The organism is Hungatella sp. SB206, assembly GCF_051132295.1.
In the GTDB taxonomy this organism is placed as follows: Bacteria; Bacillota; Clostridia; order Lachnospirales; family Lachnospiraceae; genus Hungatella; species Hungatella effluvii.
This window is the reverse complement of sequence record NZ_CP096603.1, coordinates 248187-305857: the sequence shown is the minus strand read 5'-3', so window position 1 is coordinate 305857 and position 57671 is coordinate 248187. Positions and strand designations below refer to the sequence as shown.

The 57671-nt window shown below is 49.1% G+C and carries 47 protein-coding genes (2 of these 47 cut by a window edge); 12 read left to right on the top strand and 35 right to left on the bottom strand.

Annotated features, from left to right (window positions below; translation table 11 throughout):
- The 7 genes from M1L66_RS01315 to M1L66_RS01285 all read right to left on the bottom strand — a co-directional run.
- Positions 1-1697, bottom strand: partial view of a DEAD/DEAH box helicase gene (locus tag M1L66_RS01315; protein WP_244052290.1) — the 5' portion only. 406 nt of this gene lie to the left of the window's left edge; only the first 1697 of its 2103 coding nucleotides appear in the window; its start codon is at positions 1695-1697; its stop codon lies beyond the left edge, outside the window.
- Between the two features lie 16 nt (positions 1698-1713).
- Positions 1714-3096, bottom strand: coding sequence for a PIN-like domain-containing protein (locus M1L66_RS01310; RefSeq protein WP_279019568.1), 1383 nt, complete (start codon positions 3094-3096; stop codon positions 1714-1716).
- Between the two features lie 657 nt (positions 3097-3753).
- The gene (locus M1L66_RS01305; RefSeq protein WP_434690415.1) at positions 3754-4989 is read right to left on the bottom strand and encodes an immunoglobulin-like domain-containing protein; all 1236 of its coding nucleotides are present in this window, start codon (positions 4987-4989) and stop codon (positions 3754-3756) included.
- 2 nt (positions 4990-4991) lie between these two features.
- On the bottom strand, positions 4992-5729 hold the full coding sequence (locus tag M1L66_RS01300) for a type II secretion system F family protein (protein ID WP_434694179.1): 738 nt from the start codon (positions 5727-5729) through the stop codon (positions 4992-4994).
- Positions 5719-6903, bottom strand: a complete 1185-nt coding sequence (locus M1L66_RS01295) for a CpaF family protein (protein WP_434690413.1) — start codon at positions 6901-6903, stop codon at positions 5719-5721. The genes M1L66_RS01300 and M1L66_RS01295 overlap by 11 nt, the downstream gene beginning before the upstream one ends.
- 106 nt (positions 6904-7009) lie before the next feature.
- Positions 7010-7993 (bottom strand): hypothetical protein, encoded by a 984-nt coding sequence (locus M1L66_RS01290; RefSeq protein WP_117632737.1) that lies wholly within the window; start codon positions 7991-7993, stop codon positions 7010-7012.
- A gap of 25 nt (positions 7994-8018) precedes the next feature.
- Complete coding sequence (locus M1L66_RS01285) at positions 8019-8543, bottom strand: A24 family peptidase (RefSeq protein WP_434690410.1); 525 nt, start codon at positions 8541-8543, stop codon at positions 8019-8021.
- Between the two features lie 358 nt (positions 8544-8901).
- Between M1L66_RS01285 and M1L66_RS01280 the strand changes: the two genes are divergently transcribed.
- The 5 genes from M1L66_RS01280 to M1L66_RS01260 all read left to right on the top strand — a co-directional run bounded on the left by M1L66_RS01280 (position 8902) and on the right by M1L66_RS01260 (position 13784).
- Entirely contained in the window at positions 8902-9318 is a 417-nt protein-coding gene (locus M1L66_RS01280; RefSeq protein WP_117632659.1) for an ArsR/SmtB family transcription factor, read from the top strand.
- A gap of 76 nt (positions 9319-9394) precedes the next feature.
- On the top strand, positions 9395-9613 hold the full coding sequence (locus M1L66_RS01275) for a YaaL family protein (protein WP_002605693.1): 219 nt from the start codon (positions 9395-9397) through the stop codon (positions 9611-9613).
- A 25-nt stretch (positions 9614-9638) separates the two neighbouring features.
- Positions 9639-10973, top strand: a complete 1335-nt coding sequence (locus tag M1L66_RS01270; RefSeq protein ID WP_110323693.1) for an alpha-amylase family glycosyl hydrolase — start codon at positions 9639-9641, stop codon at positions 10971-10973.
- 4 nt (positions 10974-10977) lie between these two features.
- The gene (glgB, locus tag M1L66_RS01265; protein ID WP_434690407.1) at positions 10978-12888 is read left to right on the top strand and encodes a 1,4-alpha-glucan branching protein GlgB; all 1911 of its coding nucleotides are present in this window, start codon (positions 10978-10980) and stop codon (positions 12886-12888) included.
- 146 nt (positions 12889-13034) lie between these two features.
- Positions 13035-13784 carry a phosphotransferase family protein gene (locus tag M1L66_RS01260; protein ID WP_187023385.1) on the top strand — a complete coding sequence of 250 codons (750 nt, stop codon included), beginning with the start codon at positions 13035-13037 and terminating at the stop codon, positions 13782-13784.
- 71 nt (positions 13785-13855) lie between these two features.
- Here the strand turns inward: M1L66_RS01260 and M1L66_RS01255 are convergent, their stop codons facing one another.
- The 18 genes from M1L66_RS01255 to M1L66_RS01170 all read right to left on the bottom strand — a co-directional run bounded on the left by M1L66_RS01255 (position 13856) and on the right by M1L66_RS01170 (position 36854).
- Positions 13856-15370 carry an RNA-binding domain-containing protein gene (locus M1L66_RS01255; RefSeq protein ID WP_434690403.1) on the bottom strand — a complete coding sequence of 505 codons (1515 nt, stop codon included), beginning with the start codon at positions 15368-15370 and terminating at the stop codon, positions 13856-13858.
- Positions 15371-15483: 113 nt separating this feature from the next.
- Positions 15484-17742: an alpha-galactosidase gene (locus M1L66_RS01250; RefSeq protein WP_434690401.1), complete on the bottom strand. Its 2259-nt coding sequence runs from the start codon at positions 17740-17742 to the stop codon at positions 15484-15486.
- 30 nt (positions 17743-17772) lie between these two features.
- Positions 17773-18957 (bottom strand): trans-sulfuration enzyme family protein, encoded by a 1185-nt coding sequence (locus tag M1L66_RS01245; protein WP_002605699.1) that lies wholly within the window; start codon positions 18955-18957, stop codon positions 17773-17775.
- A 101-nt stretch (positions 18958-19058) separates the two neighbouring features.
- A complete protein-coding gene (locus M1L66_RS01240; protein WP_187023383.1) occupies positions 19059-19742 on the bottom strand; it encodes a FadR/GntR family transcriptional regulator in 684 nt (227 codons plus the stop codon).
- A 110-nt stretch (positions 19743-19852) separates the two neighbouring features.
- Complete coding sequence (locus tag M1L66_RS01235) at positions 19853-20833, bottom strand: ABC transporter ATP-binding protein (protein WP_279288701.1); 981 nt, start codon at positions 20831-20833, stop codon at positions 19853-19855.
- Entirely contained in the window at positions 20830-21897 is a 1068-nt protein-coding gene (locus M1L66_RS01230) for an ABC transporter ATP-binding protein (protein ID WP_243270390.1), read from the bottom strand. Before M1L66_RS01230 ends, M1L66_RS01235 begins: the two co-directional genes overlap by 4 nt.
- 39 nt (positions 21898-21936) lie before the next feature.
- Positions 21937-22869 (bottom strand): ABC transporter permease, encoded by a 933-nt coding sequence (locus M1L66_RS01225; RefSeq protein WP_187023382.1) that lies wholly within the window; start codon positions 22867-22869, stop codon positions 21937-21939.
- Between the two features lie 11 nt (positions 22870-22880).
- On the bottom strand, positions 22881-23834 hold the full coding sequence (locus M1L66_RS01220; RefSeq protein ID WP_055659830.1) for an ABC transporter permease: 954 nt from the start codon (positions 23832-23834) through the stop codon (positions 22881-22883).
- A gap of 170 nt (positions 23835-24004) precedes the next feature.
- The gene (locus M1L66_RS01215) at positions 24005-25726 is read right to left on the bottom strand and encodes an ABC transporter substrate-binding protein (protein ID WP_434690395.1); all 1722 of its coding nucleotides are present in this window, start codon (positions 25724-25726) and stop codon (positions 24005-24007) included.
- A gap of 73 nt (positions 25727-25799) precedes the next feature.
- Entirely contained in the window at positions 25800-27128 is a 1329-nt protein-coding gene (locus tag M1L66_RS01210) for a Gfo/Idh/MocA family protein (protein ID WP_434690393.1), read from the bottom strand.
- Between the two features lie 685 nt (positions 27129-27813).
- On the bottom strand, positions 27814-29631 hold the full coding sequence (locus M1L66_RS01205; protein WP_434690391.1) for an ABC transporter ATP-binding protein: 1818 nt from the start codon (positions 29629-29631) through the stop codon (positions 27814-27816).
- Positions 29632-29643: 12 nt separating this feature from the next.
- Positions 29644-31407 (bottom strand): ABC transporter ATP-binding protein, encoded by a 1764-nt coding sequence (locus tag M1L66_RS01200; protein ID WP_434690388.1) that lies wholly within the window; start codon positions 31405-31407, stop codon positions 29644-29646.
- A gap of 266 nt (positions 31408-31673) precedes the next feature.
- Entirely contained in the window at positions 31674-32453 is a 780-nt protein-coding gene (locus tag M1L66_RS01195) for an SseB family protein (RefSeq protein WP_187023377.1), read from the bottom strand.
- Positions 32454-32509: 56 nt separating this feature from the next.
- Complete coding sequence (locus M1L66_RS01190) at positions 32510-32926, bottom strand: DUF3783 domain-containing protein (RefSeq protein ID WP_002605627.1); 417 nt, start codon at positions 32924-32926, stop codon at positions 32510-32512.
- 17 nt (positions 32927-32943) lie between these two features.
- Positions 32944-33930 carry a diaminopimelate dehydrogenase gene (locus tag M1L66_RS01185; RefSeq protein ID WP_434690384.1) on the bottom strand — a complete coding sequence of 329 codons (987 nt, stop codon included), beginning with the start codon at positions 33928-33930 and terminating at the stop codon, positions 32944-32946.
- A gap of 217 nt (positions 33931-34147) precedes the next feature.
- The gene (spoVG, locus tag M1L66_RS01180) at positions 34148-34435 is read right to left on the bottom strand and encodes a septation regulator SpoVG (RefSeq protein WP_187023375.1); all 288 of its coding nucleotides are present in this window, start codon (positions 34433-34435) and stop codon (positions 34148-34150) included.
- A gap of 26 nt (positions 34436-34461) precedes the next feature.
- Positions 34462-35583: a glucose-1-phosphate adenylyltransferase subunit GlgD gene (gene glgD / locus M1L66_RS01175; RefSeq protein ID WP_187023374.1), complete on the bottom strand. Its 1122-nt coding sequence runs from the start codon at positions 35581-35583 to the stop codon at positions 34462-34464.
- Entirely contained in the window at positions 35580-36854 is a 1275-nt protein-coding gene (locus tag M1L66_RS01170; protein WP_055660828.1) for a glucose-1-phosphate adenylyltransferase, read from the bottom strand. The genes glgD and M1L66_RS01170 overlap by 4 nt, the downstream gene beginning before the upstream one ends.
- A 247-nt stretch (positions 36855-37101) precedes the next feature.
- Here M1L66_RS01170 and asnS point away from each other — a divergent pair, with 247 nt between their 5' ends.
- The 3 genes from asnS (at position 37102) to M1L66_RS01155 (ending at position 41545) form a co-directional block, all read left to right on the top strand.
- Positions 37102-38493 (top strand): asparagine--tRNA ligase, encoded by a 1392-nt coding sequence (gene asnS, locus M1L66_RS01165; RefSeq protein ID WP_187023373.1) that lies wholly within the window; start codon positions 37102-37104, stop codon positions 38491-38493.
- A gap of 114 nt (positions 38494-38607) precedes the next feature.
- Complete coding sequence (locus M1L66_RS01160; RefSeq protein WP_002605621.1) at positions 38608-39678, top strand: metallophosphoesterase family protein; 1071 nt, start codon at positions 38608-38610, stop codon at positions 39676-39678.
- Between the two features lie 4 nt (positions 39679-39682).
- Positions 39683-41545, top strand: a complete 1863-nt coding sequence (locus M1L66_RS01155; protein ID WP_434690378.1) for an ATP-binding protein — start codon at positions 39683-39685, stop codon at positions 41543-41545.
- Between the two features lie 59 nt (positions 41546-41604).
- On the opposite strand, the gene M1L66_RS01150 is transcribed toward M1L66_RS01155, so the two are convergent.
- Positions 41605-42522 carry a BadF/BadG/BcrA/BcrD ATPase family protein gene (locus tag M1L66_RS01150; RefSeq protein ID WP_434690376.1) on the bottom strand — a complete coding sequence of 306 codons (918 nt, stop codon included), beginning with the start codon at positions 42520-42522 and terminating at the stop codon, positions 41605-41607.
- 14 nt (positions 42523-42536) lie between these two features.
- Positions 42537-43607: an SIS domain-containing protein gene (locus M1L66_RS01145; RefSeq protein WP_434690375.1), complete on the bottom strand. Its 1071-nt coding sequence runs from the start codon at positions 43605-43607 to the stop codon at positions 42537-42539.
- A gap of 125 nt (positions 43608-43732) precedes the next feature.
- On the opposite strand from M1L66_RS01145, the gene M1L66_RS01140 reads away from it, so the two are divergent.
- The gene (locus M1L66_RS01140) at positions 43733-44884 is read left to right on the top strand and encodes an ROK family protein (RefSeq protein WP_187023369.1); all 1152 of its coding nucleotides are present in this window, start codon (positions 43733-43735) and stop codon (positions 44882-44884) included.
- Between the two features lie 12 nt (positions 44885-44896).
- Here the strand turns inward: M1L66_RS01140 and M1L66_RS01135 are convergent, their stop codons facing one another.
- From M1L66_RS01135 to M1L66_RS01115, 5 genes are all read right to left on the bottom strand, one after another.
- Positions 44897-46654 carry a glycoside hydrolase family 9 protein gene (locus tag M1L66_RS01135; RefSeq protein WP_434690372.1) on the bottom strand — a complete coding sequence of 586 codons (1758 nt, stop codon included), beginning with the start codon at positions 46652-46654 and terminating at the stop codon, positions 44897-44899.
- A gap of 63 nt (positions 46655-46717) precedes the next feature.
- Positions 46718-47572 (bottom strand): carbohydrate ABC transporter permease, encoded by an 855-nt coding sequence (locus M1L66_RS01130; protein WP_187023367.1) that lies wholly within the window; start codon positions 47570-47572, stop codon positions 46718-46720.
- Positions 47565-48434, bottom strand: coding sequence for a carbohydrate ABC transporter permease (locus tag M1L66_RS01125; protein ID WP_187023366.1), 870 nt, complete (start codon positions 48432-48434; stop codon positions 47565-47567). The genes M1L66_RS01130 and M1L66_RS01125 overlap by 8 nt, the downstream gene beginning before the upstream one ends.
- A 73-nt stretch (positions 48435-48507) precedes the next feature.
- Positions 48508-49854 (bottom strand): ABC transporter substrate-binding protein, encoded by a 1347-nt coding sequence (locus M1L66_RS01120; RefSeq protein WP_434690368.1) that lies wholly within the window; start codon positions 49852-49854, stop codon positions 48508-48510.
- A 51-nt stretch (positions 49855-49905) separates the two neighbouring features.
- The gene (locus M1L66_RS01115) at positions 49906-51072 is read right to left on the bottom strand and encodes an MFS transporter (RefSeq protein WP_187023364.1); all 1167 of its coding nucleotides are present in this window, start codon (positions 51070-51072) and stop codon (positions 49906-49908) included.
- A gap of 330 nt (positions 51073-51402) precedes the next feature.
- Here M1L66_RS01115 and M1L66_RS01110 point away from each other — a divergent pair, with 330 nt between their 5' ends.
- The 3 genes from M1L66_RS01110 to M1L66_RS01100 all read left to right on the top strand — a co-directional run bounded on the left by M1L66_RS01110 (position 51403) and on the right by M1L66_RS01100 (position 54077).
- Positions 51403-52404 (top strand): SIS domain-containing protein, encoded by a 1002-nt coding sequence (locus M1L66_RS01110; RefSeq protein WP_187023363.1) that lies wholly within the window; start codon positions 51403-51405, stop codon positions 52402-52404.
- Positions 52401-53264 carry a PfkB family carbohydrate kinase gene (locus M1L66_RS01105; protein WP_434690365.1) on the top strand — a complete coding sequence of 288 codons (864 nt, stop codon included), beginning with the start codon at positions 52401-52403 and terminating at the stop codon, positions 53262-53264. The genes M1L66_RS01110 and M1L66_RS01105 overlap by 4 nt, the downstream gene beginning before the upstream one ends.
- Before the next feature lie 66 nt (positions 53265-53330).
- A complete protein-coding gene (locus M1L66_RS01100; protein WP_187023361.1) occupies positions 53331-54077 on the top strand; it encodes a GntR family transcriptional regulator in 747 nt (248 codons plus the stop codon).
- 300 nt (positions 54078-54377) lie between these two features.
- Here M1L66_RS01100 and brnQ read toward each other — a convergent pair whose 3' ends face one another.
- From brnQ to M1L66_RS01085, 3 genes are all read right to left on the bottom strand, one after another.
- Complete coding sequence (gene brnQ, locus M1L66_RS01095) at positions 54378-55691, bottom strand: branched-chain amino acid transport system II carrier protein (RefSeq protein ID WP_434690362.1); 1314 nt, start codon at positions 55689-55691, stop codon at positions 54378-54380.
- Positions 55692-55698: 7 nt separating this feature from the next.
- Positions 55699-56877 carry a ribose-phosphate pyrophosphokinase gene (locus M1L66_RS01090; protein WP_434690360.1) on the bottom strand — a complete coding sequence of 393 codons (1179 nt, stop codon included), beginning with the start codon at positions 56875-56877 and terminating at the stop codon, positions 55699-55701.
- Between the two features lie 71 nt (positions 56878-56948).
- Positions 56949-57671, bottom strand: the 3' portion of a protein-coding gene (locus M1L66_RS01085; protein WP_434690357.1) for an ATP-binding protein. Its footprint extends 273 nt past the window's final position; the window shows 723 of its 996 coding nt (coding positions 274-996); the start codon falls outside the window, past its right edge; the stop codon is at positions 56949-56951.

Genomic DNA, 57671 nt, shown 5'->3' with positions numbered 1-57671 from the left:
GTCTCATTTCCTTTTGCTCTAAAAACACTAGTATATACGATAGAATCTTTTCTAAAAAAGTCTTCTGGGCTTAATGATCCAGCCATATGAATAGATAAATTGCCTTCATAATTGTCCTCCATATTGACCATAGTCATAATACTGGCTCTGTTAGTCAGACTCCCAATTGCATCCATATCAATAATCATAATATCAGAAGGTAATAACATTTCTTTATTAATATCATTTCGTAATGATTGGATAAGTGCTTTCTTCAATTCAGTAAAATCCTCATAAGCCAAAAATTCTATAATTTCATTACGATCTACCTTCAATAATTCAGGACTTGTTCTTGTTGTCCTATAAAGTGTTACTTCTTCACCATCCCTAATCTCTTTTGAACTTTCATATCCTATTGCTTCCCATACGTTGGGAGAACTTGGCATTTGCAATGGTAAATCGTATCCTTCTCTATACATTCCCATACCTATTGCATGCGCTGTAACAATAACAGGGCTTTGATTCCTATAACAAACAGTTAAAGGCGTATCGTTTTGAATTTCTTCACCAAAGATTTCTTTAGGTGTTGGCATCGTTTCCTCATTTAACTGTTGTAATTCATCATAAGCATACACAAGTCGTTTTTCTTCTCCAAGAACTTTTAAACATAATGACAAGAAATTTTTATCGAAATCTTGTGCCTCATCTACCAGAATGCAATCATACATCTTTTCCATTTTGGGAATAGTTTTTATCACCTCTTCACACGCCTTTGAAAAAGCTCTATTTTTACCATATTTAGTTTTAGCCTGTGTAAAATTAAGCGGTTCTAATCCATGATGTACACACACATCATAATATACCCCAACAGAGGATGCCGATCCCCATGCCTGCATCACTTTAATTTTATCTGTATCATACATTTCTCCATCATTCTTATCCGCATAAAATTTACTAATATATCTTACAAGCTGATTTTTTAACGCTCGAGTTGAATATGTTATTACTATTGTCCAATCTCTATGCGCCATATATATTTCCACAGCTTTTCTTGCCAACACAATAGTTTTCCCAGAACCCGCCATGCCTCTTATTCTCTGAATTCCTGTTGTATCTCCTAATATTGCATCCATTTGAGCATGATCATACTTTTCAATTAAAGCATTAGCTTCATTAATTTTATAGGCCTTTGTACCAATTTTAGCCCCTACTCGTTCAACCCTATAATTAAGACCGTATGCTTCCTGAATCGCAGAAAGAATTGCGTTGTAGTCAAAATCAGAAAATTCTTCTTGTCGCTTATTGGCGGCAATAAATTCCCTGACATCTTCTACGCTAAATGCTATAGGACAATCATCTATTGGTGTTATTTGTTCCATTGAATAAGTTATCGAAAAAAATTCAAACTTCAATTTTTTTCCATTTCTCAAATGGGGCAAACGTTGAAATTTTTCCTTTACTCTATAATATATATCATTCTGTATCTCATCATAATTGGGTACCGTATTTTTCAATACATTAAATATGAAAACACCTATCTTTGTTATCAATGCCATATCCACCGATGTTTTCTCATTGGTAACTCTATTAAAGTATATCGGATACCCCAAATACGCCTCCCCTTCAACACGAGGATATCGTGTTTGAAAATCATGAACAATAGGTTCTAAAATTTCTTTTGTTATCTCATCTAAGTCTCTACATGTTACATTTAACATAATATCCGCTTCCTTATCAATGATTGTAATAGTCTTCTAATGTATCCATTGTTTCTGATAAAGCTTCCTCTTTGATTTCAAGAAGTGCCTCCTCTGAATCTCTGTTAGAAAGTACATCATATGAAAATGATTTGAAAGAAATTCCACTCTCTTCTAAATTTCTCAAGTCCCTCTGTATCTGAATAGCAAGATTTCCTTTCACTCGTACTTCCGCAATCCATAAGACAAGTTCATCATCTATTTTTTTCATTTCTATCGGAAAAGTTTCCGCACTAATCTTTATATCATATATTGCTGTTTCCCCATCGTCATCATAATGAAGGGTTATCTCCTCAATTGATAGATCATCAATATCAATATCCGGCTCTATAATATCTTCAAAATCTGTGCTTACCTCTCCCCATTCTATTCCTTTTAAATTATTAATAATTTCTCCTTCAATCTGTTCTTTAAATTTGGTACGAATTTGTCCCTGTACATATGACTGATACTCCAACTCTAAAGTTGTTTTTATGTCACAAATCTTATAATAATCAGAAAATAATTCATAAAATCTTGGCAACGTCATAAATTCGATTTTATCACTACCCGTTATCGCAATGTACTCTTTGCGTAATTCTTCTCTCATACAAACAGCTTCTTTATTGGATTGTTCACCTTTTAATACCCACCAATCTTCTTTTATATCATTTGTTAAAAATACAATTACCTTTCCTTCCCTTTCCTTACCAATATCAATGATTTCTTTCCAAACAAATAAATCCCCATATTTTCTTATCCTTCCCTCAAAATTATCTTTTTTACTATCTTTTTTTGCTTCTTTGTCTTTTTCTTCCTCATCCTTATACCCTGGTGGCATTTTATACCTAAATCTAAATTCTCCTTCTTTAACGTATTCCATTAATTGAACAATGGTAGGCTCTGATTTAATTTTTCCCTGACTGCTCCAATAATGCAATATTTGCTCAACATTTGCTATTTGAACAGATTTATTCTGCTTCTCTGAAGATAAAGAATTCTCATATGTTGAGATAGCCGTAATAATTTTATTTAAAAAAGTTCCAATCCCTGTCTCCAGTGAATCACAATTAGGAAACTCATATTTTCGGCTTTCAGAAATACTCCCATTTATTTTATTTTTTAATTCATTTACTTGTTTTTTCAAATCTCTTGTAAATGAATCATATTTTCTATCAATCTTTGCCTGCTCTTCATCTTTATGGACCAAATACTCCTTATAAACCCTACTAGGTATTACAACTTTTTCTTTTACTTTACTAAACAACTCCACTATATTTTGGCTCGCATTAAATGAACATTTATATAAATACAAAAGGATATTAGTATCGAGAATAATTACTAATTTATCAATGTTTGTTCCTATTTCACTTTTCTCCATAATGTAACACTTTCTCCTGTATAAATATGCATAATTTTAATCATTTTTAATCCAAAAATATTTTTCTTTTTTTATTATAAACCATATGCCTTGTTGACTCAACATTCTAATTACAAATGTTATTTTTTTTATTATATAATTATATCTTGTATCCGTCTCTTCGATATCTTTTAACAAAAAGGTAATAACTTATCGTATAGTCTCAAGCCTAAAACGACAATATGTGTACAAATTCCATATATTAGCTTGTACTGGATACTCTTTTCTGTACTTAAATATTACCTTATACTTTATGTTATGCCTAATACACCACCAATGAATATCTTTCATTTTCATCAAATTACCTGTGTTTATGCTCTCGCCTAACATGTTAATCTTATAATCATCCATCTCTGTTTCAGCAAATAAATAGAACCATACATTAAAATACCTAATTCCATACACCTTACTATTACCACTGTACTTCATATACACTCCCGTCTATACCGTTACTCTATTTCCGCTATTTTTACTATATTTACATAATACATAGTGTGAATTAGGGGGTAAATATTTCGACCAGAATCAATACAATCTCAATTACTCCCACGCCATCCTCTTCCTTCAGGAATGCAGCCAGCTCTTTCTTTATCCTTTCCATACCACTCACCTCCCTTCTCAATAAAAAGCCAGAAATGCAGGCACTACCATCATAACCATGACAACTCCAAGCATTAGAAACAGCGGCAGCAGCAGCTTTGTCCCGGCCTCTTCTCCCAATTTTTTCGCCAGGTTTTTCCGCTGTTCGAACGCAGTCACCATCTCCAGCTCCAATGCGGCTTTAAGATTCTTACTGCCGGTTTTCCGGTTCTGTTCCAGCAGTGCCGCCAGCTTAACGTAGGGCTGCAGGCCGCACCTTCGCCCAAATTCACCGTATGCCCTGCTCTCAGCCATTCCGCTCTTTAGCTGGGAAATCGTATGACACATCTCTTCATAGGCAGGCCTCGGCTTCCGTGTTCCTCCCTGGACCGTGTTTTCATATCCCACGGCAATCCGTTCCCAGGCAGTCCGTATCGTCATCCCCGCGCTGATAAATACCATGAATTTTGATACAATTTCAGAATAGTCCAGAAGCAAAAGCTGCTCCCGCTGTTTTTTTGCATTCTGCTCCTTCATCTTCTCCCGCGCCGCCCACAAAAAGGCAAGAAGAACTCCCAAAAAAGGAATCACCGTATAGTCTGTATCACGCTCCCGGTAATAGCTCAGCTTTTTTCCGTCCACTTCCTCCGGAAGAAGAAGCTCTCTCTCTGTCTTCTGCCTGGTATCCAGGCGGCGGCACGCTTCCATGACCTTTTCCTTAAGCTGCTCATCCCCGTTTAAGACCGGCGGCATCACGGTCACCCGTATGTCGTATTCCTGCGTATGGGCTCCATCCGTTAAGACTGCTTTTAACCAAACCGTCTCCCCTTCCTCCGAAACACCGCTGTTTACCACGGTACCAAAGGAGTCCACCAGTTCTGCGTTCTCGGATTCCCAGCGGACCGTTAAACCGTAGGGCTCTAACACACGCACTAAATCCAAATCACCGCGAACCGCCTCCAGTGATTCGTTTCCGCCCAGAATCCGGTCTGTCAGTTCCGGGAGTACCGTATCATACAGTGTTTTGGCCTCCTCGTCTGAATACTGCCGGTCTCTCACCGGTATCGTAACCGGTATTTCCCGCCCTTCCTCCCCCAACTCCCGAACCATAACCTCATACAGGAGTTCCCCTTCTCCGTGGGACGCCCGTTGCAAGGAAGATACGGGCACCCATTTGCCTCCCTGAAAAATCAGTAATACTGCATACAGTATGATTCCAGCCGCTGCACAGGCCACAGAAAACTTTGGAACCGGAAATTTCACGGATTTCCCCATTGCTACACCTCGATTCTCAAAATTCTTCCCGCCAAGGCATACGCTGCCGCGTAGAGCACCAGGCACCCCGTCATGATTCCTCTCCCTGCACCAGTCTGATACATCATATCGAAGAATCCAGGTGAGCTGACATCGACGTACAGCACCAGGAAAAAAGGAATCAGATTCATAATCTTCTGTTCAAACTGTTTGGCAGCCGTCATTGTTGTGATCTCCTCCTGAATCTGTATCTTGTCACGAATCACACCCGAAGTGTGGTTAATAATCGAGACCAGTTCTCCCCCGCTGCGTTTTGCCGCGGCAAATACCTCGGCGAAATTCCTTACATCGTCCAGTCCGCTTCTGTCGCCGAATTCCCTCAACACCTGTTCAACCGGGCGGTTCATGCGGATCTGTCCCTCCATATGGCTGAATTCTAAAGTCATCATGCCGGAAGGTCCATACATGACCACCAGTTCCTTCACACTGGCTGAAAATGCATTCTCCACCGAGTATCCGGCGCTCAGAAAGGAGGATAGAATCAGAATCCCTTCTTTAAATTCCAGATTCAGCTTTTTTAAACGCTGTTCTTTTAGATCTCGCTTCTTGATCAGGGGATAACACAGTCCGAACGGACTCAATAGAATAAATACCGGCAGACTCCGGTAAAATACATAGGACACGGCCGCCGCAAAACCGGCTCCTGCCGCCGCATATTGGAACCATTCCCCGGCGGACAGCCGGTACCTGTCATAACACAATGCCTGCTGCCCGCAGTTTTTCCGTGTGCTTAAGCGCTCCGGTTTTCTTAAGGCATCCGGAGACGGCCGCGTCCGGACCTTTTCGTTCATCCGTCTTTTCCTCAAACTCATACAGGGAATGAAGCCTGATTTCCCCTTCTTCATAACAATCCACCTCCACAATTGAAAGCACCCGTCTGCTCCTGTCTCTCAGTCTCCCCAAATGCACGAGAATATCAAGAGCCGAAGCCAGCTGACTGCGGATCGCCGGCAGAGGCAGTTCGGCCCCCATTAACATCATCGTCTCCAGCCTGGACAGCATGTCCTTCGGGCTGTTGCCGTGTCCCGTACTCAAGCTGCCGTCATGCCCCGTATTCATGGCCATAACCATGTCCAGCGCCTCCTTTCCCCGGACCTCCCCCACAATGATTCTGTCCGGATTCATACGGAGCGCCGCGCGAATCAGATCTGCGATCGTGACGGCGCCCTCCCCCTCTGCGTTTGGCCCTCTGGCCTCCAGTCTTACCAGATTCGGAACGGCACGGATCTGCAGTTCCGCGGAATCTTCAACCGTAACCAATCGTTCTTCTGCCGGAATGCAGGCGGTAAGCGCATTTAAAAACGTGCTTTTCCCGGAATTCGTTCCTCCGCTGATAAAAATGTTATACCCCGCCGTCACCATTTTCTTTAAAAATACAGCCGCCTCCTCGCTGACCGAGCCAAACCTGATTAATTTCTCCATCGTAATCGGCTCCGGAAACTTTCTGATCGTCACCGCAGGACCATCTAATGCAATGGGCGGCAGGACGATGTGTACACGGGATCCATCCGGCAGTCTGGCATCTGCTACCGGCCGGGAGACATTCACGGTACGGTTGACGCGGCTGACAATCTGCTGAATCATGTCCTCCAGCTGCTCCGTGCTCTCAAAGCCTTTGTTCCACGCCTCCACACGCCCCTTCCGTTCGATGAAGATATGATCCGGTCCGTTCACCATAATCTCAGTCACCTCACGGTCATCCACCAGCTCCTGCAGCACTCCCAGCCTGCGGAAGGAATCAAACAGGCTGCTGCGCAGGTCCACCCGCTCTTTTAATGGCAGGTATCTGGCCTGCCCGTATTCCAGAATCCGTTCGTCAATCAGCTCATACAGTTCTTCGTCACTGGTATGGTTCTGTCCCTCCAGAACCGTCATCAGTTCCTGCCTCAGTTCCTTTCATAATTCCTGATCCATCGCTTATGCCCCCTGTCACCTGACTGCCGTTTTCTCTCGTTCTTTTCCTGTTGTTCCGTTACTACGATTACCTCCCCTTCAACAGCTGCCTCGTATAATCCCCTAACTCTCCCCACAGCAGCTGCTCCAGATAGTTTTCCTTTCTTCCAAAACTGCTGTGATACGGAAGCTTAATCTTCTGAATCCGCTCCTTAAGCGCCTCATGCCCTGAACGGACTAAGTACTCTTCGAATTCCTCCACCTTTGCCACAGACATGCAGTCATCCTTCACCGGCATAAAGACCGTACTGCATACTTCCAGCACGGAAGCGGCCTTTTTCCCAAACTGTCCTAAATCCACCACCACGATATCGTAGGCGCTCTCCTTTGCAATCCGCGTCAGCAGATCTGCCATATCCTCGGCCGTAATCTGGCACAAATCCTCCGGATACCGCACCGGCGGTATGTAATCCAGATCCCCCCAGGAGTAGATAACCGAGCTAAGCCGTACCCAGCTGTAATTTCCCTGTCCGTAAAAATACAGCAGGTCGGACAAATCCGCCTTATGCTCTTCCCCAAACAGCTTTTCCAGTCCGGAGCAGTCTTCTAAGTTTACATAAAGCACCCGTGATTTTCTGGACAGAAGCTGGCCCGCAGTCAGCGCAAAGGAGGTCTTTAAGCAGCGGTTGACAGGGGAGTACACACCGATGATATCACCGACATTCCCAATCGCAGTAAGCGCAGGCTGAATCGCCCCCACACAGTAACATGCCATTACCTCCCGCATGATATTATCGGTAGCCTGATACTTATAGACGCTCGGGTACTGTCCATCGACCGGCACCGTCTCCCCGTCAGCCAGCGTCACCACCCTGGCCGCTCCCAGGCGGTCAATCTCCTCCTTAGGCACAGTACTGTTAATCAGCAGCAATTCAATCTCATGCTCCATGGCATAATTTTTAAGCCTTTCCAGCGTCGTAAACGCCATGACGGTAAAAGGCACCTTTTCCTTCTGGTTTACAAAATCTGCAAACCGGTCGGCATAAAATGGGTCCACGTCGTAGACCGCCATAATCCTGTTTGTCACACCTTCGCTCCTATCCCGGTATCATGATGAATGCCATGGTCCCAAAGAGCAGACAGACTCCCAGAGGGATTACCGCCTCCGCCCCGTCCCTGGCAAAATCATAATAGGCCGTTATTTTTTTTGTATGGTAAATGCGCCTGATATAGGCTGTGAGATGGCTAAATCGCTCGTGAAAGCTGCCTTTCACCATCATCTTCAGAAAAGACCAGAAGGCCCCGATAAGAAATCCCAGGCCGATCGCCGCGGCTCCTGCGGTAAAGCCTGAGTAGCCGCAGATCAGCGCGGCCAGCTTGATATCTCCCGCTCCAATCATGCGGAAGAAAAACAGTGGAAAGAACAGTGCGGTCACCGCCAGCATACGCGCCAGAAACAGCCCGCCCTCTTTTAAATACACCGCCGTCTCCGGAGGCGCTCCAGACTCCACCATGGCAAGAAGTATCCCACAGACCATGGAAATGGCTACCCACCAGTTGGGAATCCGGTGCTCCCGCACATCGTAATAGGCGCCGGCGGCCAACACCAACAGCAAAATCAAATTTTGAGCGATAAAATCCCCCTCTTTCTCTCTTTATATTTTATCAAAACTGGGAATTGTGCCGGAATATCGGCGCTGCAGTCATAAAAAGAATTCTATGACCCTGTGAATCATATCTGCCCTCTGAATGGGGGTAAGAATGTTTCTTAATTATGCACAATCCGAAGCTAAAAGTCAACCTGTTTTCCACAAAAATACTGTATACATTTATTTGCTTTACATAACTGTGAAGCCTAGATAGAATGGACTTTTTTTCCATCTCACCCCCGGCTTTTTTCCACTTCATTTTGTTGACGTTCTCTCCCTAAAATGGTAAAATACAGTTAGTTTATTTTTTTAAACCAAAGGAGGAATTTACATGTTGGAAGCCGGCGATTTTAACAAGCTTTTTCGCGACTGCATGCCGCTGTTTATTGCTCTTGGCGACGAGGTCCGACTTTCCATCATCGGGGTGCTTGCCAGCACCGGTCTCTATGACGATCATGAGACGAACATCGCCGCTTCGCTGGAGGGATACCGCCCCGACGGAGCCCACGGCATGAATGTAAAGGAGATTACGGAGCAGACCAACTTATCACGCCCCGCCATTTCCCATCATTTAAAGATTTTAAAAGACGCCGGACTGGTGAATGTTCGCCGGGAAGGCACTTCCAACTACTATTATCTGACAATCGCAGACAGCACAAAAGAACTCCGCAGACTGGGGACTTATCTCCAGGAACTGCTTTCTTCTGCCAAAGAGCGGCCTTCGCCAATGAATGCAGGCAATTTATGAATATTTTGGTATTTTCCAGATATACTATTTTCTATAGTAGAACTGTTGACTTATTAAAATCTGGAGATGAAATACGATGAAAAACATGATATTCAGAAAACGGCTGGTCCGTTCCGAGGAAGAAAAAAATTTACGCCGGGAGATCGAGCGTTCTAAAACAGCCATTGATTCGGCAAGAAACCATTTTGAACAGGTAGTCGATCCCACGCTGATTGACTGCTATATCTATGAACTAAACGCGGCACAGCTGCGTTATCAGTTCCTTCTGCGCCGCTTCAAGAGCCGGGAGGTATAAACTTTTATCACTGGAGGATAAATATATGAGCAAGTGGTATGAAAAAGGGGTATTTTATCATATGTATCCCTTAGGGTTAACGGGGGCGCCGAAAGAGAATTCCGGAGCCGACGTTACAGACCGTTTTGAGGAAATGGATCAATGGATTCCTCATATTCGGTCACTTGGCTGTAACGCCATTTACATCGGGCCACTGTTTGAGTCCTCCTCACACGGGTATGACACGCGGGACTACCGCACGGTAGACCGCCGTCTGGGAACCAATGAAAGCTTCAAAAACTTCGTTTCCCTGTGTCATGAATCGGACATCAAAGTGGTGGTTGACGGAGTTTTCAACCACACAGGCCGGGAGTTCTTCGCATTTCTGGACATTGCCGCAAACCGGGAGAGTTCTCCTTACCGTGACTGGTATAAGGGCGTGAACTTCGGCTGGAACAGTCCGCTGGGAGATTCCTTTGGCTATGAGGCCTGGCAGGGCCATTACGAACTGCCCTGTCTGAATCTGTGGAATCCCGATGTAAAACAGTATTTATTTGATACGATCCGGTTCTGGGTCGATACCTTCGATATCGACGGAATCCGCCTCGACTGTGCCAATGTGCTTGACTTTGGCTTCATGAAGGAGTTAAGGAGCCAGACCTCCGCCATGAAGGATGATTTCTGGCTGATGGGCGAGGTGATTCACGGCGATTACAGCAGATGGGTGAATGATGAGATGCTTCATTCCGTCACCAATTATGAGCTGCACAAAAGCATTTATTCCGGTCACAACGACCACAATTACTTCGAAATAGCCCATAATGTCAGGCGTCTCGAGGCCATCGGCGGCAGGCTCTACACCTTTGTAGACAACCACGACGAGGACCGGATTGCCAGCAAACTAAACGATCCGGAGCATTTATATCCTGTCTATACACTCCTGTTCACGCTTCCCGGAATTCCTTCCATCTATTATGGAGGAGAATGGGGGATTGAAGGCAGGCGGACAAAGACGAGCGATGATGCGCTCCGGCCTCGTATCACCATCGCAGACGAGGAAAAACTTCACTGCGGCCTGACAGATCTCATTGCCAGACTGGGAACCATTCATGATGAGAATCCTGAATTCCACGGGGGACGGTATCAGGAGCTCCTTCTCACCAACAGGCAGTACGCATTTGCACGGTTCCATCAGGGACATGCCGTCATTACCGCGGTAAACAACGACGGAGCCGATGTATCCGTCGCCATACCATGCCCGGTAAGCGGCACCACAGCGGTAAATCTTCTCGACGGGGAGGAGTATCCCGTTACAGATCAGAAAATCACGGTAACTCTGCCGGCAAACCGGGGGGTTATTCTAAAGATTACGGAGGGCTAAACTTATGGCAGGAAGCAAAAAGGAAATTGGGACAGGATTTATCACGGAAGTGGACCGTTATCTCTTCAACAACGGCAGACATTATGAGATCTTTGAGAAAATGGGCGCGCATCCGAAAAAATATAAGGGCAAAAACGGCATGTATTTTGCCGTCTGGGCACCTCATGCGGAGCAGATCGGTGTCGTCGGCGACTTTAACAGCTGGGACCCGGAGGCAAATGCGATGACGCCTCTGGCCGATTCAGGCATCTGGGAGGCATTTGTCCCTGGCATCGCTGCAGGAGAGCTATACAAATACGCCATCACAACGAAAAGCGGCAAAATCTTATTCAAGGCAGATCCCTATGCATTCAGCGCGGAATACCGCCCCGGCACCGCTTCCGTTACCACCGATCTCTCGGACTTCCAGTGGGGAGACGACGCCTGGATAGATAAACGCGGAAGTGCCGATCCTATGAACGCCCCGATGAGCATTTACGAGGTTCACCTCGGATCCTGGCGCAGGAAAAACAGACCGGAAAAAGACGGCTGCTATACATATGTGGAAGCTGCAAAGGAGCTGGCCGATTACGTGACCGACATGGGATACACCCACGTGGAGTTAATGGGAATCGCAGAGCATCCCTACGACGGCTCCTGGGGGTATCAGGTCACCGGCTATTTCGCCCCTACCTCCCGCTACGGAACGCCTCAGGAATTCATGTACTTTATCAATTACATGCACAGAAAAGGAATCGGCGTCATCCTGGACTGGGTTCCGGCCCATTTTCCGCGGGATGCGCACGGTCTCTCTGAGTTTGACGGGGAAGCACTCTATGAATACGCCGATCCCAGAAAAGGGGAGCACCCGGACTGGGGAACCAAGGTATTTGATTACAGCAAGTATGAAGTAGACAATTTCCTCATTGCCAACGCCATTTACTGGGTGGAAAAATACCACGTAGACGGACTCCGGGTGGATGCCGTCGCCTCCATGCTCTATCTGGATTACGGCCGGGAGAACGGCAGCTGGATTCCCAACCGTTACGGCAGCAATGAAAATCTGGAAGCCATTGAATTTTTCAAGCATTTAAACAGTGTGATGGCAGACCGCGGGAACGGCGCCATTGTCATCGCGGAAGAGTCCACCGCATGGCCGAAAGTCACCGGGAAGCCGGAGGATGAGGGTCTTGGCTTTACCTTTAAGTGGAATATGGGATGGATGCACGATTTCCTGGAGTACATGAAGCTGGACCCGTATTTCCGCAAATACAACCACCACAAGATGACGTTCGGGCTCACCTATTTTACCAGTGAAAAATATATTTTGGTGCTGTCCCATGACGAAGTCGTCCATCTGAAGTGCTCCATGATCAACAAGATGCCGGGCCTTTTAGAGGATAAGTTTGCCAACTTAAAAGCGGGCTACACCTTTATGCTTGGTCACCCGGGCAAGAAGCTGCTCTTTATGGGGCAGGATTTCGGCCAGTTCCACGAGTGGGATGAAAAGGCTGCGCTGGACTGGTACCTGACCGACGAGCCGCAGAATGCCGGCTTACAGAGCTACGTGAAGGATTTACTGCAGCTCTACCGCAAATATCCGGCGCTCTATGAACTGGATTACGACTGGGACGGTTTCCAGTGGATCAATGCCAACGACGGAGACCGCAGCATCTTCAGTTTCGTCCGTTACAGCCGCGATCACAAACGGAGCCTCTTATTTGTCATCAATTTCACTCCGGTGGAACGGCCTGACTACCGTGTAGGCGTGCCGAAACGCGGAACCTATACCCTGGTGCTGGATAACAGCCACGGCCTCTACAAACGGGGCGACAAGGCCCCTGCATTCCGCTCCGTAAAAAAGGAGTGCGACGGCCAGGATTATTCCATCGCTTATTCGCTTCCTGCATACGGAACCGCAGTTTTCCGTTTTTGATAATATTTTTAGTTTTATGTAAATTGTGTGCAAAATATTCAGAACTTTTTACCGGAATATCTGTACTTTTTATGGAATTTGTAGTAAAATAAAAGAACCAAAACTACTACATAGTTTAGACTCAAGGATGGAAGGAGAGGTTATATATGGCAGCAGAATTGATTGCAACAACAGCAACAAAAAAAGTATATCGTGACGGAGACAAGGCGATTAAGGTTTTCAACGCAGATTTCCCGAAGGCGGAAGTATTAAATGAAGCGCTGATTACCGCGCGTGTAGAAGAAACCGGCGGAATTGACGTACCAAAGGTATTGGAAGTCGGTGTATTTGAAGGTAAGTGGTCCATTACGTTTGACTTCATTGAAGGCAAAACCCTCCAGCAGCTTATGGACGAGAACCCTGACAAGCTTCCAGAGTACATGGAACAGATGGTTGATCTTCATCTGAATATTCTTTCCAAACACTGTCCTCTGTTAAACAAGCTGAAGGATAAGATGTCCAGACAGATTCTTGAGACTGAAGAGTTAAGTGATATTACACGTTATGACATGCGCACCAAGCTGGACAGCATGCCGAAGCATACCAAGTTATGCCACGGTGATTTTAACCCGACCAATATCGTCGTAAGAGAAGACGGCTCCATGTGTGTTCTCGACTGGGTACATGCAACTCAGGGTAACGCCAGTGCAGATGTTGCCAGAACCTACCTTCTGTTCTGCTTACAGGATCAGAAAAAAGCGGATATGTACATGGATATTTTCTGCAAGAAGACCGGTACTGCAAAGAAGTACGTACAGACATGGCTGCCGATCGTAGCTGCGGCTCAGCTGTCAAAGAAACGTCCGGAAGAGATTGAATTACTTCAGAAATGGGCGAATGTCTGCGATTATCAGTAAAATGGAACTCCTCCGGGAATACCACCGGAGGAGTTTTTTATTTCACTGATACGTATGCCCTGTTATGTTACTCAATTCTTTGTCAATCGAAGTTTCTGATAGCGGCTTCTTAAATTTTCTGAATTAATATATTCAATTTTATGTTCTCCTATCAATTCACGTATAGCCTTACCGACTGTGTCGGTAACTTTTGTATACCCCATAGCTTCTGCAAGTTCCGAAGATGAAAGCGGACTTCTCTGGCTTAATGTTGCCAGAATTAGATCTTTAATTTCGCTAATGTTCCTGCGTTTTTTCACGCGCCGTTCCGGCTTTTGAGAGGACGCAGGCAGAAATTTGTCCTGGACAGCAAGAATTACAGTAAAATACGTCCTTTCCATATCCGTTTCAAATACTGGCGGCTTTGAACCATTTTGCTGCATTGCACGCAAAATCGTTGGTATCCCCGTATTTCTCCCCTCAATAAGCTTTAATTCTTTCAAAAAATCACCAATTCTGCGGTTTCGGTAGCGACGGGAAATCATATGCCTGTTTCGGATATCTTCATCACTGATCGTCCTGTCCGGGCCCGGCAAACTGGTAATCTCCATTTTTTCAGGAGTAATCGTTACCGTAATGGGTTCGCCAATCTGATAGGATTTGTGATAGACCGCATTCGATAAAACCTCCTCCACCGCCGCATAAGGGTAATTATAAATACGTTCTGCTTCGGCGCGGCCAGGAACCTTTGTAACTTTTTCTTTTATAATATAATTTTGGACATAGCTAAGGGCATCACGCAATTGGCGGTCAAGCGGCCCGGAAAATACTTTTTCAGTCATACCAATCCCTGTCGGATCAGGCTTATCAACAACTTCAATACGTGCATAAGGAAAAAACTCATCCGGCCGCTCATAAAAAAACATAAGCCCAACGTTTAATGGCTTGCGCAATTCACTCGGACCACCAACCAAACGCATATCTAAGGCAAGTTCCGTAACAGGACGCTTAAGCGAAGTTTCGTACAAATCGCTTCCTACTGCATAAAGATACTCTGCAATCAGACTGGACTTTAAATCTGCTACATTCGCTTTAAAATTAGCGCGATCATCAAAAGGAACATTATTGGCCAAAAGAAACAGTTCTTTTTCTTCCAGATTATTTGCCTTAATTGTATTGGAAAGTTTACGAATATAATATGCTTTGTCAGTCCTGACAGCCTTTTCTGCCGGGAATGAGGTTGGGCACTTATATGGACGTGATTCCCCGCCCGGCACCCAAAGAACCAAAATATCCGCACCTTCATAAATAGTCTGCTCAACAATCGGAACATATCGCGGCTCAATCAGATTGCACTTTTGCAGTAATTCTTTATTAATGCGGTCTATGGAATCCGGAGTAAGCCCGCTGACCGGAAACTTCGGCATGCCCTCCTCTTCCTCCACTCCAATAATAATATATCCGCCGCCCCAGTTATCAATGTCGTTAGCAAATGCACAGATGGAATGTAGAATTGGTTCCGGATTCCAATTCCGTTTATACTCAACCCGGGCATTCTCAACAACTCTGCGGTTGATCAATTCCGTTATATTAATTGGCAAGGCCATGCTGATTCCCCCTTTAATACCCCTTTATGATACCCCTTTATGATACCCCTTTATCATACCCTTTTATTATAAGGAGTATGCATGGAAAATTCAAGGTACTATCTGTTCAATTTTTAACTGCCACCGTCGTCTCTCACCTTCAGCACAAACAGCCTCGCAAGATAATCCCCCTGCCGCACTCCCGCCGTCTTAATGCCGCTGGCCTGATCCGACAGAATCAGTCCGTAATTCATGAGTTCATCGCCGTAGCATGTGTATGGAAACTCCGCCATTCCCTGTTCCCGTATCTCATACTCCCCCTCTTCCAGAAGCCCCAAAAGCCTCATCCTGCAAAATCCTGCATTTACCGGCTGCAGAACTCTGAAGTAAGCCGCCAGCGCCTCCCGTTTGTCCGGAGAGACCACGATCCAGCCAGCCTCGCTGCGTTCATTCTCAAAGGGACTGATTAACCGGTAAAAGGTCCCTTCCGCAATCAGTCTGCGGTTTGCCTTCATAAATGCACTCTGGTTCTTCATCTGTTCAAGCTCCGCCTCACAGATTGCCGTTACATCCATCTCATACCCAAAGGTACCGAAATACGCACAGACTGCCCGTGTCTCCATCGGAACACGGCGGTGTGTCTGGTGGTTCGGAGCCGCGGAGACGTGGCTGCCCATGGAGCTTAATGGGTAAACGTAAGAAGTACCGTACTGAATTTTTATTCGCTCCACTCCATCCGTGTCGTCTGAGGTCCATGCCTGCGGCGCATAATAGAGCATTCCGGGGTCGAACCGCGCGCCGCCGCTGGCACACGATTCAAACAGAACGTGAGGGAATTTGCGAATCAGCCGCTCATACAGACGGTAGACGCCCAGAATCTGCCGGTGCATGACGGTTCCCTGAAAGGCGGCATCCCTCCCTGAAGACCACGCCTCAGTGATGCTGCGGTTCATATCCCATTTGATATAGCTTAAATGCCCCCGCCCGATGATGTCCTCCATCAATCCGCCGATATAATCAATCACCTCGTCCTTCGAAAAGTCCAGAACCAGCTGGTGGCGGCCGACACAGCGCGGCCTGTCCTCGCTGCCCAGCACCCAGTCCGGATGCGCCTCATACAGGCGGCTGTCCCGATTGACCATCTCCGGCTCAAACCAGAGACCAAAGGAAAGCCCCATGGCCCGTATTTTCTCCGACAGCCCTTCGATACCGTCCGGCAGCTTCTTCCGGTCCGCATACCAGTCCCCAAGCGAAGAAGTGTCATCGTCACGGCGGCCAAACCACCCGTCATCCAGGACAAACAGCTCCACACCGGCCTCCCTGGCCTTTTCCGCCAGGTTCAAAAGCTTCTCTTCCTGAAACTTCATATAGGTGGCTTCCCAGTTATTGATTAAAATAGGGCGCTCCCGGTCTCTCCACCACCCCCTCGCCAGTCTGGTCCGGAACAGCTGGTGGAACACCTGGCTCATTCCGTTTAAGCCCCTGTCAGAATAGACCAGCACCGCCTCCGGGGTCTGGAAGCTCTCCCCTGCTGCCAGCGGCCAGGAAAATCCCTCCGGATGGATACCAACCATGATTCTCGTTGTCCCCATGGTGTCAACCTCGGCACTGGCAAGAAAATTACCGCTGTATACAAGGGCGGCCGCGATGACTTCCCCCGCCGACTCCCCCGCATCCGGCCTCAGCAGAGCCAGATATGGGTTAAACTGATGGCTGCTGTGGCCTCTCATGCTGTGAACCGACTGTATCCCCTGGTGCAGCGGATGGAAGTCGGGATAACGCTCCCGCCCCCAGGCACCCGCCAGATCGAGCATCGTATAGCGGCTGTCCGGCAGATCGAGGCTCAGACTCATGGCCTGCTCCAGCCGGATTCCCTGGCACCCCTCCAGACATTCAAACCGGGCATTTCTGGCAACCACCGGAAAATCACTGTAAATAGTATAACTCAGCACCAGCCGCACGCGGATCAGGCTGTCCTCTAAATACAGCTCCAGAGAACAGGCTTCCCCGTCATCCTCCACATACGTGGCCGGCAGTCCCTCAAGCGGCTTTTTTCCTGCAAAGATGCGGTGCCCTGCATAGGTAAATCCGGTTATCCTGCTTCCATTTCCGCAGGCAATGCGGTAAGCCGGATAACGCATATCCCCCGTTCCGTACACCGGATACTCCTGCCGCACATGCTCCCTGGAAAATGTATTATCGCCCTCAAAAGGACACGGCGCCATATCTCTCACCGCATATTCCAGCATATGGCCATAGTCTTCCCTGTCGCGAATCCTTTTTCCATAGTACAGCTGCCCGACAGAGCGGTCAGGCAGAAGTTTCATAATATAACTGATTTCCCGGTTATAAAGGTGGAACTCTTCCGTTCTCTCGTGAAAAACAATAGCCATATCCTGCAATCCCCCTCTTTCGTCACTCTGTCACAGACAGGACAGCGCATGTTCCAAATCCGCCTTCAATACGTCTGCGCCTTCCAGTCCGCAGTGAATTCGCAGCACATTCTGATCTGCTCCCAAAAACTGGCACGCCTCCTCATCCTGTCTCGCGTGCGGCATACAGACAAGACTCTCAAAACCGCCCCAGGAAACGCCGATCTTAAACAGCTTAAGCCGCTTTGCCACTTCCTTGGCCTGCTCTGCGCTGCCTTCTATCTCAAAACTCAACAGCCCCGTATTTCCGCTCTGCTGCCGCTTCATCAGCTCATACTGCGGATGGGATAAAAGTCCCGGATAATAGACCTTTCTCACCTTCGGATGGTTCTCTAAAAACGCCGCTATATCCATGGCTGTCGCCTGATGGCGTTCCACACGCACCTCCATCGTCCGCAGACCGCGTATGATCAGCCATGCCTCCATCGGACCGATGATTCCTCCAAAGAGCTCCCTCTGCTGTCTCAGGCGCGCCATAAGCTCCTCGTCCTTCACGGCGAGAACACCTCCAATAATATCGCTGTGTCCGCCCATATACTTGGAGGTGGTGTGCATCACAATATCAGCCCCCAACTCCAGCGGCTTCTGGTAAATCGGCGTACAGAAGCTGTTGTCAATATAGACGTAAGCGTGGTGTTTCCTCGCTGTCCCAGACACCGCCTGAATGTCCTGAAGGGACAGTACGACAGAAGAAGGGCTCTCCAGGATAATCAGATCCGTCTGATCCGTAACGGCATTTTCAAATTCCTCCGGCTCATCCCCTTTTACATAGGTGACGCTCATATCCAGGTGTTCCCTGCAGTATTCATTGAGAAATGTCTTTAATGGTCCATACGCATTCCGGATACAGACCACATGGCTCTTTGTTTTACAGACAGTGAGAACCGCCGTCGTAGCCGCCGCCATGCCAGAGGCAAACGCCAGTGCGCCGGTCCCGTGCTCCAGAGCCGCCACCTTGTCCTCCAGAATCCGCACCGTCGGATTCTGCACTCTCCCATAACAGTATGTATGTTTGTCCGTCTTGTCACTGTCATAGTAATCATCAATGGTCTCAAATACATTGAGTGAATTCATAAAAATCGGAGGAACAACGGCATTATAATAATGCTCATATTCCTCCCCATAATGGGCTGTCACCAGCTTATCACTTTTTAAATACTCCGATTGATCTGTCATTTCATATCCCCTTTCCAACACCTATATGCTATGTGATAGGTTTACGCAGGAGAGCACGAATTTCCTTCTTTGCCGCCCCCTGAAGCCTTATCCGATTTCCCTTACCGCTGTTGTCTGATATCTCTGTAAACTGCCTCTAAAAGCTTGTCATTGATGGACTGGGCCTTCCTTACATTCTTTTCACAGATAGCCTCATAAAGTTCCTCATGGAGCGGAATACTCTCCAGAAACGGGTCCTCCATATTAAGAGGGAACTCCCAGAACTTCTCCATCACATTGTTTAAGGACAGGATCAGCTGATACATCACCTGGTTATGGCAGAGCCGGTAGATGGTATAGTGGAATTTCTTGTCCTCCGCCGTCTGCTGCAGGCCTCTCCGGTATTTGCTCATCAGTATATCCTTAATTTCTCCCAGCTCCTTTAACTCCTCGTCGGTGATGGTGTGAATCAGCATCCGCAGAATCTCCCGTTCCATTATCTTGCGCACTTCCAGCGCTTCCAGAAGACGTTCCTTTTCCTGTGTGAAATCAATGACCTGTACACCGTCGGCATCCACCAAACCACCCACATAGGCGCCTTTCCCATTCTGAATCTCCAGAATCCCCCTGGCTTCCAATGTCTTCATGGCCTCCCTCAGGGAAGTCCTGCTGACCCCCATCATGGCCAGCAGGTTCTCCTGCGAGGGAAGTTTGTCCCCCGGATTTAAATCATGTTCTCTGATATAATCCAGAATAAACCGTATGATCTCGGACTGGAGGGAAGTCCTCTTTATCTTATTAACCATCGTGCTCTCTCTCTTAAAATAATATTTTTTTAACCATATCATAATAAACAGAGACTGTCAATCAACACCCTTTGCACCAGTGCCTTCCGGCGTATTTACCCCGAAAGGTACTAGTTCAAAAGATGGCAGGAAACGTAATGTCCCGCCTCGATTTCCCTAAGCTGCGGTGTCACGCTGCGGCATTGTTCCGTGGCGTATTTACACCGTTTCTCAAATCTGCATCCCTCCTTGCAGTTGATCGGACTTCCCACCTCGCCTTCCAGCGGAATCAGTGTCTTCGAGCGCTCAAATTCGGGATCTGGTACGGGAATTGCCGACAGCAGTGCCTTCGTATATGGGTGCTGCGGATTCCGGTACAGCTCCGCGCTGGATGCCAGCTCCACGATATGTCCCATGTACATGACGCCCACCCGGTCGGATATGTGTTTCACCATGGATAAATCATGGGCAATAAAGAGGTACGTCAGCCCCAGCTCCTTCTGGAGGCGCACCAGCAAATTGACCACCTGAGCCTGGATCGACACATCCAGAGCCGAAATGGGTTCATCACAGACGATAAACTTCGGGTCCACGGCCAGCGCCCTGGCAATGCCGATTCTCTGACGCTGTCCGCCGGAAAATTCGTGAGGGAAGCGGTTCGCATGCTCCTTGTTGAGCCCCACCAGGCTTAACAGCTCATGCACCCGCTCCATCCGCGCCTTACCCGGATATAAATCATGGTTCTTCATGCCCTCCGCCACGATGTCGCCCACCGTCATTCGCGGGTCTAAGGAGGCGTAAGGATCCTGGAAAATGATCTGGGCGTTCTTTTTAAACCATTTTATCTCATCCTTCGTCTTTAACTGGCTCACATCTCTTCCGTCAAACTCGATAGTCCCTGAAGTGGCCGGATACAGCTTTACGACGGTTCGTCCGCAGGTCGTCTTGCCGCATCCCGACTCCCCCACCAGCCCCAGGGTCTCCCCGGCGCAGATGTCGAATGACACGTCATCCACCGCCTTTAAAATCCCCTTTTTCCGCACCTGAAAATACTTCTTTAAATGTTCCACATGGACCATGGGTTTCTGATTATCTTTATCCATCCCTGTCATGATTCAAAAACCCTCCTTATATAATCGTAACGATCACTCGCACGCTCTGCGCACGAGTCACCGTGGCAATCAAATGCCTCCCTGGCCATCGGATGATGGAGCCAGCAGGCTGCCTTATGGGTATCTGACACCTCCGTATATTCCGGCGGCGCCTGACGGCAGATTTCCATGCAGTACTTGCACCTTGTGGCAAATCCGCAGCCCTTCGGCGGCGATATGAGATCCGGCGGTGTCCCCGGAATTACCTCCAGCTGCGCCTTGTTCTCCACATTCAGCCTGGGTACCGCGTTTAACAGGGCATTGGTGTACGGGTGCTGCGGCGCATTGAAAATGTCGAAGACATTGCCATATTCCACAATGCATCCCGCATACATAACCGCGATCGTATCCGCCATACCGGCCACAACTCCCAGATCGTGGGTAATCATGATAACCGATGTATTGTTTGCTTTCTGTATCTCCTTCAGCAGTCCGATGATCTGCGCCTGAATCGTAACATCCAGCGCCGTAGTCGGTTCATCCGCAATCATCAGCTTCGGATTGCAGGCCAGCGCGATGGCGATCACCACTCTCTGACGCATTCCGCCTGAAAATTCATAAGGATACTGATGCACTCTCTCATCCGGATTGGGAATATCCACCTTTTTAAGCAGCTCCACGGCCCTCTGCATGGCTTCCCGTTTTCCCACCTTCTGGTGTTCCACGATGCTCTCCATAATCTGCCGCCCGATCTTCATGGTCGGATCCAGAGATGTCATGGGATCCTGGAAGATCATGGCCGCATCCTTGCCTCTGTAATCCTGCCACTGTTTTTCCGTAAACCTTAAAATATCCGTGCCTTCAAATAAAATGCTGCTCTCCTTCTTTACCTCTCCCGGGGGTGAGGCGATCAGCCCCATAACCGCCTTGGAAGTCACCGTTTTACCGCTTCCGGACTCTCCGACGATTGCCATGGTCTTTCCAGCGTCCAGCGTAAAATCCACGCCCCGGACCGCCTGTACCTCCCCGGCATATGTATGAAATGAAACCTTTAAATTCTTAACCTCAAGTAATGGTTGACTCATAGGTGATGCCTGCCTTTCCTCTATTATTCACAAACAGTGCTACTGGCGCAGTTTCGGATCAAATGCATCCCTGAGTCCATCGCCCAGCAGGTTAAATGCCAGCATGGTCACAGAGATTGCCAGCGCCGGGAAAATCAGCTCATGAGGATAGTAGGACATCTGCTGCTGGCCCAATGCGGCCATAGCACCCCAGCTTGTCAGCGGCGGCTGGATTCCCATACCTACGAAGCTTAAAAACGCTTCCGCAAAGATAAAGGATGGTATGGAAAAGGTTGTATTGATAATAATCAGGCTCAATGTATTGGGAAGCAGGTGCGTTACGATGATCTGAAGAGGAGGCGTTCCCAGCGCCCGGGCTGCCAGAACGTATTCGCTCTCCTTCAGTTCCAGCACCTGTCCCCTCACGATTCGCGCCAGATTCGTCCAGCTTGTGATACACAGTGCGATCAGCAGGGAGGTCATGCCCTTTCCCAGCACCACGGACATGATAATAACCACCACCATGTACGGCACTCCCACCAGGATTTCCACGATTCTCATCATGATATCGTCCACAAGACCGCCGCAGTATCCGCTGATGCCGCCATATAAAACGCCGATGACGAGTGACACGATTGCGCCCACGATACCAATCGTTAAGGAGATTCTTCCCCCCATCCAGATTCTCGCGAAGATATCCCGTCCCAGATCATCCAGTCCGAACCAGTGCTGCAAGGAGGGCGTCTGATTCGTAAACTCAATATTCTGCTCATCAAACGGGTGGGGATAAATATACGGCCCTATGGCGCACATCACCAGAATTAACAAGAGCACCACCAGGCTAATCATAGCTACTTTATTCTGTTTTAATCTCCGGACCGCGTCCTGCCAGTAAGAAATACTGGGGCGCACCACGGACTCTGATTTCTGTTCATCCACCCCGACACGCCGGAATAGATCCTTTGTTACTGTCATTTCATTTCCCTGTTCCATGGCTCTCCTCCTTACTTTCCTTCAATGATGCCCTTACGGACTCTCGGGTCAACGATTGCATATAAAATATCCATCACGACAATCGAAAGAATGAAGATGAAGGAAAAGAATATGGTCGTAGCCAGAACCATCGGGTAATCGCGGCCATTGACGCTGTCCACGTAGTAACGGCCCAGACCCGGTATGGAGAAAATTCTCTCGATCACGAAGGACCCCGTCACGATTCCCGCCACCTGCGGCGCCACGATCGAAATAATCGGAGTGATACTGTTGCGGAGCACGTGGCGTGTAATGATTTTCCAGTTGGACAGCCCCTTGGCCTTGGCCAGCAGGATATAGTCAGAGCTCAGCACATCCAGCACCGAGGACCGCATAAACCGCGAATACGTAGCCAGGCCGCCGATCGATGCCGCCAGCGTCGGCAGCGCCGTATAACGGAAAATTTCGGGAATCTTCATCCCCGGAGACACCCAGCCGACAATTGGAAAATAATCTCCGCCGCCGTATTTCTGGAGCAGGGCGGCAAAAACGAAGCTTGGGATGGATACCCCCACGATGGCGATAAATATCGTAATGAAATCGATCCACGTCCCCCGGTGAAAGGCCGCCAGAATTCCCAGAAGCAGACCTAGAACCAGCCCTAACACCACGGCCTGAATCCCCAGCCTTGCAGAAGCCGGAAAACGGTCCTTAATAATCTGATTCGCAGTAAGACCCGGAGTCTTATAAGACTCTCCCAATTCTCCGTGAAGAAGATTCTTCAAATAAATAACATACCGTTCCCCCATCGGCTTATCCAGCCCCCAGCGGGCCTTTAGGTTCTCCACCACAGCCTCGGGAAGCACCTTGGTGTCCGCCTGCATCGGATCGCCCGGTATGACGCTGACCAGGAAGAAGGTTATTGTCAGAATTACCCAGAGTGTAACAATCATATAACCTATCTTCTTCAAAATATACTTTACCATCTTGAACCTCCCATCCTGTTTCTGACTCATGCGTTTCGTCGTAATCCATCTGCCGTAATCCATCTGCCGTAATCCATTGATTCATGCCGTGCAGTAATAGTCAGGCGCACAATGCGGGGCAGTAAATACCTGCCCCGCATTGTCAAAGTCCATGTTCCTGTCTCTTAATCCTATTCTACATATGCACTTTTCAGTTCGATTGCCGGGCCGCCGGCTCCATTAATATAGAAGCCCTTCACGCTGCTCTTTGCCACATTCTTGTCGTATGTAAAGGTAATCGGCGCCAGACCACAGTGTTCCACTGTGATAATCTTTTCTGCCTCTGCAAATTTCTCGCCGCGCACCTTCATATCGGATTCCGTTTTGCACGCCTCCACCAGCTCATCATACTTCGCATCGGAGAAGAATGCCGGGTTGTTGCCGTCGCCAGTCATATAGCACTGCATAAATGTCATCGGATCATTATAGTCAGCACCCCATCCGGTCTGGCATACCTGATACAGCCCCTTGGATACCTGGTTATTAAAGGATGAGTTGTCGGATGCCGTATCGATCTTAACAATCACGCCAAGCTTTGTCTGCCACTGGTTCTGGTAATACTCTGCCTGAACCTTCGTATCATTATCAGAGTTCTTCTGAAGGAACGTCACAGTAATCTGCTCTCCCTCTTTCCCGATCTCCTTTAAGCCTTCCTCCAGCAGAGCCTTCGGATCCTGAGCCAGAAAATCCTTCATCGGCTCCGGATAGATATCGCGGAACAGTTCTTCGCCGATACTTAAACCGTAAGGAATCATGCCGTAAGCGGCCTGGTCCTTCTTCATAACATTTTTAACGAGAGATTCCCTGTCCAGCGCTATGGAAAATGCCATACGGATCTTCTCATTTGTAAAGATACCATTGGGATCTTCATTATTAAAGCAGATATAGCTGTATCTCGGCTGCGGTCCCTCTAAGAGCTGAACCTCGCCGCCGTCGATTTTTGCCTTTAACGTATCTGCATACTCGCTGCGGACCTTTCTTAAGATATCAAGCTGACCCTGATTAAACATCTGCTCTCTCGTATTCTCGTCCTGTGCCAGTACCATGTTGACAGTTTCCAGCTTTACATTTGCCGCATCCCAGTAATTCGGGTTCTTCTTCAGCACGATCCTGGAACCGCGGACCCACTCTGATGCATAGAATGGACCTGAGCTGCTGAGTTCTTCTGCCGTCGCACCGTAGGAAGAGTTCTTCTCGCCCTGCGTCTTGGATTCCGGAACCGGAGTCACATTGGCAAATGTCATCAGCTGTAAGAAATATGGAAGCGGTTCTATCAGGGTGATTTCCAGCGTCTTGTCATCAACCGCCTTCGCCGCTACATCTTCCTTGCTCCCCTTACCCGTATTGAAATCCTCTCCGCCTTTGATGCAGTAGAAGATTCCAGCATTGTGGCAGTTGACTTCCGGATCAAAAATTCTTCGAATGGAGTTTACATAATCCTGAGCTGTTACGGCGGTACCGTCGGAATACTGATTGTCTCTCAGCTTAAAAGTCCATACCAGTCCGTCATCGGAGGTCTCCCAGCTCTCTGCGCCCCCAGGCGTTACTTTTCCGTCCATCAGACGGATCAGCGTCTCCTGAATCTCCAGCACAATTGCATTCTTCTGCTCGTCATCGGAACGGCCCGGATCCAGCGTATCCGGATCACTGAACATTGGAATAGTCACCACCTGTTCCACAGCACCCGCAGGCGCTTCTTCTGCCTTTGTTTCGCCTCCGGCCTTTGTCTCACTGCCCGCTGCAGTCGTCTGTGCACCGGTCGTATCCGGTGTAGATGTCTTGGAACTGCCGCACGCGGTTAAGGATGCCGCCATCAATGTTGCCAGACATAAAGCTAACCATCTTTTTTTCATAAAATCCTCTCCTTCTCTAAAACATTTTAAGCAATTAACAGATTCTGTTATTTCATTGCTTTACTACAAATTTTCAAAGCTCTTTATATCTCTCACTGCGTATAAATTCATCCAGGGCAACGCTTTCCCCCTCATGAACTCTGGAATATTCAGCCGCCAACGCAATGATATGACTCTGTATCGACACATCGACGCCGGTTCTTAACTGTCCCTTCGTCTCGCCTTCCTCTACCGCCGCCAGGAAATCGTGGATCAGACGGTTATCGCCTCCCGCGTGGCCGGATAAATCGCCTGCCGTCGCATTGATATCGTAAACCTCCGTCTCTTTTCCAAAATTCGTGACCTTCACAATTCCCGTATGTAAATCACCGATGATATCGCCCATGGTACCCATGACCTTGATATCGCGGCCGCCTCCGCTGGTAAATGCACTCATGGTAAAGTTGACCGTCACACCGCCCTCAAATTCCATATTGACCACCTGATGGTCCACCACGTTGTTATCGCAGTGATAGACACAGCGGCCGTAAGGACCGGTCTTAATCTGGTCATAGATGGCCTCCTCGGTCAGTGTCTGGGAGAGTACGCAGCACGGCCACGCATCGTCACCGGTCAGATTCCTTTCGACAACATTGCGTATACCTGTGCCTTTATCCGTAATATAGATTTTTTCCGCATCATACGGACAGTTCTCTTTCACCTCGCAGCCGTCGAGACAGCGCTTGGCACAGCCTTCCGGGGCCATGGATTCCTTAAATAAATAGGTGGAACCATAGGATGAAACCCGTTCGCACTTCTTTCCCAGAAGCCATACGAAGATATCCATGTCATGACAGCATTTTGCAAGAATCATCGGGCTCGTCTCCACAGAGTCGCGCCAGTTGCCCCTCACAAAGCTGTGAGCCTGGTGCCAGTATTTGACGTTCTCAAGTCCCTGGACACTGACCACGTCTCCGATCTGTCCGGACTCGATCACCTCTTTTATCTTCGAATAAAATGGAGTATAACGGAGCACATGTCCCACAGCTACCATACGTCCATATTCGTGGGCCGTTTTCTGCAGAAGAAGACACTCCTCCAGGCTGGGGGAAATGGGCTTTTCGCAGAGAATGTGATATCCCTTCTTAATCGCCTCCACCGCCTGGGCCACATGCTGTTTGTCCTGGGTCGCTATCACCAGGATATCGGCGAGTTTCGGCTGTTTCAACAAGTCTTCCACCGTTTCAAAACAATTTTCAGGCGCTACCCCATACTCTTCCCGGGCCGCCTCTCTCTTTCCGGCAACCGGGTCCGCCACCGCCACTACCTTCATCTCCTCCGGCGCTACAAGCTGATAATGGGCATAGATATCATTTCCCCGGTTGCCCAGTCCTGCAATTGCCGCTGTTACTGGTCTCTTCATATTGATGTCCTCCTTAATATGAGCGCCTGACGGATCTTTACAAATCCCACAGGTGCGATACATGCCATCTCCGCTCCTTCTGCCTCTATACCGGGTACGTAAAAAGGAAAGTAAGAGGATGGCTGATTGACATAATTCATAAGGCTTCATTTCTCCGTCCCTCCAAAGCCGGGCGGAAATCATAAATGACATTTGACCTGTAAGCTATATGCTATATGCTGTATGATAGGTTAAAAACTTAAAAATAAAAACGACTTCCTCGTTCTCATCTGCTTACATTAAAAATAGCATATTACTCAATATTTGTCAATATATCTATTCTTTTTTAGAACATTTGACGAACCCCTCCCTTATGGAGCCAGCACACAGCGGACTTTTTCACAGCCTGGCCGGAAAAGGGAGAGCGGGCGGCAGGGAGGGAAAGGTGAATGATGCAGAGGTCGGTGGGACTTAGGGCGAACAGCCGCCGGAGCAGGGGCAAAATCGCGTTTTCAGGACGCGATTTTGCGGGCACTGAGAGCGAACGCATCAGGCGTTCGGTCGAATTGCCCGGGACCCCTGCGGAGGGGGCTGTTCGCCCTTAGTCCCACTCCCTCGGAATCCCTGAATCTTTCCCTCCCTGCCGCCCGCTCTCCCTTTTCCTCAATCCCCCACGCAAAAAGTCCGCGTATCTCCTCCTCCCTCCTCACTCCCCCTGAGCCGTATACATCTGAAAATACTCCCCATCCGCACGCATCAACTCCTCATGGGTCCCTTTCTCCACCACTTCTCCCTGTTTGATCACCAGGATCAGATCCGCATTTCTTATGGTCGATAACCGGTGTGCAATCACGAAACACGTCTTCCCCTCCATCAGCTTCCGCATGGCTTCCTGGATCTGGATCTCCGTCCTGGTATCCACGTTGGAGGTTGCCTCGTCGAGAATCAGCATCCTCGCCTCCAGCAGCATAGCACGCGCTATGGTCAGCAGCTGCTTCTGCCCCTTTGATATATTCGTCCCGTCATCTGTCAGAATCGTATCATAGCCTTCCGGAAGGCGCTTGATAAACGAGTGGATCCTGGCCGCCTTCGCCGCCGCCACAACCTCCTCCATCGTAGCCCCCTCTTTTCCGTATGCCAGATTCTCATAGATGCTTCCGTGGAACAGCCACGTATCCTGCAGCACCATGGCGTATGATTTCCTGAGACTCTTTCTCGTCACCTCCCGGATCTCATGGCCATCCACCCGGATTTCCCCGGAATTCGGATCATAAAAACGCATCAGGAGGTTGATCAGTGTCGTTTTCCCCGCACCCGTGGGGCCCACTACCGCAATAAGCCTGCCCGGATCCGCCTTCAGGGAAAGGTCGTGCAAAATAATCCGGTCCTTTTCATATCCGAAATCAACATGGGACAGCTCGACCTCTCCCCGGACTTCCTCCCCCTCGCCTCCCAGCTCTGCGGCGCCGGGCGCATCTGCCGTCTCCGGTATCTCATCCATCAGCACAAACACCCGCTCCGCCGCGGCCAATGCAGACTGCAGGTCGCTCATAATGTTGGCAGCCTCATTGATCGGGCCGGAAAACTTTCTTGAATATAGTACGAAAGAAGAGATCTGCCCTACCGTCATGTAGCCGACGAGATAGAGGAGCGCGCCGAATACACTGATTAAGGACAATGAGAGATTATTGATAAAATTCACCATAGGCCCTACCACACTGCCGTAGTATTCCGCCCTGTAATACGTCTCCACGGCGTCCTTATTCCTCTCCGCAAATTTCCGAATGACATTTTCCTCCTGGCAGTAGGCCTTTAAAGTCTTCTGTCCGGTTACCATCTCCTCCACAAAGCCGTTTAAATTCCCCAGACTCGCCGATCTCGCACGGAAGAGCGGACGTGTCTTACCCGTTATGAACTTCGTAATACAGGCAGACAGCGGCACCGTAAACGCAAATACCAGCACCAGTCTCGGCGATATTACCACCATCATGTAAAGGGCGCCTCCCACCGTGATCACCGTGGTTAAAATCTGTATCAGATCGCTGGACAGCGACTCATTAACCGTGTCGATGTCATAGGAAATACGGCTGATGATATCTCCCGTCTGGTGAAGGTCGTAATACCCCGCGGGCAGAGCCAGCATCTTGTCAAATACGTCCTTTCTCATCCGGTATACCACTTTCCGGCTGATGGTAATCATCAGAACCGAAAGCGCATAGGACAGCACCGAGGAAATCACGTAAAATGCCGCCATCCATCCGGCATAATGGAAAACTCTCGAAAATTCCACCTTCCCCATGCCCGGCTCGATGGCGTCAATGGCATAGCCCGAAAGCATGGGCCCCACCAAAGCCAGCAAATTGCTTCCCACCGTCATGATAAAAGCCAGGAGCAGGAGCCATTTATACTGAATCATATAGCGTCCGAGACGGAGAATCGTGTGCTTTCTCTGAACCAGAGAGCGCCCCTGCGGCTCATTATATGCGGCCTCCAGCCGTTTTTCACTTCTGCTGCGTGCAGCCATGATCCCTCCCCCTTATATTCCCATCTGGGATTTTCCAATTTCCCGGTAAATTTCACACGTCTCCATCAGCTCCTGATGCGTCCCGTAACCGATCATCTGTCCATCCTCCAGCACCATAATGTGATCCGAGTTCATAATGGAACTGACTCTCTGGGCGATAATCACGCAGGTTGTCTCCGCAAAATGTTCCCTCAGCTCCTTCCGAAGCGCCGCGTCCGTCTTATAATCCAGCGCACTGGAGGAATCGTCCAGAATCAGAATATCCGGTTTGGCTGCCAGCGCCCGGGCAATCAGAATTCTCTGCTTCTGCCCGCCGCTTAAATTGGCCCCCTTGATATCCAGCTGCGCTGAAATACCGCCTTTTTCCTCCACAAACTCACTGGCCCGGCCGTAAAGAACCGCTTCCATGACCGCTTCCTCACTTAGCTCCCTGCCCATATTGATGTTTTCCATAATGGTATCTTCAAATATCGTATCATTCTGAAATACGGTTCCGAAACGCTTTCTCAGCTCATGAAGCCCCATGGTGCGCACATCTTTTCCATCAATACGAACCGCGCCCTGATCGGCATCGTAAAAACGCATCAGCAGGTTCACGATCGTCGTCTTTCCCGCTCCCGTGGCGCCTATAATCCCCAGCGTCTCGCCCCGCTTCAGCCGGAAACAGATGTCCTCCAGGTTATTTTCAACCTTATTATAGGAAAAGGATACGTGATCAAATTCCACGTGGACTGCACCATTCTCCTCGCCAGTCCCCGCTTTTTTCTCCGTTCCTGTCTCGGTCTCCCACGCAGATTCCTCCTCAGCTTCCATCTCCTGGAGAACCAGCTCCTGATCCGCATCCAGGACCTTCACAATACGCGAGGCCGAAGCCGCAGCCTTCGAAATCATGATAAACAGCCTGGAAATGGACATCAGCGCATTCAGAATGATCGTAAAATACGTCATGAACGCCAATATTTTTCCGACCTCCGAAGTCCCCTGGTTCACCCGGCAGGCTCCGGCCAGAATAACAGCCACAAGCCCCAGATTTAAAAGCACATTCATCACAGGATTGGTGATGCTGGTGGTCACGGTAGCCTTCCGCTCCCAGTCCACCACCTCCCGGTTCGCCCGGTCAAAACGCTCCCGCTCATACGATTCCTTAGACAGCGCCTTAATCACACGGATACCCGCAATATCTTCCCGGATCAGCCGCACAAACCGATCCACCCGCTCCTGCAGAACGGAGAACATGGGAATCGTCTTCCTTGAGACCACCACCACGACAATCGTAAGAAGCGGAAGAACCGCCAGCAGGATACACGCCAGTACCGGATCCAGCGCCATGGTCATGGTAATGCCGCCGATTAAGAGGATCGGCGCCCGTACTCCCAGCCGCTGGACTCTTCCGAGCATCTGATGAACGTTGTACGTATCGCTGGTCAGCCTGGATATCAGAGACGGTCTGGTGAAACGGTCGATCTGAGTGTTGGATAAGCGGCTCACCTTCTCGAATAAATCTCCCCGGATCGTCCGGGTGGCGCTGCTGGCCACCCGGGATGCCATCCGGTTCGCCGCAACGCTGAACACCACCGCCAGAATCGAACAGAAAATCATGAAAATTCCCCACAAAAATATTTCCGGCCTCTGGTTTGCCGGAATCACCGTATCGATCATATAAGCCAGTGTCCATGGAAGAAATAAATCCATCAGCGTACCGGTAAACTTAATCAAAAAGCCAATCGCCATACGCAGATAATACGGTTTTAAATAATACGAAAAAATCTTCTTCATACTTCTACCTCGCCAATGCCTCCATTATACAGGATTCATCCGAAGCGTGCAAGAATCCGATCACTTTCCTATTGCAGAATAAAGAGTCCGGAGAGCGGACTCTCGCGCCGGAGCGCGGCGGCTTCAGCGGCCATACTTCCTTAGCACGGAGGGCACATCATGCCCGGAGGGCTTTTTTGTGTAATAGGAGCACTTTCCAATTACACGAAAAACCGCCGTCCCACGGCCATACCAGCCGCAGGACAACGGTTCTCCTGCACCTCTTCTTACTGTTCGCTTTCCTGCTTCGGCGGACGGTTCACTGCCAGAGGCAGATTAATTCCCATCGGATTTAAGATAATACCGATGGCATCGCCTGCCAGCACCTGGGAAACCTTCTCAGCCTGTACGATTACCGGCCGCAGCTGGTCTTCCCGGTTAAACTTCTGAAATTCCAGAATATCTGTAAATGCCGCCTGATAGACATCTCCGTTTTTCATCTTTACCAACGGGATTCCATTGCCCTCTTTCTTTATGGCAAGAATGAAAGTCCCCTTCCGAAAATGCATCTCGATCTCTTCCTGCAGTTCCATGAGCCTGGAATTCATCTCCGGTCCCGGCTGCCTTCTCGCCTCCTGCATATAATAAAGAGCAGTTAAATGCAGCGCCGGATTCTCCACCCAGACCTTGTCCTCCTCGCCGGGCTCGTCTCCTCTCCGTCTGACGAACTCCTCCAGCTGGATGAGCTCCTCTTTCCCGGAATCTTCCACGAAAATAGCGTTCACTCCCATTGTATACAGATTCGTATAGAATAAAAGCAGCTGTTTATTATCCAGTTTAACGATGCTCACCGGGATCTTTTCCCCAGCCAGGCTCTTTGCCTTGGCTTCCGCCTCCTCCGGCTTAAAAAACACCAGAACCTCATCGTCAAATGTCTCCGGATCACACACAACATACGGCAGCTTCGTACATGCAGAAACCACCACATACAGGGCCTTCGTGTCTCTCAAACGCCCCAGCACCGCCTGCTTGTCTGTCTGTGCGCCATTCTTTCCTTCGTTATCCATGGGTATTTCTCCTTCTTTCTGATCAATCCTATCGTTCCGCTTCGCCATGATCCGGCTTAAGCCTCATCCTTCTTTGTCATCGCTTCCCGTTCCTTCTTAAGCTCTTCATACAGAGCGTAAAAAGTCCAGCCGCAGTTCGTCTCCGTGACCACTGCCTTTAACTCAACCTTTGGCACACCGGCCCGGCGCAGTCCCGCGAGCAGCTCGTCGATCCGCCGGTTCGTAAAATTCTTCATAACCAGCATCTCTTCCTCCAGCTCCGGAAGCACAGTTCCCTCTTCCGTCTCCCGCTCGTCAAATCCATCGAAACCAGCCAGATAACCAACCGTCTGCCCGGTCTGTTCCGGTGTAATATTCTTTATCCGGATGCCCATACGGATCAGAACACCCTTTAATTTTGCCGCTTTCGACGCGTTGCCAGCCTCTTTCTCTCTCTCCGGCTGATAATACAGAACCATCTCTTTCGCCGCCACGCCTCTTCCTCCTGTTCCTAAAGCAGATGTTTTCTTAATTCTTCCCCGCTCAGAGGGCTTAAATACGCGGGCGCAATATCAAATACCGTTTTACAGCCCGCCGCGCCTTCCTTACTCAGACGGTAAGCCGCTCTCGCATACGCCACGATGACAGAGGCGGTGAACTCAGGGTTCGAATCCAGCTTCAGGCTGTACTCGATCACATGGCTGTGCTCATTCTCCCATCCCGTCTTTCCGGTGCGTATCACAAAGCCGCCGTGAGGTATTCCCTTGTGATCTCTCATAAGCTCTTCCTCACTGATAAACCGGACCGTCGTATCATAATCGGCGAAATAGTTGGGCATCGTCACGATCTCTTCCTCGATCCGCTTTAAATCAGCCCCTTCTTCCGCTACCACAAAGCACTCTCTCGTATGCTTCTGTCTCGTAGTCAGCTCCGGATTCTCTCCATCTCTCACAGCCTTCAGCGCTGCCTCAACCGGCACCGTATACTGTCTGGCGTCCTTCACGCCTTCCACGCGGCGGATCGCATCAGAATGCCCCTGACTGACTCCACGGCCCCAGAAGGTATAATCGCTGCCCTCCGGCAGAACGGCATTGCCATACAGACGATTCAGGGAAAACATTCCCGGGTCCCAGCCCACAGAGATAATTCCCACGTGGCCGCCCTCCTTCGCCGCCGCGTCCACCGCCTCAAAATGCTCCGGTATCCTGGCGTGCGTATCAAAACTGTCAACGACATTAAAACACTTTGCAAACTCCGGCGTCTGAACCGGCAGATCTGTAGCACTCCCGCCGCATAAGATCATCACATCGATCTCGTCCTTCATGGACTCCGCCTCCTGGACAGAACAAACCTTCACCCCAGGCGTCAGAATGTTCAAAGACTCTTTATCTCTCCTCGTAAAGACTGCCGCCAATTCCATATCCGGGTTATGCTTAACCGCACATTCCACGCCCTTACCGAGATTCCCATATCCTAATATACCAATTTTGATTGTCATATTCGTACTTCCTCTCTTTGTCATGAACTATCTAAAAGCTACCCCCATTATAACCCGCCTGTCCCCCATATGTAAATTGCTTTTTTTCCCTCAGCTGGCGATCCCCCAGCGTCCGCGGTCCCTCACACAAAACAAAGCCGCATGGTGTCCAACCGGCACCCCATGCGGCTCCTAACTTTCAACCTTCACTTCTCTGCTACCAATCCCAACTTTAACATCAGGCCAGTGCGGCCTCTTCCTCCGGCATCTCTAATGCGGTCGTCTCATACTTGTCCAGGATTACTCTCTGAATCGTGTCACGGGTATTCGAATTAATCGGGTGTGCGATGTCGCGGTATTCTCCGTCTGCCGCCTTCCGGCTCGGCATGGCGATAAACAACCCTTTTTCTCCCTCAATTACTTTGATATCATGGATTACAAATTCATTATCCAGTGTAATTGATACGATGGCCTTCATCTTTCCTTCTTTTTCGATACGTCTTACCCTAACATCTGTAATCTGCATGTCAAAACCCCTTCCCGTCACATTACCTATAATGTGTATCTTTCGTTTTTCTCTACGACAATTTTAATATTGTCCGGTGTACCTATGTAAGTCGTATTGGCGCGGATTGTATCCCGGCTTTCTACTATGCAGTTCTCAATAACCGTATTGTCCCCAATATACACATCATTTAAAATGATGGAATTCTTAATCACACAGTTATTGCCGATATAGGCTTTTTTAAACAGAACGGAATTCTCAACTACCCCATTAACAATGCTTCCGCTGGATACCAGGCTGTTCTTCACTACTGCGCCAGGATTATACTTTGCCGGCGGCAGATCGTCGATCTTGGAGTATACATCCGGATACTGACGGAAAAAGTAATCTCTGACTTCCGGTTTTAAGAAATCCATGTTTGTTCTGTAGTAGGATTCTACGGAAGCGATATTTCTCCAGTAGGAATCCATCTTGTACGCATAGATTCTCTTTAAATTCTTATATCTCACCAGAATATCATTGACAAAGTCGTAGCGATCTTCCATCGCGCAGCGCTCGATCAGCTCAATCAGCTGACGTCTTCTGATCACATAGATGCCGCACGATACGGTATTGGAGGAAGCCACCATGGGTTTCTCCTCAAAATCGGTAATTCTGCCATCCTCGTTGGTTCCCACCAGACCGAAACGGGTTACGTCCTCTCCCTCAGGAAGGTCCGTGCAGACTACGGTGATATCGGCCTTTTTCTCAATATGATACTCGAGCACTTTGCCGTAATCCAGTTTATAGATACCATCACCGGCCGAGATGACCACGTACGGTTCATGGCTGTTCTTTAAGAAGGTAAGATTCTGATATAATGCGTCGGCAGTTCCACGGTACCAGTCGCTGCTTTCCGCTGTAATGGTTGGCGTGAATACGAATAAACCGCCCTGTTTTCTTCCGAAATCCCACCATTTGGAAGAACTTAAGTGCAGATGAAGAGACCTGGAATTATACTGGGTCAACACTGCCACGTTCTGAATATGGGAATTCGTCATATTGCTCAGTGCAAAATCTATGCTGCGGTAGCTGCCTGCGATCGGCATGGCTGCAATCGCCCTCTTGTTGGACAATTCCCGCATTCTCTTACTGTTACCGCCTGCTAATACAATTCCTATTGCTCTCATCGCATACCACCTGCCTTTATGATGTAATCTCCGCTTGCCAGTAATCCGTCGGGATAGTCCTCTACGATCGTCTCCCCTACAACGGCGGTGTTCTTTCCAACCTTTACATTATCCGGGATAATAGAGTTCTCACCCACGGTAACCAGGTCAAACTGGTATACCTTCGGGTCATACTTGCTCGGTGCGTATTCACCCACGCCGAGTGCGACGTTTGATCCAATCTTGACATTCTCAGCGATGACAGCCTTATCGACAACGGAACCGGCGCCAATCACGCTCTCACGCATGATGATGGAATCCCGGATCACGGCGCCCTTCGCCACGGTAACACCTGCACCGATTACGGAATTATGGACTTCTCCGAATATCTCGGAGCCCTCTCCGATGATGCTTCTCTCAATCACTGCATCCTCCGATACATACTGAGGCGGAATGATATCACTCTTGGTATAAATCTTCCAGTATTCCTCATATAAATTGAACTCAGGAATAATGTCGATTAACTCCATGTTGGCTTCCCAGTAAGAACCTAAAGTACCTACGTCCTTCCAGTAGCCATTGTACTCATAAGCAAATATCCTCTGTCCGGCTGCATGGCAGTACGGAATGATATGCTTGCCAAAGTCACAGCCCGGTTCCTCTGACATCTTAATCAGGGCTTCTTTCAGTACTTTCCAGCTGAATATGTAAATACCCATGGAGGCCAGGTTGCTTCTCGGGTTCGCCGGCTTCTCCTCAAACTCCGTGATACGGTTGTTCTCATCAGTAATTACAATTCCGAAACGGCTGGCTTCCTCAATCGGTACCGGCATGGCAGCAATGGTGATATCTGCATTATTCGCTTTGTGATACTCAAGCATAACCTCATAATCCATCTTATAGATGTGGTCTCCTGAGAGGATTAACACATAGTCCGGGTTATACGTCTCCATAAACTCCAGATTCTGGTAGATCGCATTGGCTGTACCGGTATACCAGTCGCTGCCTTTGCTCTTCTCATAAGGTGGGAGAACGGTTACTCCACCCACATTACGGTCCAAATCCCACGGAATACCGATCCCGATATGGGTGTTCAAACGTAATGGCTGATACTGTGTCAAAACTCCGACCGTATCAACTCCCGAATTGATGCAGTTGCTGAGCGGGAAATCAATAATACGGTATTTCCCGCCAAACGATACTGCTGGTTTGGCTACCTTCTGTGTCAGTACACCTAAACGGCTTCCCTGGCCGCCTGCCAAAAGCATGGCAATCATTTCTTTTTTAATCACGTTATCACCTCTTGCTGTTAGAATTTTATTGTACTAGCATTATACCACACATTTGAAAAATAGTGAACAAATTTTTGAAATATTATTATACTTTTTTGTGCATTTTCCGACATTTTTCCGTAAATATGGTTTTCTTTTACATTTCATGCCAGATATAGTGTTTTTACACAGTCTCCCCCTTGAATCGCAGCCCAAAATACAGTATAATCTTAATAAGTATGCGATCATATCAAAAGGAGAAATCATTATGGATTTAGTGACAGTAAGGCAAATATATAAGGACAGGGAGCAGTATTTAAACAAAGAGATTTCCATCGGCGGCTGGGTCAGAAGCCTTAGAGATTCCAAGGCTTTCGGCTTCATCGTCCTAAGCGACGGTACCTATTTTGAGACACTTCAGGTGGTCTACCACGACACCATGGAGAACTTTTCAGAAATATCCAAACTGAGCGTTGGAACCGCCCTGATTATAAAAGGTACCCTGGTTGCTACACCGGAAGCCAAGCAGCCATTCGAGATTCAGGCGACAGAAATCGTCATCGAAGGTGCTTCTTCGCCAGATTACCCATTACAGAAAAAACGACACAGTTTTGAGTATTTGAGGACCATTTCCCATTTACGTCCCCGCACCAACACCTTCCAGGCGGTATTTCGTGTCCGCTCCTTAATCGCCTATGCGATCCACCAGTTCTTCCAGGAGCGTGATTTTGTGTATGTACACACCCCGCTCATCACGGGAAGCGACTGTGAAGGCGCCGGCGAGATGTTCCAGGTGACGACGCTTGACTTAAACGACATTCCGAAGACCGACGAGGGAAAAGTGGATTTCAGCCAGGACTTCTTCTGCAAACCGACCAACTTAACCGTAAGCGGCCAGTTAAACGCAGAGACGTATGCCATGGCCTTCCGCAATGTCTATACCTTCGGACCTACCTTCCGTGCGGAGAATTCCAACACGACCCGCCACGCCGCCGAGTTCTGGATGATCGAACCGGAGATGGCATTCGCCGATTTAAACGACGACATGGAGCTGGCAGAGTCCATGTTAAAATACGTGATCCGCTACGTACTGGAGCATGCTCCGGAAGAGATGAACTTCTTCAGCCAGTTCGTGGATAAGGGCCTTTTAGACCGTCTCCACAACGTATTAAATTCCGAATTCGCCCATGTTACCTACACCGAGGCCATAGAGCTTTTAGAGAAGCACAACGACGAGTTCGATTACAAGGTATTCTGGGGCTGTGATCTGCAGACCGAGCACGAGCGCTATTTAACAGAGCAGCTCTTTAAAAAACCGGTCTTCGTAACCGACTATCCGAAGGAAATCAAGGCCTTCTACATGAAGATGAACCCGGATAACAAGACCGTGGCAGCCGTTGACTGCCTCGTTCCGGGAATCGGCGAGATCATCGGCGGAAGCCAGAGAGAGGATGATTACAACAAACTCACGGCCCGCATGGACGAGCTGGGGTTAAAGAAAGAAGATTACCAGTTCTATCTCGATTTAAGAAAATACGGTTCCACCCGCCATGCAGGCTTCGGTCTGGGATTCGAACGCTGTGTTATGTATTTAACCGGCATGTCCAATATCCGCGACGTTGTTCCGTTCCCAAGAACCGTAAACAACTGTGAACTCTAGAATTCTACCACAAATTCCCTACCATCCCGGTAGGGAATTTATGGTATCTTTAATGGTAAAGCCGTGTGAGAAAAACGGCGCCGGACACAACTGAGGAACTATGAGGTGATGACTATGAAATTCGTACATATAGCAGACGTTCACTGGGGCATGAGCCCGGACAGCGATAAGCCCTGGAGCAAGGAACGCTCCCAGGATATCAAAGATACCTTCGCGAAAGCCGTCGCACAGGCGGGACAGCTGGAAGCCGACTGCCTGTTTATTTCCGGCGATTTATTCCACCGCCAGCCGCTGGCAAGGGATTTAAAAGAAGTTAATTATCTGTTTTCTACGATACCCGGTGTTCACGTCGTCATCATCGCTGGCAACCACGACCGCATCCGGAATAATTCCGCACTCTTAAGCTTTACCTGGGCGCCCAACGTGACTTACTTAATGGATGAGGAACTGCGATGCGTCTATTTCGAGGAGATCAACACGGAGGTCTATGGCTTCTCCTACCATACCACAGACATTCCGGAGAACCGCCTGGATCATCTAAAGGTGCCTAACAACGGCAGAATCCACGTCCTTCTGGGCCACGGCGGCGATGCCAACCATATCCCCTTCGACAAGGGCGCCATGGGCGCGCTGGATTTCTCCTATATTGCCATGGGACACATCCACAAACCGGAGGTATTGATCGAGAACCGCATGGCATTTTCCGGATCGCCGGAGCCCCTCGACAAGACGGAGGCCGGCCAGCACGGCATGTTTATGGGCGAGATCAACGAGGTAACCCGCATGGTGACCTCCTTAAAGTTTGTTCCGCTGGCCAGGATTCAGTACATCTCCCTGGCGGTCAATGTGACGACGGCCACCACCAACACGGAGCTGGCCATGAAGATTACCCAGGAGATTCAGAACCGGGGACCGGAAAATATATTCCGATTCCGCATCCGGGGCATGCGTGATCCCGACATTTCCTTCGATTTGGACATGCTGTCCACACGGTTTAAGATAATGGAAATCATTGATGAGTCCGAGCCGCAGTACGATTTCTCGGCGCTGTTCGCAGAGCATCCCAGCGATATGATCGGCTTCTATATACAGGCCCTTCAGAAACCGGAGATGAGCCAGGTGGAAAAGAAGGCGCTGTATTACGGAATCAACGCGCTGCTGCGCACCACGGATGAAAGGAGCTGACCGAATGAAAATTCTGGATATCTATATTAACGGTTTTGGAAAATTTCACGGACGGAACCTTTCCTTCGAGGACGGCTTAAACATCGTCTACGGCAAGAATGAAGCCGGTAAATCTACCATCCACACCTTTATCAGGGGCATGCTGTTCGGCATTGAGAAACAACGCGGGCGGGCCTCCAGAAACGATATCTACTCCAAGTTTGAGCCCTGGGAAAACAGCGGCACCTACGAGGGGCAGCTGAGGCTGGAGCACAAGGACCACATTTACCGCATCGAACGGACATTTCAGAAGAATAAGAAGGAATTTAAGGTGGTAGACGAGACGGCGGGACGGGAGATCGAACCGACGAAGGCATTTCTCGACGACCTCTTAAGCGGTTTAAGCGAGACCGCATACAACAACACGGTCAGCATCGGCCAGTTAAAAAGCGCAACCGATGAGGGCATGGTGTCTGAACTTAAGAATTACATTGCCAATCTTAACACCACCGGCAATATCGCACTCAATATCACAAAGGCGACCTCATTTTTAAAGAGCCAGCACAAGGAGCTGGAATCTCAGATGGTTCCCGAGGCGGCCCGCACCTACACCTCTCTGCTCAGCGAGATCCGCAACACCGAGAAGGAGATCGCCTCGCCCGAATATGAGAATCAGATTCAGGCCTACCAGCGCATGCGCGTGGAGGTAAAGGATACGCTGGAAGTGAAGCAGAAAGAAAAGGAAGAGCTGATCCAGAAGGTGGCCAGAGGCAAACAGGTTCTGGCCAATAACCAGTTTACCGATCAGGATTCCATCACGGCCTACTCCATCAAGACACAGGGCACCTTTGACGAGTACACGGAGGCGAAGGAGGTCTGCGGCAAAAAGTCGAAGAAGATTCTTTCGGTGCTCTCTCTCGTCATCGCCACCCTGCTGCTGTGCGGCGCCGGCGCCGTCTATTATCTGGGCGGTGACAACTATGTGACTGCCGTTTACGGGATCGACTCCCTGGTCTGCATCGCGGCGGCGGTGGGCGCGGCCATTATCTTTTATCTGATTGGCCTCATCCTGTATCTGCGGCTGCGGCACAGGCAGAAGGACATGGAGTTGAGTGCCAAGGTCCTGCAGGAGATCTTCTCCAGGCATTTAGGCGACACTGCCATCTCCATGGACGCCATGCGGGCATTTCAGGCGAGAATGGCTGAATTTACGCGGCTCAGTTCCGCCATTGCCAAGTCGGAAACCGCCATTGAACAGAAGGCCGCCGAGATCACGGAGCTGCAGGGCAGGCAGGAGAACTGCGGGGAAGTCATTGAGAAACAGCAGAAGACCCAGTGGGAGTTAGAGAAGAAGCTGGAACATCTGTCCGCCTGCAAAACTCAGGCCGAGGGCCTGAAGCACATTCTGGCTGAAAATGACAGAATCCGCGAGGAACTGTCCGCCATTGACCTGGCTCTGGAGACTATGACGACGCTTTCCTCTTCGATCCGCGATTCCTTTGGCCTCTATTTAAATAAGACCGCCTCAGATCTGATCGCAGGAATCACGGGAGGGATCTATACCAGCTTAAGCGTGGATGAGAACCTGAATGTGTTCTTAAACACAAAAACCAAACTGGTTCCGTTAGAACAGGTCAGCAGCGGAACGATGGACCAGGTATATCTGGCCCTGAGGCTCGCAGCCGCCAGGCTGATTATTGGGGACCACGGGGAGATGCCCCTGATCTTCGATGACAGCTTTGTTCTCTATGATGACGACAGGTTAAAGACTGCGCTGAAATGGCTTGTGAAGGCCTGTGAAGGACAGATTATTATCTTTACGTGCCATCAGAGAGAGGCGCAGATGCTGACGGCGAATTTGATTCCTTATCATTTAGTTGAGATTTGATTTTAAGACATGAATATGCTGCAGGGCAGCCGGATTACCGGCTGCCCTGCGGCTTTTCTTTATGACTTTGCTATGTCCAGAGCGGTATCCAGCGCCGTCTTCTCCGGAATTCTTATTTGTATAGAAGGAAATTCTTTCTTAAGGAGGTCCGTCAGTTCAGGAGCTATGATTTTATTCTTTAACAGAACACTGCCCCAGAGCCAGAGCTCTACCGGCGCCTCTTTCTGGTATCTGTCTAAATCGGCTTTATAATAGACATCCTTTACCAGGGCAAACAGTTCATCCCGGCATTCCCGCAGTATTTTCAGGCCTGTCTCATCTCCCAGCTCATAAGCCTTCTCTGCCAGCGGGGCAAAGGAGGCGATCTGCGTCTTTTCCATTAACATGTCGTTGACAAAGGTATTGATCTCATCCAGCGTTTTCAGGCCGCTCTGCGCTTCAAAAAGTTCGTACAGAATGGGACAGCTGGTTCTGCCGTCGATGTGGTTGGCCGCCTCTTTTATGACCTTCATTCCCATATTATGGCCGCTCCCCTCATCGCTCAGCACATGGCCCCAGCCGCCGCAGCGGGTGATCGCTCCTGACTCTCCCCTGGCATATGCGATCGAACCGGTGCCGCAGACCAGCACGATAGCCGGCCCCGTCGACACATGCAGAAATACCTCACAGTCGTTATATACCAGAATGCTTTCCGGCCGAAACCCCATTTCCAGGAAAGACCTGCGGCACTCTTCTTCCTGCCTTGGAGAATCGATTCCACTGGCCGCCACACAGATTTTTACGCAGTCCTCCGCCTTGATCTGTGCCTCCTCCAGAATCGGCAGAATAAAGCTCCGATACTTTGCATTGCACTTCTCATATCCGTCTGTATTCATGGTGCCTCCGGCTCCGTAGAATTCCCCCGCCCGGCCATCCACATACTCTATTTTCATGCGGGCAACGGTTCCGCCTATATCTAATCCGGCATAATATTTCATAGCTTCCTCCTAGATTACGCTTTTGTGTTTAAAACCCCGTAGAAATCAGGGAATTTAGGCTTATCACAATCTATATTTTTGCGTTCTGACCCGAATACGCTCATTACCTGAAACGCCGGGAGCGTCTCAAATATGCTGAGATACGGATTCTTATTACCTGACAGCTTAAGCACATGGCTGCCTTCTTCCCAGTCTAATACCGTAATAATAAAGTTTACACAGCCTTTTTCCCTGGTGTAGTGATCCAGTGCAGCCATCCGTTCCGCATTCTTTTCGCCGGCAGGAAGATAAAGATGACACATTCCCGGAGCAATCGTGTTATTGACTCCATGTAAGTATTCCTCAAATTCATAGGCCATCGCCGGTATATATAGGGTCTCCAAAAGCTTCAGCGCTCCTTCCTGTGCCGCGTAGTAGCCGGCGTCCTCCGACAGAATGGTAACGTGTGGGATTACAGCAAGTAAGTCGGCCTGATTCCGGCAGAAATCTATACTCTTCTCTATATTTGAGGGCGCTGCGTCTATAGCCTGATTCAATTCCTCCAGAAAACGTTCAGAAGCCTCCTGGTCTCCCAGGTTCCAGATTCTGCCCAGAGCCAGGCCCAGGAAATAGAGGGTTAAAACCGTGGAGGTCATTCCTTTCGTCTTCGGTCCCACCGTCTCCTCTCCGCAGGCGATAAACTGGTGAACATCACCTTCTTTTGCCACAGGGGACTGTTCATCGGCAGTTACCGTCAGAATGCGAAAGCCGCGTGCCTTCCATTTCTTTACTGCATCTATGGTGGAGGTACTCTTCCCGGACTGAGAGACAGCAATCAGCAGCGTCTCTTCCGGATTTAAAAGTCTTAAAAGGCCGTCCAGACGGGACGGCACCACCGCTGCCGCCTCCAGCCCCAGCATCTTCCCATAGAAATCTGCCGCAGCCATAGATGCGATATAGGAACTTCCGGAGCCGAGAATTACGATCCGTTTTATCGGCTGCTGCAGTTTTTCAACCGCTCCCTGAAAAAGTGACTCTCTGTCATCCGTTATTTTTCGCCATACTTCAGGCTGTTCTTTTATATATTCCAACATTCTTCTTGCCATATTGACTCTCCTGTTTTTTATTATTATAGTTCACGGTCCTCTTTAAAACGCCGAAAAGCGTTTGACTGTCTGTTATTCTAATGCTATGATTCTAGTATCATGATCCTGCAGAAGGGAGCTTTGCCGTGAACCAGTACATGCCGAAATATCTGAAAACCAAAAACCGTATGATGATTTTTGATTTGTTCCGCAATCAGAACATTATGAGCCGCGCGGAACTGGTCCGCATCACTGGAATCAGCTTTCCCACCGTCTTAAAGATAGTTGACAAGCTTCTGGAGCTGGGAATTCTCATCGAGCTGGAAGAGACGACTCAAAGCCCCGGCGCCGGACGGCGCGGCCATCTTCTTCGTTTTAATCCGCGGGCATACTACGCCATCGGACTCGAATTTGAAGGGCAGATCGTACATATGGGTCTGGTCGATATGCTGGGAACCTGCCAGTACTGCCGGTCAATCCATCTTCCGGTCCAGAACCACACGCTGGAGCTCTCCAAATTGACAAGAGAGATCAGCAAGCTGATGGCGCTGGCCGCGGGCGAGCAGATTCCCGTACTGGGAATCGGAATCGGCTTTCCCGCTATGGTGAATCCACAGACAAACAGCATTATTCATATGTCCTATATGAACATCGACCACGAAGTAACGTTTGCAGAAGCATTTCCGGAGTTTACGGATGCTCTCCCTGTTCCGTTTTTCCTGGATAACGATGTGAACTTCGCCTGTCTCGGCGAGGCATTTTTACGCCGCAGATGTCCGGAATATCAGAACCTTGTTTATTTTACTCTGGGTACCGGATGTGGTGTCAGCTATATGATGAATGGGGAACTGTGGTACGGCGCCACCCATAAGTCTGGAGAGATCGGCAACATGCCGGTCACCTCCTTCCAGATACCGGGGGCGGATGTCCCGAAGCCCAAACCATTTGAACAGCTGATCAATCTGGAGGCCATCTACCAGCGTTTTCAGATTAATTTGCAGCAGAATCCCGGATTTCCGGAGACTATGAGGGATGAAATTATCAATTATCTCTGCCCTTATCTGAGCTATACACTGACCAATCTGACGTACTTACTCGATATCCAGCACTGTGTCCTGACAGGGATCATTCCACTGGCGCTGGGAGACCCCCTGCTGCAGAGAATACAGGAGGCCATCCGCACCACCCTGGTGCACAATACCCTTCAGATTGAACCGTCGATCAGCCGCGACACCGGCATTATCGGCGCCGCAGTCACTGTCTTTAATAAACGCCTGGAGGTCCTTTTCGAGGAATAAAGCGGAATACTTCTATATCCGCTTATAGGCCTCCGCCAGAATAAACCATGTCACATGAGGAATCCATTGTTCCGCCCAACGCCAGTTGTCCTTTACACTGCCGCCGGGTTCACGGATAAATGCGATTCCTTCTTCATTGTCCTCCGCACTCGTAATACCATTGCAGATGCCGCCGGGGCAGTTCATGAAATCATACCTGTCGTTAAAGAAGTACTGGATGTTATTTCGTCCATACCCTTCCATCATACAGGAATCAAACGGGTTTAACCCCATAATCCAGTTGATCTGCTGATCAGCGAAGAGCTCCAGCGCATCTTTTAATTCCATATCCCGGGTTACAGCAAGGAGTGCTCTGGCCGCTGCCGAAAGCGAGGCTATTCTCGCATTTTCGCCCTGCCACCACGGCTCCACCGCAGTATGATGAGGGAAGAAAAACTGGATCCTTTCTATTCCCTTCTCGTCTTTATACAGAAATCTCGGATAACCAAACGGGTTGCTCACCGATGTGGACACAAAAAGCATGTGGCGCATAAGCATCTCTGCCATCTTTATCGCATCATTCGACTTTTCCTCGTCCATTTCGACGGCTGCATACTCGATCAGCGCCATAACAGGCAGTCCCTCATCGGCCGCATGGTAATACGGTTCGCCATCTTTCACAGTTAAATAAGCCTTCTGCCCCTCTTCCATCACCATCCGTTTATAGATTCGTTCCGCCATGGCTCCGGCTTCCATCAGATATTCGTACTCTTCACTCGCCCGAAAAAGTTCCGTCAAAGCCAAAAGAGAACAGTATTCATCAATCAGATTCCAGGCTCCGTCATTGGTATAGCGCTCATTGTTCTCATATAAGTAGTGCCATGCGTCCTTGGCCGCCAGCAGATACTCATCTCTTGTATAATCGGTGCCCGGATAGTAATGCCTTGAGGCCGCCGCAAGAGCGGCTATAGCCGTTCCGCCGCCGGAACGCAGACTGACCTCATAATTGGTGTCATTCACCACCTCTTCATCCGCTGTCGCCGCCTTCTCACTGAACTGGGAACTGGAGCCGTGATGCTCAAAACCGATTTTACGGTTTCCCCGAACATGAGCCAGGGCATTGGCGCGGCTGATGGAACGGAAGAATCCACCGGAAGGCGTACGCAGACGCATCAGAAAATCGGCGCCAAAGCTCCCTTCGTCCAGCATTCTGCGCTTCAGCATGGTATACTGCTCATTTCCGGACGCTGTCAGTTCCTCGGCCGCCTTAAAGAAGGTATATGCACTGAATGACGCCTGCTGCGGATTATGTACGGTTCCATGGGATAAATGAGACAGATGGATGCCGTAATCCCCCGTAGCATCATACCAGCCGCCGTGGGCATCCACCCGCCCCGCCCTCTCTCCGTCGAAGCTGAGACTGCGGTCTTCATGGAGCCACTCCCCACTGGAACGCTGTGCCTTAAAGTAATAGCAGGCCGCATTGATCAGCCTCATTGTGATGAGTGACTGCCGGATTTCAAAACTCTCGCTTACCACCGTGCCGAATGACGTCTCCAGACAGATGCAAAAGACGCCCTCGCCCTTCCAATCCGAAAAATCCAGAGTCCAGTAGTAGCCGGTATTCCACTGCGCGACTTCCCCGCACTCCGCCGGAACGCCCACAAACACGGTCTCCCCGCCTTCCCGGCGCACACAGAAATGAACCGGCCGGTCTTCTCTCTTTCCCTGATATACCGCGGTCTTTCTGCCGCCGGCATCATACCCCAAATGATTAACAAGCACTTCCATATAATTGATCCTCCAAATTTAGTTCCGCCCGCGGCGGGATGTTTTTACTGATATGCCGGCAGATCATCCTTTCACCGCCCCCGCCGTAAGACCTTTGATAACCTGTTCCTGGGATATTACATAAAGAATGAGCAGCGGCACGATTGTCACGATAATCGCTGCCATCATACTTCCATAATCAGTTCCGAACATATTGCTGACCATGGACAGAATCACGCAGACCGGCTGCTTGGAACGCTGTGACAAATAGACCATGGATGTCAGCAAGTCGTTATAGGACCAGATGAATACCATGATTCCGACTGTCGAAAACATCGGTTTGGACAGCGGCATGGTAATACGGGAAAAGACATAAATGGGTGTGGCGCCGTCCATAATGGCGGCCTCATCCAGTTCATCAGGCAGCGAACGCATAAATCCGGTCAGCAATGTAATGGAAAAGCAGAGATTTCCCGCAATCTGAGGGATAATGGCCGCCGCATGAGTTCCTCTGATCGGAAGCTTGCTGATCGTTACAAAGTTGGGAATCATGGTTGCAAAGGATGGAACCAGGAGGCAGGCAATGAGGACTGCATCCGCGTATCTCGTCCATTGAAAACGGAATCTTCCCAGCGCAAACGCCGCTAATCCGGCCACAAGCACCACTCCGACTACCACGGAACCGGAAATAATAAAGCTGTTCAGAAACGCTCTGGACATGCTTAAATCCGGATAACTCATGATCGTCTTGTAATTGGTGAACTGAATGGCGGAAGGCAGTGCCACGCCATTTTTTACGATTTCTTCTGACGTCTTAAAGGAGTTGACGAACACCCACAGCAGAGGGATAATTGTCGTCAGCGCCCAGGAAATCAAAATCACGTATTTTAAAACAGCTGCTGCCAGCTCTTTTCCGCGCCCTTTTCTGTCGTCATTCATTTTCCTCACCTCCCGAAAGCAGCTTTCTGAGTACGCTGGTCACCGCCACGCCAAGCACGATCATGACAATCGCAATGGAACTGGCATAGCCGCCGTTCCCGCGCGCAAACGCCTTCTGATACATATAGGTGCTGAGCAGCTGGCTGGAATCCAGTGGTCCTCCATTGGTGACCATGAAAATGATATCGAACACTTTAAAACAGCCGGAAATTACCAGAACAATCGATGAGGTGAGCACGCTTCTCAGCATGGGAATGGTTATGTAGGCGGCCTTCTGCAGGGGCCTTATTCCATCGAGCATAGCCGATTCATATATATCAGCTGGAATGTTGGCAATTCCCGTTAAGAATATGACGAAATAGAAGCCCACATACTGCCACACAACCGGAATCAGGGCTAAGTATATCGATGACTTCTCATTGATCCATACCTGTTTCTCTCCGCCAAACAAAACAACAAAATAGTTGAGCAGACCGTATTCATATTTATAAATAAGAGTAAACATAAGGCCGATCGCCGTAGCTGAAATAACGATAGGGAAAAAATAAATCGTGCGGAAGAACTTAAAACAGTGTCTGATTCCATCGACCATGATCGCCAGGATAAGGGCAAATCCGATCTGGAATATAAGTACTCCTGCCATCAGAATCACAGTGTTGCGAAGAGCCACCCGAATCACGGGATCAGCAATTAATTCCTTATAATTATCGAGTCCAATAAAGGTCTGTTCCGTGGAAAAATTATACCATGCGGTGAAGCTGTAAAAGATGGTTTTTCCCAGCGGATATATCATGAAACACAGCAGCAGCACCACGGCAGGAATCAAGAATACGATCGCTGTCCTTTGTCTTTTCGCCTTCATGAAGCATTTCCCCTCTCTTTTCTGTCAGGGCGGCAAAAGCTCTCACTTCTGCCGCCGCAATCCCTCTTTCCTGTTATCTGTTTACTGCTTCCTGAATTTTTCTTGCTTCTGCCAGGAGATCCAGGCTGCTCTTCTTGCCTTCTACCAGATACGGGGTGCCGTCGTCTGCGATTGCCATCCAGGCCTCGCGGCTTACCTGGGAATCGATTGCCGTATCGGTATAGGTTGCTTTGTTTAACATAAGAACCGCGCTCTTCATCAGCTCAGAGGCGCCCTCCGGTGCCTGGCACTCTACCGCTGAGCTTCCGCCTACTGCGATAAAACGCTGCATGATCTCCGGTGAAGTCAGGTATTTTAAGAGCTTTAAGGACTCTTCACTGCGTTCTGACGCTTCCCTGCTTAAAAACCATCCGGAGCCAAAGCCGGCAAGCGCACAGCTTTCTCCGCCCTTTCCTCCAGGAAGAGCCGGCATGGAAATCAGCCGCATATCCGGATTGTCTTCCAGGGCACTGACACACCAGGAGCCGTTAAACATCATGGCTGCCTTGCCCTCCTTAAACATCAGACGGATGTCGTCTTCTGAAATAGTCATGGTATCCTTCGGAAATGCTTCCTTCTGATACAGGTCAGCGATACAGTCGAGCGCCGGAGCCCAGCTGTCATCAAAGTAATTCTTATGGCCTTCCGCTCCAGCCTGGGCTAAAATAGCCAGCTCCAGAACGTAGGATGGTTTCGCCATAGAGGCTGCAAACGCCGGAATTCCATTCTGGGCAAATACCTCGACCGCTTTCATAATATTATCGTACGATGTCGGCTCTTCGAGGCTGTACTGGTCAAACAGCTTTTTATTATAGAAAAGTCCTTCATAATAGCCGAGATAGGGAAGGCTGTACTGCTTACCGTCGTATTTCTGGCCATCCAGCGCGGACTGCTTGAAATTCTTAGACCAGTCCTGGTCTGCTTCCATAGATGGTCCAATATCCACAAAGAGTCCGGAATCCACCAGGGGCTTTCCATCCGCCCCCGTATAGAACAGACATAGATCAGCGGGAGTTCGGGCAGCGATATCTGCCTGCATCTTTGTACGGAACACATCGTTCGCTCCCGCGGTAGGCGCAGACTCATCTACAATCTCAATGCCCGGGTTGGCCTGCATATATTCGTCGATCACTTCCGACCACACCGGAGCCCACTGATCGGATCCGGTAAAGAACGTGAATACACGGATCTTCTCTTTTGCGCCGGATTCTGCCTTCTTTCCGGACTCTGCCTTCTTTCCGGAGTCCTGGCCTGCATCGGCCTGTTTCGTGCTCTCATTTCCCCCCTGGTTTGCTGATGGTGACTGGCCACAGCCTGCAAGGGATGAGATCATCATTGCTGAGCCTGCGAGTAACGCTAACATCTTTTTTGTTTTTTTCATGATTCCTCTCCTTCTGATTCATATCATTTTATTTTTTAAGCAGTTTGACTGCTAAAAAGACAGACTCTTCTGTTTCCCTCTGCTCCAGACTGCAAAAAACAGAGTTGCCGCTCCTATGGTAATTGCTGAGCAGGCCATCATGGAACCAGCCCCCCACAGCTCGAAGGCCGCGCCTCCGATATATCCGAAAATCAGTTTGCTGAATACGGTACTCATGGTGGCGTTCAACACCTGGCCGCTGGCCCGTAAATCCGGCGGTACTCTTCTGTTAATGTAATTCAGCAGGCAGTATGTAATTCCAGTATAACTGAAGCCGTGAAGCAGATTCGTAACAATAATTAACACCGGGTCCGTCAGATAATAAAGAAGGGACCACCGGACGCAGGTCAGGACGCCTGCCAGAATCAAGAGCCTTGCGACTCCCATCTTTTTGACCAGACGGTGCATAAACATGAGGCACGGCGCCTCGGCTGCCGAACAGGCAAACATCATCCAGCCGACCAGCCTGCTGTTCCCCCCAATTTGAATAAAATGGAGTGAGTAAAAGCTGTAAAAAAAACTGTTGCCGAGTCCATAAATCAAATTGAACGCGATCAAAACCACGAGGGTGCGGTTGGATAATATCTCCCGAACCGAGGATTTCTTTTTTTCGTTTCGAAACCCTTTCACCGGAGGTATCGTCAGAGAAAAGAGCAGGCACAGCCCCATGGCCGCCGCTACGATCCAGAATATGGCCGAATACTCATCCCTTAAGAAGTAGCCAATCAAAACCACCGTCACCGCGTATCCAATGGTTCCTCCCATACGGATCCAGCCATAATCCCATTTGCTGTTCACTAGAGATTCCAGTGTGATATTGTCGTTAAGCGGTACAATCGGCACGAAGCACGCTCCAAAGACTGCCACAAGCAGTACCACCGGCCAGTAGCTTCTCGTGAGATAAAAGCCCAGGGCCGAAAGAATTGAGGCCAGATAGAGGAAACAGACCACCCGGTTCTTTACCCTGGCCCGGTCACTTAAGATTCCCCACAGAGTCTGTGCCGCCAGAAGTGCAACCGTAGAGATCGAGATGATACTCCCAATCTGCGTCGCAGTAAATCCGATCTGTGCCAGATACAGGTTTAGATACGTATTGTAGATGGCCTGCCCTGAAAAATACACCAGATATACGCAAAACAGCCCTGTCGGAAAACTTCCATCCTTACTTTCTCGTCCCATTGTGCAACCCCAATTTAATTTCTTAACTTTGTTTAGTTATTTTTGATGAACTCAGTATATCATAGCCTTTATCCAAAATCAAGTTGGTTATTATAGTCGTTTTATATAATGTTTTGCTTACCATTTTGTTTATTATGCACATCAACTAAGATCATTACTGATTATAATACAGTTTTTGCGAAAAGGAGGGCTGATGCCATTTATTCGTCAAGAGGTTCTCAATTACTAAATATAATTAAATATTTATCTGTAATATTGTAATTACATATTGACAATATAATTATTTACCCATACAATGGTGATAAACAACTGTGAAAAGGAGATTTCGCTATGATTAACTTTGACGAGGCGGTAATCCGGGAAAATTATCAATTCATTTATGCTCAGAGAGACCGGATTGAAGCCATTGCAGACCAGATCTGCGCAGATGAATTCGATCTGCTGTTCTTTACCTCTTCCGGAGGCTCCATGGCTATGATGCAGCCATTCCAGCATTATATTAACCATTACTCGCCGGTTCCGACTGACGGTATGCTTTCCGCTGACCTGGTTCTTACCGGCTGCAACCGTATTACCAGCCACTCGGTAGCATTTCTCACCTCCAAGTCCGGGGACACACCGGATACACTGAAGGCGGCCCAGTTCCTAAAAGAACGAGGTGTCCGTCTGGTCTCCGTCATCGGAATCCCCGATTCACCTCTGGAGGCGATATCCGACTATTCCTTTATCTATAAGGACGGAAGGCCCCAGGAGCTGGTCTTTTATCTTTTAATCGGCAAAATACTTGAGATAAAAGGCTATTTTCCTGATTATAAAAGTTTTGCAGACGAACTGGGCAGTCTGGGCAGCGCTCTGGCTCAGGTCCGCATTCAGGCCGATGAAGCCTGTATCAGCTATGCGAAAAAGTACTGCCGGGAACCCTATAACATCTGGATTGGCTCCGGAGACTTATGGCCCACCGCGTACTCCTATTCCATGTGTGTTCTGGAGGAATCCCAGTGGATACGCACGAAATCCGTCAGTTCACCGGAATTCTTCCACGGTACCCTGGAGCTTTTGGAGGAAGATGTATGTGTAACCCTGCTCCTGACAGAAGGGGTGACAAGGCCTCTCGACGAAAAGGTAAAAGCATTTGCTCAAAAGCACACGAATAAACTGACCTGCTTTGACTGCCGTGATTATGCACTTGCGGGTATCAGCGATCGTTACCGCCCGCTTCTTTCCCCCGTGATCATGGCCGCGGTTCTGCAGCGAATCAGTAAGAATATTGAGGTAATCACAGACCATTCCCTGGACATCCGCCGTTATTACAGAAAGGGTGAGTACTCATGAGACTTTTGGGGCTCGGTGACAATGTCATCGACTACTATACAAATACCGGCGCCGTATATCCGGGCGGTAATGCTTTCAATGCTGCGGTTCACGCCTCCATACTCGGTGCAGAAGCCGCCTACATGGGCAATCTGGCCGATGACGCCATGTCTGAAGTCATCATCGATGCGCTGAACCATTTTCATGTGGACTTCTCAAGATGCAAAAAAGTCCCAGGGACCATCACCAAATGCTGCCGCTACCGCGTCACAGACGGGGAACGCACCTATCTGGGCATCACAGCCGGAGACCAATGGTCCGGACCGCTGCTGCTTCAGGAAGAGGATATGGAATACTTAAGATCATTTTCTCTGATTCACAGTTCCTGTAATGCAAAAATGGAAGAAGAGATGTCCCGGCTCAGCGGTCTTCCAGCCTTATTCACCTACGATTTTGGTGAAAAGGAAAAATACAGAACCGATTCCTATTACGATAAGATCTGCTGCGGGCTGGACCTGGCCCTGTTTTCATGCCCTCCAATGGAGAAATCGGAGATACGATCATTCTGTGAACCGCTCCACAAGAGAAACACAGGACTCGTCCTGATCACCATGGGAAGCTCTGGTCAGTGCGTATCTGACGGTACTTCTCTGGTATACGGAAAAGCGGAATATATTGATCCGGTTGATACAATGGGAGCCGGGGACTCCTTTCTCACCGCCTTCGTCATGGCTCTGTATGAACATGGCTGGACAAAAGGCCGTATTCCTGCCCCCGCCACGATCGGGCTGGCTCTGGAAAAGGCCACCGCCTACTCCACTGCCAACTGCATGAAAAAGGGAAGCTTCGGTTATGTAACGTATGCCGGACACCCATTGTAAAAAATGGCTTTTCCTGTTATACTAGACGGAAAATGTAATGTTTTACAGGATCTGCGGGGTGAAAAATTGGACTATATTAAGATTAACAAATACAGCTCTGTTCCGCTTTACGAACAGATACGTCAATGCATCATAGAGGCGATACAGAAGGGAATCCTAAAGCCTGGCCAGAAGCTTCCTACGGAGGAAGGCATCTGCAAGGCCTGCGGAGTTTCCAGGCCCGTCGTGCGCCAGGCCTATAACGAACTGGTAAACAGCGGAAGAATTGAACGAAAACGTGGCTGCGGCTCCTTTGTGAAGGGTCCGGATAACCGCGGAATCTTTATGAATCAGCTTATGAGCTTCGATGAGGAGATGAAACTGATCGGTAAGGTTCCCTCCACCAGACTCCTGAGCATGGAAAAAATACAGTTTGATGAAGATCTGTATCAAAAATTGGAACTCGCGCCGTCTGATGTATGCCTGAGACTGGAAAGACTCCGCTATTCGGATGGTATCCCCTTTGTCTATACGGTCAATTACCTCTCTTTAAATCGTTTTCCAAAGCTGGACCGTTTCGACTTTTCGAACGCCTCCCTGTATCAGACTTTAAAGGCGCAGTACGATGTGCTGCCAGTCCATTCCAGACGGTCTATTACGGCCCGCAGCGCTTCGCCCCGGCTGGCTGACTCCCTGGAGGTTCCGGAAGGCACCGCGCTGCTGGTGATTGAAAATATTGTCTATGACCAGTATGACTGCCCCATAGAGCTGAGTATAGAATCAATCTCAGGGGAAACTCACCAGTTTAGTTTTGACGTGTTCCGCAATTCGTAATTGATCGGCAGGGATGGAGGCGGCCGAAAAGGACCTGAGAAATCGAGTGCCTGACAGCCGGATAACCTGACGTAAATAAAAAAACTGCTTTACTGGAATGACCGTAATGGGATAACCCATGGCCTTTCTCAGAAAGCAGTTTTTTCATAAAAGTCAGATTTTTAGAGGACCTGAATCGAGAAGTCCTTCAGGAGTTCTCGATAAATGTCATCGGTACCCTTGTTTTTGTATCCTTCCGGCCTTAGAGATGCCCCGGCCGAAACCATGAGCCGAAACCCACAATTCTGTAAATTTACATTTTTATCCTCTTTCCGCTCTCCCCCTCCTCGCGCAAACCACCATTCCAATCACAATCCCAGCCACCGCCGGGCTGATCCATTCCAGATTCAGGCTGTGCAAAGGCAGTCTATTTAACACGCGTCCCAGAGGCGTTATACCGATTTGATACAGGGACATAGCGATGCTCGTCACTCCGGTCAGGGCAGTGGAGCAGACGTAAACCGGCTGCCACCGTTTCCCGTCACGGAAGAGAAATGAGAGGAGAATCAATACGATAGCCGCTGGGTAGATCGCATTTAACACCGGGACGGATATCTCCAGAATCCGGTTAAGCCCGGCATTGGCGATAATCAGGCTGACCGCGGCGAAGACAAAGGCCCATGCACGATATCCGATTTGCGGCAGAATCGTACAGAAATACCGGCTGCAGCAGCTGATCAGTCCGATACAGGTATTCAGGCAGGCGATAAAGAAAATAGCCGCCAGCATAATCAGCCCCGTCTTCCCAAACAGGAAACGTACCATCTGATTCAGAGTCTGCGCACCATTCTCAGAATAACCGAATGCGCCTCCCGTAACCGCGCCGATGTGAGCCAGCGCGGCGTACACCAAAAGCAGGATGCCTCCGGCAATCACTCCGGCCCTGATCGTTTCTTTTATGATGGCGCTCTCCGACTTCATCCCCAGAGCGCGGATATTGAGGGAGATAATAATTCCAAAATTCAGTGCCGCGATCGTATCCATCGTCAGATACCCTTCCAGAAATCCCTTTACAAACGGATGATTCTGATAAGCCTCAGACGTTCCGCCGTAACCGGACGCCGGCTTTAAGATGCAGCCAATGAACAGAATCGCAATCAGAGTCAGCAGACACGGGGTCAGCACTTTTCCCAGCCTGTCCGTCAGTTTATCGGGCTTTAAGGCCACCAGGAACGCGATGGTAAAGAACAGGCACGAATACAGCAGCTGGGCCGTCCCCGCAGGGATACGTCCGTCCAGGAATGGTATTACGGCCATCTCAAACGACGTACTGGCCGTTCGCGGGATCGCCAGGCACGGACCGATCGATAAATAGATCAGGAGCGTAAAGACAGCTGCAAATGCAGGATGGACCCGCCCCGCCAGGCTGGTAAGGCCGCCGGCCTTCGCCACCGCAATCACGCCGAGAATCGGAAAGCCAATGGCGGTCACGGCAAAGCCAACCATGGCAGTCCAGGTATTCGTCCCTGCCATAGCACCCAAAAAGGGCGGAAAAATAAGATTTCCCGCCCCAAAAAACATGGAGAATAATGTCAGTCCTACCAGACATAAGTTACGTTTTGACAGTCTATCCATCGATCTCCTACCTGTCACCCGCGCGGTAACGGTCAAGGAGACGGTTGATTCTCGACGTCGGATTCAGAAGCTCGCTTAAAGAAGCGTCGTGATTCAGATTATCGATAATCAGCGCAATATATTTGCTCATATCTACATTGATATAATACGGTCTGGACAGCAGATCCGGTGTCTGATATACCAGGTTCGTCGTCAGGATTCTGTCGATAGTTCCATTCTCGTAGTATTCATCAAACTTAGCAAGGCCATTGGTGAATAAACCGAAGGTCGAGCAGATGAAGACCTTTCTCGCCTTACGGCGTTTCAGCTCCTTCGCCACCTCCTGCATGCTCTCGCCGGAAGATATCATATCGTCCACGATAATCACATCTTTTCCTTCCACGCTGCTTCCCAGGAACTCGTGAGCCACGATCGGATTGCGGCCACCCACAATCTGTGTATAGTCACGGCGCTTATAGAACATCCCCATATCAAGTCCCAGCACGTTGGCAAAGTATACAGCGCGGCCCATGCCGCCCTCATCCGGGCTGATCACCATCATATGGTCACTGTCGATCTGCAGTTCCTTCTCTTCTCTCAGAAGATACTTGATAAACTGGTAGATCGGCTGAACCGTCTCAAATCCCTTTAACGGAATCGCGTTCTGCACTCTCGGATCGTGAGCGTCAAAGGTGATGATATTCTCAACACCCATGTTGGTCAGTTCCTGAAGTGCCAGCGCGCAGTCGAGGGACTCTCTGCTGGATCTCTTGTGCTGTCTGCTCTCATATAAAAACGGCATGATCACATTAATACGGCGGGCTTTACCGGCCGCAGCCGCGATAATTCGCTTTAAATCCTGGAAATGGTCATCAGGGGACATGTGGTTCGTCATCCCGCAAAGGGAATAGGTCAGGCTGTAATTGCATACATCCACCATGATGTATAAATCGTCTCCACGAACTGACTCAGAAAGCGTTCCCTTCGCCTCTCCTGTACCGAAACGCGGTGTGCTGGCCCCAATGATATAGGACTCTCTCTGATATCCGGAAAATGCAATCGTAGACTTGTGCTCGCTCTCCCGCTCCCGTCTCCAGTCCACCAGATAATCGTTCACTTTGGCTCCCAGCTCCGTACAGCTCTTAAGCGGAATTAATCCCAGCGGGCCCACCGGAATCGTCTCAATCGTCTTCTCTTCGTATAACATTTCTTCTCCTCCAACGTATCCATTTGTCTTACAACGGTTCTTTTATATCATTATGCGCCGAAATAGTCAAGTTAATTAGCGCGTTTTGCTTTCTTTCGCAGGCGAATATCGTCGCCGTAGAGCGGAATAATGGTATATTTGCTGATCAGGCGGGAGGTCACACGCTCCGTGTAGCGGTCCCTCAGCTCATTCAGCGGATGATTCGTGGAAATAATCGTAGACTTCGATGAATTCAGCCGCTCATTGATGCAGTAAAACAGCTGCGACGAGGTGAAGCTGTTGTTCAGCTCCGTCCCCAGGTCATCGATGATGAGCAGATCGCAGTCCAGAATGTACTGGTACATGCCCTTCATCTCTTCCTCCGCCTGATACTCAAAGCGGTTCTTCGAAAATACCTCGAACAGATCATTGGCCGACAAGTAGATGACCGAGTAGTACCGGTCGATCAGCTCTCTGGCGATGCAGTTGGTCAAAAATGTCTTTCCAACCCCCGTAGGACCAGTAAATAACATATTCCCATGCTCTGTCGTAAAACTGTCCACAAACCGGTGGCATGTATCGACCACCTGCTTCATATACTGTCTCACCGTTCTTCCCAGGACGGGAAGCACCGACGAATCATCAAAATATTCAAAAGAAAAGGTAGAAAAATTCTCAAGCGTTACAATCTCTTCAATGTTGGACTGGGCGTATAAGTATTTCATCTCGGCCTGCCGGAAGCAGTGGCATTTCCTGCCCTCCGAGTAGCCTGTATCCATGCAGTCCGTGCACTTATAATGCATCTCCATATAGTC

Bases quoted from the DNA above. Each gene is read 5' to 3' on its own strand.
- M1L66_RS01310 (WP_279019568.1), bottom strand. From the start codon at position 3,096: ATGGAGAAAAGTGAAATAGGAACAAACATTGATAAATTAGTAATTATT.
- M1L66_RS01305 (WP_434690415.1), bottom strand. From the start codon at position 4,989: ATGGGGAAATCCGTGAAATTTCCGGTTCCAAAGTTTTCTGTGGCCTGT.
- M1L66_RS01295 (WP_434690413.1), bottom strand. From the start codon at position 6,903: ATGACGGTTCTGGAGGGACAGAACCATACCAGTGACGAAGAACTGTAT.
- M1L66_RS01290 (WP_117632737.1), bottom strand. From the start codon at position 7,993: ATGGCGGTCTACGACGTGGACCCATTTTATGCCGACCGGTTTGCAGAT.
- M1L66_RS01280 (WP_117632659.1), top strand. From the start codon at position 8,902: ATGTTGGAAGCCGGCGATTTTAACAAGCTTTTTCGCGACTGCATGCCG.
- M1L66_RS01275 (WP_002605693.1), top strand. From the start codon at position 9,395: ATGAAAAACATGATATTCAGAAAACGGCTGGTCCGTTCCGAGGAAGAA.
- M1L66_RS01270 (WP_110323693.1), top strand. From the start codon at position 9,639: ATGAGCAAGTGGTATGAAAAAGGGGTATTTTATCATATGTATCCCTTA.
- glgB (WP_434690407.1), top strand. From the start codon at position 10,978: ATGGCAGGAAGCAAAAAGGAAATTGGGACAGGATTTATCACGGAAGTG.
- M1L66_RS01260 (WP_187023385.1), top strand. From the start codon at position 13,035: ATGGCAGCAGAATTGATTGCAACAACAGCAACAAAAAAAGTATATCGT.
- M1L66_RS01255 (WP_434690403.1), bottom strand. From the start codon at position 15,370: ATGGCCTTGCCAATTAATATAACGGAATTGATCAACCGCAGAGTTGTT.
- M1L66_RS01250 (WP_434690401.1), bottom strand. From the start codon at position 17,742: ATGGCTATTGTTTTTCACGAGAGAACGGAAGAGTTCCACCTTTATAAC.
- M1L66_RS01245 (WP_002605699.1), bottom strand. From the start codon at position 18,957: ATGACAGATCAATCGGAGTATTTAAAAAGTGATAAGCTGGTGACAGCC.
- M1L66_RS01240 (WP_187023383.1), bottom strand. From the start codon at position 19,742: ATGGTTAATAAGATAAAGAGGACTTCCCTCCAGTCCGAGATCATACGG.
- M1L66_RS01235 (WP_279288701.1), bottom strand. From the start codon at position 20,833: ATGACAGGGATGGATAAAGATAATCAGAAACCCATGGTCCATGTGGAA.
- M1L66_RS01230 (WP_243270390.1), bottom strand. From the start codon at position 21,897: ATGAGTCAACCATTACTTGAGGTTAAGAATTTAAAGGTTTCATTTCAT.
- M1L66_RS01225 (WP_187023382.1), bottom strand. From the start codon at position 22,869: ATGGAACAGGGAAATGAAATGACAGTAACAAAGGATCTATTCCGGCGT.
- M1L66_RS01220 (WP_055659830.1), bottom strand. From the start codon at position 23,834: ATGGTAAAGTATATTTTGAAGAAGATAGGTTATATGATTGTTACACTC.
- M1L66_RS01215 (WP_434690395.1), bottom strand. From the start codon at position 25,726: ATGAAAAAAAGATGGTTAGCTTTATGTCTGGCAACATTGATGGCGGCA.
- M1L66_RS01210 (WP_434690393.1), bottom strand. From the start codon at position 27,128: ATGAAGAGACCAGTAACAGCGGCAATTGCAGGACTGGGCAACCGGGGA.
- M1L66_RS01205 (WP_434690391.1), bottom strand. From the start codon at position 29,631: ATGGCTGCACGCAGCAGAAGTGAAAAACGGCTGGAGGCCGCATATAAT.
- M1L66_RS01200 (WP_434690388.1), bottom strand. From the start codon at position 31,407: ATGAAGAAGATTTTTTCGTATTATTTAAAACCGTATTATCTGCGTATG.
- M1L66_RS01195 (WP_187023377.1), bottom strand. From the start codon at position 32,453: ATGGATAACGAAGGAAAGAATGGCGCACAGACAGACAAGCAGGCGGTG.
- M1L66_RS01185 (WP_434690384.1), bottom strand. From the start codon at position 33,930: ATGACAATCAAAATTGGTATATTAGGATATGGGAATCTCGGTAAGGGC.
- spoVG (WP_187023375.1), bottom strand. From the start codon at position 34,435: ATGCAGATTACAGATGTTAGGGTAAGACGTATCGAAAAAGAAGGAAAG.
- glgD (WP_187023374.1), bottom strand. From the start codon at position 35,583: ATGAGAGCAATAGGAATTGTATTAGCAGGCGGTAACAGTAAGAGAATG.
- asnS (WP_187023373.1), top strand. From the start codon at position 37,102: ATGGATTTAGTGACAGTAAGGCAAATATATAAGGACAGGGAGCAGTAT.
- M1L66_RS01160 (WP_002605621.1), top strand. From the start codon at position 38,608: ATGAAATTCGTACATATAGCAGACGTTCACTGGGGCATGAGCCCGGAC.
- M1L66_RS01155 (WP_434690378.1), top strand. From the start codon at position 39,683: ATGAAAATTCTGGATATCTATATTAACGGTTTTGGAAAATTTCACGGA.
- M1L66_RS01150 (WP_434690376.1), bottom strand. From the start codon at position 42,522: ATGAAATATTATGCCGGATTAGATATAGGCGGAACCGTTGCCCGCATG.
- M1L66_RS01145 (WP_434690375.1), bottom strand. From the start codon at position 43,607: ATGGCAAGAAGAATGTTGGAATATATAAAAGAACAGCCTGAAGTATGG.
- M1L66_RS01135 (WP_434690372.1), bottom strand. From the start codon at position 46,654: ATGGAAGTGCTTGTTAATCATTTGGGGTATGATGCCGGCGGCAGAAAG.
- M1L66_RS01130 (WP_187023367.1), bottom strand. From the start codon at position 47,572: ATGAATGACGACAGAAAAGGGCGCGGAAAAGAGCTGGCAGCAGCTGTT.
- M1L66_RS01125 (WP_187023366.1), bottom strand. From the start codon at position 48,434: ATGAAGGCGAAAAGACAAAGGACAGCGATCGTATTCTTGATTCCTGCC.
- M1L66_RS01120 (WP_434690368.1), bottom strand. From the start codon at position 49,854: ATGAAAAAAACAAAAAAGATGTTAGCGTTACTCGCAGGCTCAGCAATG.
- M1L66_RS01115 (WP_187023364.1), bottom strand. From the start codon at position 51,072: ATGGGACGAGAAAGTAAGGATGGAAGTTTTCCGACAGGGCTGTTTTGC.
- M1L66_RS01110 (WP_187023363.1), top strand. From the start codon at position 51,403: ATGATTAACTTTGACGAGGCGGTAATCCGGGAAAATTATCAATTCATT.
- M1L66_RS01105 (WP_434690365.1), top strand. From the start codon at position 52,401: ATGAGACTTTTGGGGCTCGGTGACAATGTCATCGACTACTATACAAAT.
- brnQ (WP_434690362.1), bottom strand. From the start codon at position 55,691: ATGGATAGACTGTCAAAACGTAACTTATGTCTGGTAGGACTGACATTA.
- M1L66_RS01090 (WP_434690360.1), bottom strand. From the start codon at position 56,877: ATGTTATACGAAGAGAAGACGATTGAGACGATTCCGGTGGGCCCGCTG.